This window comes from Verrucomicrobiota bacterium (assembly GCA_034440155.1).
GTDB lineage: Bacteria > Verrucomicrobiota > Verrucomicrobiia > JAWXBN01 > JAWXBN01 > JAWXBN01.
The window spans coordinates 1-44,561 of the sequence record JAWXBN010000060.1 but is presented as its reverse complement, the minus strand read 5'-3'; the positions used below and the strand labels follow the sequence as shown (position 1 = coordinate 44,561).

At 50.6% G+C, this 44,561-nt stretch carries 40 protein-coding genes; 11 read left to right on the top strand and 29 right to left on the bottom strand.

The window, feature by feature from the left end; all coding sequences use genetic code 11:
• Nucleotides 1–103 precede the first annotated feature (103 nt).
• The 13 genes from SGI98_06460 to SGI98_06400 all read right to left on the bottom strand — a co-directional run bounded on the left by SGI98_06460 (nucleotide 104) and on the right by SGI98_06400 (nucleotide 10,694).
• Nucleotides 104–748 carry an amino acid permease gene (locus tag SGI98_06460; protein ID MDZ4743046.1) on the bottom strand — a complete coding sequence of 215 codons (645 nt, stop codon included), beginning with the start codon at nucleotides 746–748 and terminating at the stop codon, nucleotides 104–106.
• Between the two features lie 120 nt (nucleotides 749–868).
• Nucleotides 869–1,306 (bottom strand): hypothetical protein, encoded by a 438-nt coding sequence (locus tag SGI98_06455; GenBank protein MDZ4743045.1) that lies wholly within the window; start codon nucleotides 1,304–1,306, stop codon nucleotides 869–871.
• A gap of 18 nt (nucleotides 1,307–1,324) precedes the next feature.
• The gene (locus tag SGI98_06450; GenBank protein MDZ4743044.1) at nucleotides 1,325–1,768 is read right to left on the bottom strand and encodes a pyridoxamine 5'-phosphate oxidase family protein; all 444 of its coding nucleotides are present in this window, start codon (nucleotides 1,766–1,768) and stop codon (nucleotides 1,325–1,327) included.
• Between the two features lie 91 nt (nucleotides 1,769–1,859).
• A complete protein-coding gene (locus tag SGI98_06445; protein ID MDZ4743043.1) occupies nucleotides 1,860–3,155 on the bottom strand; it encodes an ATP-binding protein in 1,296 nt (431 codons plus the stop codon).
• Nucleotides 3,127–3,810: a response regulator gene (locus SGI98_06440; protein ID MDZ4743042.1), complete on the bottom strand. Its 684-nt coding sequence runs from the start codon at nucleotides 3,808–3,810 to the stop codon at nucleotides 3,127–3,129. Before SGI98_06440 ends, SGI98_06445 begins: the two co-directional genes overlap by 29 nt.
• Nucleotides 3,811–3,859: 49 nt before the next feature.
• Nucleotides 3,860–4,846: a lysophospholipid acyltransferase family protein gene (locus SGI98_06435; protein ID MDZ4743041.1), complete on the bottom strand. Its 987-nt coding sequence runs from the start codon at nucleotides 4,844–4,846 to the stop codon at nucleotides 3,860–3,862.
• Between the two features lie 36 nt (nucleotides 4,847–4,882).
• Nucleotides 4,883–5,530 (bottom strand): ThuA domain-containing protein, encoded by a 648-nt coding sequence (locus SGI98_06430; GenBank protein MDZ4743040.1) that lies wholly within the window; start codon nucleotides 5,528–5,530, stop codon nucleotides 4,883–4,885.
• 207 nt (nucleotides 5,531–5,737) lie between these two features.
• A complete protein-coding gene (locus SGI98_06425; protein ID MDZ4743039.1) occupies nucleotides 5,738–6,055 on the bottom strand; it encodes a metal-sulfur cluster assembly factor in 318 nt (105 codons plus the stop codon).
• Nucleotides 6,056–6,096: 41 nt separating this feature from the next.
• Nucleotides 6,097–7,158: an Mrp/NBP35 family ATP-binding protein gene (locus tag SGI98_06420; GenBank protein ID MDZ4743038.1), complete on the bottom strand. Its 1,062-nt coding sequence runs from the start codon at nucleotides 7,156–7,158 to the stop codon at nucleotides 6,097–6,099.
• Nucleotides 7,159–7,177: 19 nt separating this feature from the next.
• Nucleotides 7,178–8,383 (bottom strand): cysteine desulfurase family protein, encoded by a 1,206-nt coding sequence (locus tag SGI98_06415; GenBank protein ID MDZ4743037.1) that lies wholly within the window; start codon nucleotides 8,381–8,383, stop codon nucleotides 7,178–7,180.
• Between the two features lie 37 nt (nucleotides 8,384–8,420).
• The gene (locus SGI98_06410; protein ID MDZ4743036.1) at nucleotides 8,421–8,861 is read right to left on the bottom strand and encodes an Rrf2 family transcriptional regulator; all 441 of its coding nucleotides are present in this window, start codon (nucleotides 8,859–8,861) and stop codon (nucleotides 8,421–8,423) included.
• A 288-nt stretch (nucleotides 8,862–9,149) separates the two neighbouring features.
• Complete coding sequence (gene rmuC / locus SGI98_06405) at nucleotides 9,150–10,550, bottom strand: DNA recombination protein RmuC (GenBank protein ID MDZ4743035.1); 1,401 nt, start codon at nucleotides 10,548–10,550, stop codon at nucleotides 9,150–9,152.
• Nucleotides 10,551–10,559: 9 nt separating this feature from the next.
• Nucleotides 10,560–10,694 (bottom strand): hypothetical protein, encoded by a 135-nt coding sequence (locus SGI98_06400; protein MDZ4743034.1) that lies wholly within the window; start codon nucleotides 10,692–10,694, stop codon nucleotides 10,560–10,562.
• Between the two features lie 35 nt (nucleotides 10,695–10,729).
• On the opposite strand from SGI98_06400, the gene SGI98_06395 reads away from it, so the two are divergent.
• Entirely contained in the window at nucleotides 10,730–10,993 is a 264-nt protein-coding gene (locus tag SGI98_06395; protein MDZ4743033.1) for a hypothetical protein, read from the top strand.
• A 254-nt stretch (nucleotides 10,994–11,247) separates the two neighbouring features.
• Nucleotides 11,248–12,627, top strand: coding sequence for a glucose-6-phosphate dehydrogenase (gene zwf / locus SGI98_06390; protein MDZ4743032.1), 1,380 nt, complete (start codon nucleotides 11,248–11,250; stop codon nucleotides 12,625–12,627).
• A gap of 57 nt (nucleotides 12,628–12,684) precedes the next feature.
• Here zwf and SGI98_06385 read toward each other — a convergent pair whose 3' ends face one another.
• Nucleotides 12,685–13,536: a S1-like domain-containing RNA-binding protein gene (locus tag SGI98_06385; GenBank protein MDZ4743031.1), complete on the bottom strand. Its 852-nt coding sequence runs from the start codon at nucleotides 13,534–13,536 to the stop codon at nucleotides 12,685–12,687.
• Between the two features lie 103 nt (nucleotides 13,537–13,639).
• On the opposite strand from SGI98_06385, the gene SGI98_06380 reads away from it, so the two are divergent.
• Both SGI98_06380 and SGI98_06375 read left to right on the top strand, forming a co-directional pair.
• The gene (locus tag SGI98_06380) at nucleotides 13,640–14,305 is read left to right on the top strand and encodes an HAD family hydrolase (GenBank protein ID MDZ4743030.1); all 666 of its coding nucleotides are present in this window, start codon (nucleotides 13,640–13,642) and stop codon (nucleotides 14,303–14,305) included.
• 44 nt (nucleotides 14,306–14,349) lie between these two features.
• The gene (locus SGI98_06375) at nucleotides 14,350–16,251 is read left to right on the top strand and encodes a S9 family peptidase (protein MDZ4743029.1); all 1,902 of its coding nucleotides are present in this window, start codon (nucleotides 14,350–14,352) and stop codon (nucleotides 16,249–16,251) included.
• Between the two features lie 39 nt (nucleotides 16,252–16,290).
• On the opposite strand, the gene SGI98_06370 is transcribed toward SGI98_06375, so the two are convergent.
• A complete protein-coding gene (locus SGI98_06370) occupies nucleotides 16,291–16,977 on the bottom strand; it encodes an ROK family protein (GenBank protein ID MDZ4743028.1) in 687 nt (228 codons plus the stop codon).
• Between the two features lie 705 nt (nucleotides 16,978–17,682).
• Between SGI98_06370 and SGI98_06365 the strand changes: the two genes are divergently transcribed.
• From SGI98_06365 to SGI98_06340, 6 genes are all read left to right on the top strand, one after another.
• Nucleotides 17,683–17,940 carry a DUF1778 domain-containing protein gene (locus SGI98_06365; GenBank protein ID MDZ4743027.1) on the top strand — a complete coding sequence of 86 codons (258 nt, stop codon included), beginning with the start codon at nucleotides 17,683–17,685 and terminating at the stop codon, nucleotides 17,938–17,940.
• Between the two features lie 711 nt (nucleotides 17,941–18,651).
• A complete protein-coding gene (gene sufB / locus SGI98_06360) occupies nucleotides 18,652–20,097 on the top strand; it encodes a Fe-S cluster assembly protein SufB (protein ID MDZ4743026.1) in 1,446 nt (481 codons plus the stop codon).
• Nucleotides 20,098–20,147: 50 nt separating this feature from the next.
• Entirely contained in the window at nucleotides 20,148–20,918 is a 771-nt protein-coding gene (gene sufC / locus SGI98_06355) for a Fe-S cluster assembly ATPase SufC (protein MDZ4743025.1), read from the top strand.
• Between the two features lie 6 nt (nucleotides 20,919–20,924).
• Entirely contained in the window at nucleotides 20,925–22,277 is a 1,353-nt protein-coding gene (sufD, locus tag SGI98_06350) for a Fe-S cluster assembly protein SufD (protein MDZ4743024.1), read from the top strand.
• Nucleotides 22,278–22,345: 68 nt separating this feature from the next.
• Nucleotides 22,346–22,894 (top strand): putative Fe-S cluster assembly protein SufT, encoded by a 549-nt coding sequence (sufT, locus tag SGI98_06345; GenBank protein MDZ4743023.1) that lies wholly within the window; start codon nucleotides 22,346–22,348, stop codon nucleotides 22,892–22,894.
• A 122-nt stretch (nucleotides 22,895–23,016) separates the two neighbouring features.
• Nucleotides 23,017–24,258, top strand: coding sequence for a cysteine desulfurase (locus SGI98_06340; GenBank protein MDZ4743022.1), 1,242 nt, complete (start codon nucleotides 23,017–23,019; stop codon nucleotides 24,256–24,258).
• 16 nt (nucleotides 24,259–24,274) lie between these two features.
• Here SGI98_06340 and SGI98_06335 read toward each other — a convergent pair whose 3' ends face one another.
• The 3 genes from SGI98_06335 to SGI98_06325 are packed head-to-tail and all read right to left on the bottom strand — an operon-like array spanning nucleotide 24,275 to nucleotide 28,035.
• Nucleotides 24,275–26,224, bottom strand: coding sequence for a SpoIIE family protein phosphatase (locus SGI98_06335; GenBank protein ID MDZ4743021.1), 1,950 nt, complete (start codon nucleotides 26,222–26,224; stop codon nucleotides 24,275–24,277).
• The gene (locus tag SGI98_06330) at nucleotides 26,184–27,188 is read right to left on the bottom strand and encodes an ABC transporter substrate-binding protein (GenBank protein MDZ4743020.1); all 1,005 of its coding nucleotides are present in this window, start codon (nucleotides 27,186–27,188) and stop codon (nucleotides 26,184–26,186) included. Before SGI98_06330 ends, SGI98_06335 begins: the two co-directional genes overlap by 41 nt.
• Before the next feature lie 19 nt (nucleotides 27,189–27,207).
• A complete protein-coding gene (locus SGI98_06325) occupies nucleotides 27,208–28,035 on the bottom strand; it encodes an anti-sigma factor antagonist (protein MDZ4743019.1) in 828 nt (275 codons plus the stop codon).
• A 111-nt stretch (nucleotides 28,036–28,146) separates the two neighbouring features.
• Between SGI98_06325 and SGI98_06320 the strand changes: the two genes are divergently transcribed.
• Entirely contained in the window at nucleotides 28,147–28,749 is a 603-nt protein-coding gene (locus tag SGI98_06320; GenBank protein ID MDZ4743018.1) for a HupE/UreJ family protein, read from the top strand.
• 75 nt (nucleotides 28,750–28,824) lie between these two features.
• Here SGI98_06320 and SGI98_06315 read toward each other — a convergent pair whose 3' ends face one another.
• The 11 genes from SGI98_06315 to SGI98_06265 form a co-directional block, all read right to left on the bottom strand.
• A complete protein-coding gene (locus SGI98_06315; GenBank protein ID MDZ4743017.1) occupies nucleotides 28,825–30,303 on the bottom strand; it encodes a pyruvate carboxylase subunit B in 1,479 nt (492 codons plus the stop codon).
• Between the two features lie 39 nt (nucleotides 30,304–30,342).
• The gene (locus SGI98_06310; protein ID MDZ4743016.1) at nucleotides 30,343–31,824 is read right to left on the bottom strand and encodes a succinate CoA transferase; all 1,482 of its coding nucleotides are present in this window, start codon (nucleotides 31,822–31,824) and stop codon (nucleotides 30,343–30,345) included.
• A gap of 23 nt (nucleotides 31,825–31,847) precedes the next feature.
• A complete protein-coding gene (locus SGI98_06305; protein ID MDZ4743015.1) occupies nucleotides 31,848–32,240 on the bottom strand; it encodes a biotin/lipoyl-containing protein in 393 nt (130 codons plus the stop codon).
• Between the two features lie 41 nt (nucleotides 32,241–32,281).
• Nucleotides 32,282–32,728: a hypothetical protein gene (locus SGI98_06300; protein ID MDZ4743014.1), complete on the bottom strand. Its 447-nt coding sequence runs from the start codon at nucleotides 32,726–32,728 to the stop codon at nucleotides 32,282–32,284.
• Nucleotides 32,725–34,275 (bottom strand): acyl-CoA carboxylase subunit beta, encoded by a 1,551-nt coding sequence (locus SGI98_06295; GenBank protein ID MDZ4743013.1) that lies wholly within the window; start codon nucleotides 34,273–34,275, stop codon nucleotides 32,725–32,727. Before SGI98_06295 ends, SGI98_06300 begins: the two co-directional genes overlap by 4 nt.
• 24 nt (nucleotides 34,276–34,299) lie before the next feature.
• Complete coding sequence (gene mce / locus SGI98_06290) at nucleotides 34,300–34,704, bottom strand: methylmalonyl-CoA epimerase (GenBank protein ID MDZ4743012.1); 405 nt, start codon at nucleotides 34,702–34,704, stop codon at nucleotides 34,300–34,302.
• Nucleotides 34,705–34,724: 20 nt separating this feature from the next.
• Nucleotides 34,725–35,822 carry a methylmalonyl Co-A mutase-associated GTPase MeaB gene (gene meaB, locus SGI98_06285; protein MDZ4743011.1) on the bottom strand — a complete coding sequence of 366 codons (1,098 nt, stop codon included), beginning with the start codon at nucleotides 35,820–35,822 and terminating at the stop codon, nucleotides 34,725–34,727.
• A 2-nt stretch (nucleotides 35,823–35,824) separates the two neighbouring features.
• Nucleotides 35,825–38,017, bottom strand: a complete 2,193-nt coding sequence (gene scpA / locus SGI98_06280) for a methylmalonyl-CoA mutase (GenBank protein ID MDZ4743010.1) — start codon at nucleotides 38,015–38,017, stop codon at nucleotides 35,825–35,827.
• Complete coding sequence (locus tag SGI98_06275) at nucleotides 38,014–40,149, bottom strand: methylmalonyl-CoA mutase family protein (GenBank protein MDZ4743009.1); 2,136 nt, start codon at nucleotides 40,147–40,149, stop codon at nucleotides 38,014–38,016. The genes scpA and SGI98_06275 overlap by 4 nt, the downstream gene beginning before the upstream one ends.
• A 351-nt stretch (nucleotides 40,150–40,500) precedes the next feature.
• Nucleotides 40,501–43,059 carry a DUF2309 domain-containing protein gene (locus SGI98_06270; protein ID MDZ4743008.1) on the bottom strand — a complete coding sequence of 853 codons (2,559 nt, stop codon included), beginning with the start codon at nucleotides 43,057–43,059 and terminating at the stop codon, nucleotides 40,501–40,503.
• Nucleotides 43,049–44,561 (bottom strand): NADH-quinone oxidoreductase subunit L (locus SGI98_06265; GenBank protein ID MDZ4743007.1); only part of this gene is annotated, 1,513 nt, incomplete at its 5' end. The genes SGI98_06265 and SGI98_06270, both read right to left, overlap by 11 nt.

Here is a 44,561-nt window from a genome sequence, read left to right as displayed (position 1 = left end):
TCAAATACATCAGCCCATATTAACGGCTTTTATCCGCATTGAATAGGGGGTAGGTCGCCACTACACGCCCTTTTCAAAAATGCCTCCCCTCAACATCAACCACTTACAAAATATTATCCCCAAAATTCACCCCAAAAAAACCGTTTTTCACCGCCAGTAGCGGAAGTCGGGCTAAAATCATTCCTGCAAAAAGCATCCAATTATGGAGGATTCCCCCTTGGGGCTTTTGGAGGTGGTCAAAGGTAATATGGGGAACCCCGAAAATCAAAAGGACAATAATGAGCACGACTGTCGGGAAAGCCAAATAAATGGCGAGATTCCCGGTAAATTTCGGCCCATAGGCATTCATGATCCCGATGATTATAATGGCAAAGATGGCAATTCGCCGGGCATCTTCGGAGGGAAAACCAAAGTAGTGGAATGCCTCCAAGCAACTCAATGAAGCAGTGACCACAAAATCAGCCGTCAGTAGCAAGGCCCCTAAGACGGCTAGTTTCTGTGAATGCACCCGTGCGGCGGAATAAACCCCTCCCCCGTTGGGAAAACATTTACAGACCCATATATAATTAATGCCCACGATGGCTGTCAGCAGGACTACCGCCAAAAGATGGGGTAAAGCCGCATATCCAGCCAAAGCAAACCCGATACCGATAACATAGGCCTTACTGGTACCCCAATCACCATAAAGCAAGGCCGCTGCACGTACCCAGCCGACATTCCTTGGACGCTTGATTGAGGTGAATTCCATAATAATGGGCCCGGTACACCGTGAGTCCTAAAAAATCACGCGCCAATGGGAGAGTTAATCAATAGCAAATTGCGCGCGAGCGACAAACCTGATTTTTATCGCATGAGACTAGTCTAGGCATTACTCAAAACCTGAATCTTTGGGCGGATGGTGGAAAGGCGGGATTTGATCGACCTTGATGACTTGCAGGGGAATGCGGGCAATGATATGTTTATCCATACTGACATCGACGGAATATTGTCCCGCTTGGTCGATCTTGAATTGCTGGAGATTCAGCACAAAATTCTGGCTCAGGAAAAATACATTTTCGGGTAGTTGAATATTGATCTCACCCTCGATAGGAGGGACAAGATTACGTCCATCATCATCGATCATCTGGATCTTCATATTATGTTTGCCCGCATCGACATCACGGAAGACAACCCTGATGGCTACTGAACAAAATGGATGGACTGCGGGGAATTGCCGAGCCCAAATCGTGTCGAAAGCCCCTAAAACACAAAGTTTCCCGCCATAATCGGCAGCACTATCACATAATACAGCGGTTTGAACATCCATAAATCTCCCGGAAGGTTATCATGCCAGATCAGAAACCGCAACCTCTACAAAGATATTTTCCGTGGGGACCCGGTATTCGACACTTTTAACTTTTGTCTCAATAATCTTGAATCCGACCCCACGATCCTGAAAACGAAGGAAATAAGAGCGGCTTTTGTCAGGAATATCATTCCATGCTTTTTTAATTTCCGCAGCGTCTTCCATAATCCGGGCGACCCCTTTGAAATAAACGACGTGGAATAATTGTTCATCCGCGACCATCCACTCCACTTGTGGATTTTGCTCGATATATTTGACCTTGCGGCCTTCGGGTGAGGAAATAGCGACGATTGTCTGGTAATCTTCGGCATAAACGGTGCCCATCCAGGATGAATGAGGGCGGCCAAAGGGATCAACACAACTGAGTACCCCCAAATGATGTCCACTTGTGAGTTTTCGAACCACTTTCCTGATTTCGCTCAAACTATGTGCTTGGATATTATTCAAAGAAAAATCTCTCCTATCATTTAGTTTTATCATCTCACATTTTACAGAAATACGTCCAGACTATTTTCTAGGAACGAGGTATTGTAAAAGAGAAAGCAGCTCCTTTACCGTATGTACTCTCCACCCAGATACGTCCTTTGTGGTTTTCGATAATATGTTTGGCAATACTTAACCCCAGGCCTGTCCCCCCCGAGTCGTTAGAACGGGATTTGTCCACTCGGTAAAAGCGCTCAAAAAGGTGCTCCATACTTTCTTTGGGAATGCCGGGCCCGTTATCGGAGATGGAAAATAGGAAATCCCGGTCATTAACCGTTGTTTCAATCCTGATTTCCCCGCCATCAGGGGAATATTTAATCGCATTATCCACGAGGTTAAAAATCACCCTTTCAATCAAATTTGAATCCACTTTCCATTCGATATTCCCGGGATTAGCCTTTGAAAAGATATTGATTTTTTTGCGGTCTGTCAGGGAATGAAAAGATTGGATCACCCGCAGGAGTATGGGCTGTACCTTGACCATTTCTAGACGGATATCCAAACGGCCTGATTCGATTCGCGAAAGCTCGAGCATGTCTTCAATTAGTACGGCAAGGCGTTCGGTGTGTTTTTGCATGATCCCGATGAATTTCCGGGCGGTTTTAGGTTCATCGATAGCCCCGTCTGCGAGGGTTTCGACATAACCTTTGATAATTGATAACGGGGTCCGTAACTCGTGGGAGGCATTGGTCACAAATTCTTTCCGGACATTCTCTAACCGCCGAATCTTGGTGATATCGTGGAAGACAAAGACGACGCCTTTAAACTGGTCACCCTCCCCTTGGAGCTTGAGGGCATTAAGCTCGAAAAATAATTCCTGCCCGTGGCCCATAGTGATTTCCTCGCCCAAAACCTTTCCGACTTTTGAAGCTTTCTGGAAGACATCATAGATCGCGTGGTTACGCAAGGCCTCCATGAGGCTTTGTCCCTTGGGGTCATTGCCGAGCCCAAACAGGCGGACTAATTGCTCATTGGCCAACCGGATTTTCCCGAATGAATCAACGACCATGACACCTTCAGTCATGGAGTCGAGGATACCCCGTAAATTAGAAACCTCTACAGAACATTGGTTCCGGAGCCGGATGAGTTGACCCTTGATTTCATCGACATAACCGGCCGCTTCGAGGTGTATTTTACTATCCGGGCGTGGTACGGAAATATTCATATTTCCAAGGGAAAGATCCTTGATAGCACTGAGCAAATTTATCCATCGGGCTTGTTTACGGCTGTAATACCAATAAAACGCCGCCCACATTAGAAGAACCAAGATGATAAAAGTAATCCAACTCATGGCCGTACTATACAGGATCCAGGATCCGATAGCCAACACCTCTTGTCGTCTCGATTAATTTTGCGTTTTTGCCGAGTTTTTTGCGTAAACGCCTGACATGGGTGTCCACTGTCCGTGTATCGATCGCTGAGGAGTAATCCCAAACGTCTTGCAGGAGGCGGTCCCGGCTCTGAACTCGGCCTTTTCTCTCGATTAAAAGGCTCAAGAGCTTGAATTCCGTAGCGGTTAAAACAATGGCTTTCCCCTTGATAAAAACCTCGTGCCTCGCGCGATCTAGGGTGATTTCACCGACAATGAGGGTGTCTTCTATCTTTTCTGATCCCCTTCTCTTAAGAATGGATTTCGCCCGCAAAACCAATTCCCTCGGACTAAAAGGTTTCGTAATATAATCGTCCGCACCCAGTTCCAATCCCAGGATTTTATCCACCGTCTCGCCTTTAGCCGTGAGCATGACCACAGGGATCGAGGAGGTTAATGGGTCTTTTTTAAGGAACTTGCAAACTTCCGTCCCGTCCATACCGGGCATCATCACATCGAGAATAATCAGGGATGGAACATGCTCTTTGGCCATTTGCAGGGCGGAATTTCCATCACCAGCAGTGACCACAGAAAATCCTGCCCCTTTTAAATTAAACGATACAAGATCTACAACATCCGGCTCATCATCAACAATCAATATCTTCTGTGACATAATGAGCATCTATACACTCCGACCCTCCAACCAGCAAGAACTACGCACGTTACGATTCCGTGACTTTCTGCCACTCATGCAATATTTTGGAGTACTTTGAATAAGCGGGGTAACCATGAAGTTCTTGTGTCGGGCGGAATTTCCAGCGTTTGTAACTCCATAACCAACGGTGGGGAGCTTGACGGATAAACTCTTCAAAAATCGATATATAAGTTTCCGTAATCACACGGATGGTCTGGTCTTTTGTTTCCTGTTCTGTCCATTGGATTTCCGGACCGAAAACCGTGAGATATTTTCCCCTCTCCTCACACCAATATGTCCGGGAAACTAATAATGCCGCCCCCGTCCGGAGAGCCAGTAATGCAGGCAATGGATTTGCATGGACCAGCTTCCCGAAAAGCTCGGCCGCAATCGGTCCTTCCCATTCATTCAGGTTCAGATCAACGAGTAACCCGAGGGGTTCGCCCCGTTTCAGTGCCTTAAAAATTTTTACCGCCGCATTTTTGCGGTAGACCAAGCGGTGTCCGCAACGCACACGCACTTCGTTAAAGAGTTCATTGACTTTGAGATTACGGAGTTCCTGCACGACAACATGGGATGGGTATCCATAAAAACCAAATCCCAAGCTCATCCACTCATAATTACCGTAGTGCATCCCGAGGAAAATCACCCCTTTGCCACGTGCGGCGAGTTTTTCATAAAGCTCCAGGCTGCCTTCCTCATAGTCCATGTATTTCCGGATATTTGATGCCTTGAGATTCCGGCACCATAACGAGTCGATAATGACCTGGGCAAATTGCTCGAATCCTTTCCGGGCAATTTGCTCACGCTGGGCAGGCGTCATGGATGGCCCGAATGCCAGCTCCAGATTCGTCAATGCGATTTTCCTGTCTTTATGATCAACGAGATAAGCCAAGCTCCCCAGCAGGCGGGAAAGGGGATAAACCGCAAAACGAGGAATCAGCGGCACCAGCAAAAAAGCAATGCGGAATCCTGCCACTTCGAGCTGCCGCCTGAATGTCAACCATTGACTCATTACGATAGACTAGGAACAATTCGAAAAAAAGAAAAACTATTTCGCCGCCCAGAGCAATCCACGACGGACGATTTCTTTAGCTTCAACCCCTTCAAAATCTTTCGGGTCATGACCCCAGGAAGCGTAGAAGACACGCCCCTGGCCGTACATCCTTTTCCACACTGTCGGCATCACGAGCTGGCCTCCACCGGGGACCTCGTGTCCGGCAAATGTTAATGTCGCCAAAACCACATTACTCGGATCGACATGCATGTAGTAACGTTCAGTCTCCAGCCTAAAGTCATTCATCCCCGCAGTGATCGGATCTGTGCGATCGGTAATATGAACGATATGGCTGACGACATTACCCGGGTGACCGACAAATTGCCCACCCACCATCATTTGGTAATCGGAATTATTCCTGAAAGAGTCCCCCATACCGCCATGCACGCCTCCTAAGCCGACCCCAGAATTTACCGCGGCACTCAAGCCCGCAAATTGCTCTCCAGTAATCTCGCCCATCGTCCACATCGGAACGATCAGACTTAATCCCGCTAATTTATCTTTATCCAGAAAAGAATCTAGTGAGTCGGAGACCTCCACTGAAAACCCTTCCGCCTTCAGCAGGGTTTCAAAAAGTCGTGCACATTCTTTGGGTTTGTGCCCATCCCAACCGCCCCAGACAATCAAAGCTTTTTTGCTCATATTCCATTCAACAAAAACATTTACGGTACCACTGTCCACCCTAATCAAATGATGCTCACCTGATGGCGTAGGATTCTAACCCTTTTTGCCGATGAATTTGAAGATTTGCCCTTCGGACAAGGCTTGGTCATAAATCCTGACTTCATCGATTCTTTTGCTGATTAGTCGAGAACTATCGTCACCATGGAGACGTGTGGATTAACGTGACTAAACCATCCCGAGTTTTTTGCGGCCGTCAGCTGTGATCATGGACTGATTCCAAGCAGGATCCCAGACGATGTCGATTTCGCAGGATTCTACCCCCTCGACAGCCATCACCTTAGATTGCGCGTCATTGGAGATGGAAGGGCCCATGTGACAACCGGGAGTCGTCAGGGACATTTTTACCCGGACATCATTACCTTCCAAGACCACATCATAAACCAATCCCAGATCGACAATATTAACCGGGATCTCCGGATCAAAACAATTTTTGAGGGCGGTGTAAATTTGTTCCACAGTGATTTTTGATTCTTTTTTAGTCATATTCTTTTGCTCCGGTTAAATTCTTAGCTTACTGATTAATTTTATTTTTTCACCTGCTCCAAATCGGTCCACACATTCCGCGCAATTTGCATAAAACAATTTGCGTGTTCACTCTCGGGTTGTCCAAAGACAACGGGGATTCCTTTATCCCCGCCTTCACGGATCGCGATGTCCAGGGGGACTTCCCCGAGGAAGGGGACATTCATTTTAGCGGCCTGCAATTTGCCCCCGCCATGGGAGAAAATTTCTTCCCGGTTCCCGCATTTTGGACAATGGTAGTAGCTCATATTCTCCACGATCCCGAGAATCGGTACATTTGTTTTATGAAACATAGCCACACCTTTTTTCGCATCCAGCAAGGCAATATCCTGTGGGGTCGTGACAATCACCGCTCCACTCAGGGCGACCGTCTGGACGATCGTCAGCTGGATATCCCCGGTGCCGGGAGGAAAATCGAGGACCAATACATCGAGATCACCCCAGCGGGTTTGTTTCAAAAGCTGCTGGGTGTACCGTGTCACGATGGGGCCGCGCAAAATCGCCGGGGCATCCGCTTCTAAAAGGAACCCCATCGACATGAGGCGTATCCCGAATTGAACCACCGGTTCGATCGTCTGGTCTTCATTTGCATGGGGACGTTCAGCCGTCCCGAACATCAGGCCCATGCTCGGGCCGTAGATATCACAGTCGAGCAAACCCGTTTTCAGATTCATCTTCCGGAAGGCCGATGCCAAGTTCGCGGCGACGGTGGATTTACCCACCCCTCCTTTTCCACTCGCGACAGCGATAATATATTTTATCCCGGGAATACTCTGGGAATGGCCCGCGACCGGTTGAGCCGGTGCTTGGGCCGCATTTTTCTGTGAAATACGGATTTCAAATTTCGGTCCGAGCTTTGAAAGGGCTTCACCAGCACCTTTGACGATTTGTCCGATTAAATCCTGGTCTGTCGTCGTGACCTCCAGCAAAACGCCGTAGGGTTCCTGCTCCACCGAGACACCTTTGAGCAGGCCAAATGATACAATGTCCCGGCTGAATCCGGGATACTTAACCTGCGAAAGGACTTCGCGGATTTTTTCGAGGGTGATTTCTGGTGATGACATAAGCCTCCAAAATAGACGCTCACGGGGGATTATGCAACTTCACTTCGCCGGAAATTCTCCAACGCGGGGAAAGTGAACGGACCCGTTCCACCGCCTTGGCAAAGACCGCCGCCGCCGGGGCAATTTGCGCGGGTGTATTGGTGATTCCAAAACTCATTAATACCGTTCCACGTGCAGAATCCTCGGATAACCCGATCTCTTGGAGAGTGTGCGGGATTTTTTCGGTCCGGCTCACACAGGCGCTGCCCCCCGCGATTTGGAGTCCGAAACGGTCACAAACCAGTATTAACTCCTCCGCATCCACTCCAGCCACCGATAGACTCAGCGAATTACCCGCGCGCAAATCGTCCCCAATCGGTGGCCCGTTTAACTTGATTCCCGGGATCGGGGCGATCTGCTCCAGAAAAAGCTTTTGGAGTTCCCGAGGGTTACGGATAAATTTTTCAGGATGATCTCGGATGAATCCCGCCGCTAGGCCCGCCCCGTGGATTGCCGGAATATTCTCGTGCCCGGCACGGAGTTCATGCTCTTGATTCCCCCCGTGAATAAGAGGGGTCAAAGGGATATGCCTCTTTTTGACGAGGACCCCGACACCTTTTGGCCCGTGGAAACGATGCGGGCTCAGTGTGACAAAATCGGCCGGACATCCGGCCAGATTCAAATCCCTCCATCCCCCGCCATAAGTCGCATCGATTAAAACTGGCACATGAGCACTATGCGCCATCTGCACAAGCTCATCGACCGGTTGGAGTGTGCCTAGGTCGTGGTTAACCAAATGCGTCACCACCAGCACGGTGTCCGCGCAAATCATCCGGCGCAATTCAACCGGATCAACAAAACCTTGGGGATCCACGGGCAATTTGCGTGTCCGGAATCCGAGACTTTCAAGAAAACGCATGGATTGGATAATCGAAGGATGGTCTGTGGCGGTGTAAACGAGGCACGCATCCTTTTTCGAAGAAGAAAATGCGCGGCCCTTTATCACGAGGTTATTAGCTTCTGAACCGTTACCGGTAAAAATCACCTCATAAGAATCATCTGCACCGACTAATGCGCAAAATTGTTTACGGGCTTCTTCCAAAGCTTCCCGGGCGGCATTCCCCCCTGTGTGGGGACTCCACGGGCTGGAGAATGCGGGAGAAAAAAAACGCCCCATACTGGTGAGGATCTGGGGCAAAATTTCTGTGGACGATAAATGATCAAAATAAATCGGTGCAGGGGTCATTGATCACTCTTCCTCCTGCACAAATGCGGCTTTAGAATTAACGCTGGATCGAATAAATGTCATTGCCATAAGGAGTACGTTGCTGGATAAGATCAGCAAGAGTCCTGCGGTTAAAGACATCGACGACAGCAGCCTGAGCCTCGGCCAAGACACCCGACAGGGCGCAAGACTCGAATTTCTGACAGTCAGGAAAATCTTCGAGACAACGTTGGAGGGCTATTTTGCCTTCGATCGCCTCGATAACATTCAAGACTGATACATCATCAGGTTTACGTGTGAGTGCAAAACCACCACCTGCTCCCTGCCGGGAACGAATGATGCCGGACTTTGTCAGACTCTGGAATATTTTTGCAAGGAAGCTTTTTGGGACTCCTTCGCTTTCACAGATTTCGTCGATCATGACCAATCGCCCTTCGGGTTGACGGGCGAGATAGATGACTCCGAGTATACCGTATTCTACGGCTTGTGTTATTTTCATAGGGTTGACTCCGAAATGAGGTTACACCCCTCTATTAACCATGTCAATCTAAACGGGGTAAATGGTGGTATATTTACCGTTAAAGATTCGAAATCATCGCTTCAGCGCTATTATAATTAAAAATTTTTTATAGACGATTGATTATTCGTTATCATTTCCACCCCCTGAGCCTACTGGTGAGGCTTCTTTTTTTGATCTCTCTAATTTTTCTCGGGGCCTTGTTCCCTTGATATCTTCTGTCAGCCCATGACTATACTCATTCTGTCACTCCTCTACCCTGATGGCCAATTACAATAAATCTTCACGCACCTGTTTGGGGTGTTTCTCGATCTGAGTGAGTTCCGCAACGTCTTCGCCGTCCTTGGTAATGCCGAGTTCCTTAAACTTGCGGACGCTGGGGTAATAGCTGCGTTCGAGAGAACCCACCGCGTCGTTGTACTTGCCGACAGCTTGGCCGAGCTCCTTGCCCACGTCGGCAAAATGTTTTGTGAGGGTGCCGATGCGGGAGTAAAGCTCTTTGCCCAGCTCGGAAATGTGGCGGGCATTTTCGGCGATTTTCTCTTGGCGCCAACCGTAATGGACCGCTTTCAAGAGGGCGATCAAAGTCGTGGGTGTGGCAAGGATGACTTTACTCTCCAAGGCTCCGGACTCCAGTAACTGGGGGTCTTGCTCGAGGGCGGCACTGAAAAACGACTCCCCGGGTAAGAAAAGCACGACGAATTCCGGAGTCGGTGCAAATTGCTCATAATAGGATTTACTCCCGAGTTGGCGCATGTGTGTGCGGATTTGGGCGACATGCTCGCGCAGTTTGAGCAAACGGGTGGGTTCATCCTTGGCTTCGACAGCCTCTAGATAAGCGGCCAACGGGGTTTTGGCATCCACAATGATATTGCGGCCATTGGGCAAGCGCACAATCATATCGGGCCGGAGTCGGCCCTCCTCGGTATTCACATTTTCCTGGGTCTGGAAATCGCAGTATTCGACCATGCCCGCGACCTCGACGACACGTTTAAGCTGGAGCTCGCCCCAGCGCCCGCGCACATCGGGTTTCCGCAAAGCGGTCACGAGATTGCCCGTTTGCTCATGGAGCTTGGTCTGTGTATCAGCTAATTGGGCGACCTGCTGGCGCAGTCCTTCGTAAGCCCCGACACGGTCTTTTTCGAGGGATTGGATTTTTTCATCAAATTTCGATAAGGTCTCCCGCACAGGGGTAATCATCTGGACAATGGCTTCCTGCCGTTTTTCGAGGTCGCCCTTGGCGGATTCTCGGAAGGACTCCATCGTCTGCTTGGCAAGGTCGAGAAATGACTGGTTGTTTTTCTGGAGGGCCTCCGAGGAAAGCGCCTTAAATGCATCGGATAATTTCGTCTGGGCCTCATTAAGCAGGGCGATTTGGCCGGTGGAACGTTGCCGTTCATTTTCGAGCTGGATCGTGAGCTGTCCTATTTCCACTTGGGTTTGAGCAAGTCGCGCAGCTGTCCGGGAATGAGCTTGTTTCTCCCCGGCAAATTGCTCTTGATCCCGGGCGATTTGTGCGGCGCGTTCCTGGAGCTGGGCGGCCAGTGTAGCGATTTGCGCCTGTAAAGCCGACGAGGCCTCGGCCAGTGCGGTTTGTGTGCGTCCCCGCAGGATCAGCCACGTCATGACCACCCCTATCACTAACCCGATAATGCCGACAATAATTTCCATTGCCCCCGATTAAACCACACCGCCTGCAACTTGCCAGTGGGAATTTTCAAGAATCCTCGACAAGCTCCCAGCCTGTCCGCCCAAGACATGCCGCCTCATCCAAACATTCCTCCGCGCAATTTGCGCGGTTGAACCAGTTGACACGGAATCTACTGGTCTTTGATGGGCTGTGTTGATAAATGATAGTCACGTCTGACCACAGGGATTCATCTTGGGTAAAAGCACTCATTGCCGGACGTATCATCATACGAAAGCGGCTGGGCCATGTCCTGACAGCACGGGACAAACGCCTTGCCCGTGACCTGTCTAACGACATTGCGCTGACCCCACGTTTATTAGGACAGGCCGTTGCCTCTCTCGCCGTTCAAAAAGGAGTTTACGGGAAAATCATGGGCGAAAACCCGCTAGAGGCAACGGTGCCCCAGTCACTGCGTTGGAATTGACTCATCTCGCTTTTTTACTCACTCCATCCTACTCGGGCAAAAAATTTACCTGCCCTGTCCGCTTCGACGATGAACCCGAAATATTTCCTGATTCATAAGCCATCACGATCCTCCGGTGATGCATCGACCGGATAATTGAAACGTAACACCAAAATAAATTGACATCAAAAAACTCCTCGGCGATCATCAAATACAAATTCCGTCCGAATCACATTAAAATCAATCTAACTAACCCTATTCCAAAGGCCTTCTTTATGCCCCTCATATCCTCCGATGCTCTTGTCTTCTTCGGTGCCACTGGTGACTTGGCTTATAAAAAAATATTCCCCTCTCTCCAAGCCATGGTCAAACGGGGACACCTGAATATCCCGGTCATCGGTGTCGCCAAGGCCGGATGGGATCTCGACCAGCTCAAAGCTCGGGCAAAAGACAGCCTCGAAAAACACGGGGGCCTCGACCCGGCAGCCTTTGCAAAACTCTCCTCCCTCCTGGGTTATGTGGACGGGGACTATAATGATCCCGCTACATTCCAGACTTTACGCGCTGCGCTGGGTAAATCATCCCGGCCCGCGCATTACCTCGCTATTCCCCCGGTACTTTTCGCAACGGTCGTCGAGCAGCTGGGTAAATCGGGCTGTGCCCCAAAAGGAGCCCGTGTGATTGTCGAAAAACCTTTCGGCACTGATCTCGCCTCGGCGCGTGAACTCAATAAAACTCTCTTGGGTAATTTTGAGGAACAAGACATCTTCCGCATCGACCATTACCTCGGCAAGGGGCCCGTCCAGAATATGGTCTTCTGCCGTTTTGCTAATACCTTGATGGAATCTTTCTGGAACCGCGAACATATCAAGAGTGTCCAAATCACCATGGCCGAGGATTTCGGCGTGCAAGGCCGGGGCGCTTTCTACGACCGGACCGGCACGATCAAGGACGTGATCCAAAACCACATGTTCCAGCTCATGGCCAATATCGCGATGGAACCCCCAGTACGCGACGACAGTGAGTCCATCCGTGATGAAAAAGTCAAAGTCCTAAAAGCCATTAAATCCCTCGGCCCCCAAGACATCCTCCGTGGCCAATTTAACGGTTACCTCCAAGAGCCCGGGGTCGCCGCCGACTCGACAACGGAAACATTTGGCGCGATGCGGCTGAATATCGATTCTTGGCGTTGGCACGGGGTTCCTTTTTATATCCGGGCCGGGAAATGTCTTCCTGTGACCTGCACGGAAATCGTCGTCACCCTCCACCAAGCCCCCAGTATGTACCATGGCTTTAACCTCAAACCCAATATCGTACGTTTCCGTATCAGCCCGGATGTGATTATCGCTTTCGGGATGAATATCCTGAATCCCCTGAAAGACAAAGCCAGTGAATACACCGAAATCATCCAAAACCACCACCCGACAGCCGAAGAAGAAGATGCTTATGAGCGTGTCTTGGGAGAGGCCATCGCAGGGGACGCGACCCTTTTTGCTCGTGAAGATTATGTCGAGGAGGCCTGGCGCATTGTGGACCCGGCATTAAAAGCAAACACCGCGGTTCATCCTTATGAACCCGGCACATGGGGCCCTACGGAAGGCGGGCATATCATGCCCCCGGGCGGTTGGGATAACCCTGCCAAACCCGCTTGTTAGTAGGCAAATCGTGTGTATGGGCACATTCTGGAAGGGGGGGGGGCCAAAAGTCCCTCGTTATTTTTTACTATCCTGATCCAGCAGGCGGATACCTTGGTTTTCAAAAATAATGATGCGCTCCTTGTAAAGGGCACCGAGGGCTTGTTTGAAAGTTTTTTTACTGACACCGAAACGTTCCCGGATGTCTTCCGGTGGGGTTTTATCATCCAGCTCCAAACGCCCGCGGTTCCTCTTGAGGGCGAGGAGGATCAAATCACGCAGGGGCATGACTTTCTGGTAGCCGGATTCATCGAGCCGGAGATCGACTTTCCCGTCAGGCCGCACGGACTGGATAAATCCTTTGAGTTTCTGCCCGACTTTGAGAGGGCCGGACAAATGGTCGTTAAAAAGTAACCCCGTGTATTGATTCTCGATAATCGCACTGTATCCAAGCGGGGTCGGGTTCGTCACCAAGAGGTTAACCGCCTGGCCTTGTGTATAAGGGGGCGGGGTCTGGCTGAGATGCTTTTTTAGGCGCATCGTCCCGACCAAGCGGGAGGATTGGATATCTTGATAGATATAGACGACGACGGTCTGCCCTTCACGGAGCGGGCCGAGCTGTTCGCGAAAGGGTAAGAGCAAATCCTTGGGCAAACCCCATTCCAAAAACGCACCGATATTGCGGTTAATCCCCGCCACTCGCAGGGCGGCAAATTCCCCGACTGTGGCAAATGGTTTCTCGGTGGTCGCGACCAGGCGATCCTCTGAGTCGAGATAAACAAAGACATCGATGTCATCACCTTCACGCAAATCGCGCGGGATATATTTTCCGGGCAGCAGGATATCCCCGCCATGACCGTCATCTAAATACATACCGGGAGAAGTGTCACGGAGCACTCTGAGTTTATTCCATTTTCCAATGATCGCCATAAGCCCCAGATCATAGGCGTAAAAACGGTTTAAATACCATTGAAATCATTCCTTCCCACGATAAAGTCGAGTCTTGAGGGAAACTATTTTTTTAGGGGGCATCATGATTACGACACTCATCTACGATTATGACGGGACATTGATGGATTCCCTACCCACCGTCGTCCACGGGACAAATGTGGTCCTGCACAAATACGGGGTCCTCCCGCAGACTCCCGCACAGATCGTGGAGCAAATGAGATGGCCCACTGCACAGCGCATGGGTATGGCCGCCGGGATCAATGACGGTGATACCTCGGAGCAGATGGCTACTGAGTTTTATCAAACCATCGACCTCATGGTGGAAAATGAACCCGGCCTCTTCCGACCCTACGCAGGAGTGACACCCCTGCTGCGGGAAATGAACTCCCTTAAATTCCGACAATGTATCCTGAGTAATAACAAAGGCTCTCTGATCCGCAAAGTCATCCATCACCTCGGTCTGGGCCCGTATTTCGAGACGATTACCGGGGAAGAAGATATGCCCGCCCCGAAACCCGATCCCCGGGGACTCACCAAGGCCGCCTCACCCGGCACTACTGAATCCGTCTATATCGGGGACAGTCCTGTCGATGCATTAACCGCCAAAAATGCCGGGATGCGCAGTATCGGGGTGACTTGGGGTATTCATTCCCGCAAGGAACTGGAAACAAACTGTATTCCCACCTTTGACCTCCTCGTCGATAGCCCCACAGAAATACTCGCCGTGATCCGGGATTGGGAAAAATAGGAGAGCAACTTGCCCTTGGGTCGTGTGTTAAAATCCGTTCCTCTATGCATTTACGCAATCTCATCACCTGCTTCAGCCTTTTACTGGCCGCCACGGCCTGTTCCCCCCAGAAAAATACCACCCCAAAACCGCCTATGATCCCGCTTAAAGATTTTTTCCGTAACCCCGAAAAAGCCGCTTTCCAAATCTCCCCAAGCGGTCAATACATCTCTTATCTCGCACCTTGGGAAAACCGGATGAATGTTTTTGTCCGGAAAACCTCCGGGGGCGAGGCGACCCGTGTCACCGACCTCAAAGACCGGGATATATCCTCCTATTTCTGGAAAGGGGATCGGATCATTTATTCCCGCGATTTCGGCGGTGACGAGAATTTCCATCTTTTTTCGGCGAATCCTGACGGCTCAGGGGCCAAAGACCTCACTCCTTTCGATAAAGTCCGCGCTGGCATGGTGGATAACCTCGAGGATATTAGTGACACCGATGTCTTGATCGGGATGAATAAACGTAACCCCGAAGTCTTCGACGTTTACCGGCTGGATATCCAGTCGGGCAAGATGAATATGGTCGCGGAAAATCCGGGTAATATCGGCAATTGGATCACCGACCATGAAGGAAAAATCCGGATGGCGACCACCACCGACGGGGTCAATACCAGTTTACTCTACCGCCCTAATGAAAAGGCACCTTTCAAAACCGTCCTGACGACGAATTTCCGCGAGGGCATTTCCCCCCAGTTTTTCACCTTTGATAACCAATTCGTTTATGCGGCCTCAAATCTCGGGCGTGATAAATCCGCCATAGTCAAAATCGATCCGGCCACCGGTAAAGAGCTCGAAGTCCTTTATGAAGACCCCGACGTGGATGTCGAGAGCCTGCATTATTCCCGTAAACGCAAGGTACTCACGACGATCACCTTCGAAAAAGAAAAGGTGAACCGCAAATTCCTCGACCCAGTCATTGAGAAAATCTTTACCCGCCTACAAACCCTCCTCCCCGGTGTCGAAGTCCAGATTACCGGCACCGATGATGCTGAAAACCTTTTTATCGTCCGGGCCACCAGTGACACACTGCGCGGCATTTATTACCTCTATAACGTCCAGACCGATAAACTCGAGGAGCTCGCTAATGCCTGTCCTTGGCTGAACCCCGCCGACCTCACCGAGATGAAACCCGTCTCTTACAAATCCCGCGACGGCCTCACGATCCATGGTTATTTAACCCTGCCCAAAGGCCGCCCGGCAAAAAATCTCCCTGTCGTGATAAATCCCCACGGGGGCCCTTGGCACCGGGATAGCTGGGGATACAATCCCGAAGTCCAATTCCTCGCCAACCGGGGTTACGCCATTTTTCAGGTTAATTTCCGGGGCTCGACAGGTTATGGCCGGAAATTCTGGGAAGCCTCATTCAAACAATGGGGCCTAAAAATGCAGGACGACGTCACTGACGGCGTGCATTGGCTCATCGATCAAGGTATCGCTGACCCTAAAAGAGTCGGTATTTACGGGGGTAGCTACGGCGGATATGCGGTTCTCGCCGGACTGGCTTTCACCCCTGATCTTTATGCCTGCGGTGTCGATTATGTGGGTGTCTCGAATCTCCTCACCTTCATGAAAACTATCCCCCCCTACTGGAAACCTTATCTGGAAATGATGTATGAACAAGTCGGCCATCCCGAGAAGGAAACCGATATGCTAAAGGCCGCCTCCCCGGTTTTCCACGCGGATAAAATCAAAGCCCCCCTCCTCGTTGTCCAAGGTGCCAAAGATCCCCGTGTAAATATCGCGGAATCAAACCAGATCGTCGAGGCCCTCCGCAAACGGGGCGTCGAAGTCGAGTACCTCGTGAAGGACGATGAAGGACACGGTTTCCATAATGAAGAAAATCGTATGGAGTTCTACGCCACGATGGAGAGATTCCTCGCCAAACACCTCCATCCCGACAAGTAGAAAAAGCCTATTTTTCCCCACCCCCGCATGAGCCATTGTTTAATGGGTGAATCGGTGGGTGCTTGGACGGTTGTAAGCTTTCATCCATAGGCGGAATCCGCCTAGAAAAGCATTTTCATTCCCGCCCAACCGGGCTCCATCGGGGATTTTTTCCACCAGCCTCGCATTACCTCCCCCGAGGACGATGTAATCAGCTTGGAATGCATTTTTCAGAATAGTCACGATTTCGGCAAGGTGTTTGAGCCATTTCTTTTTGCCATCCTTCTCTAGGGCAGGCACACCCAAAAACTCCTCGTATGTCCTGTCATTGCGGTAGGGCAAATGGGCTAACTCCATCGGTTCAAGAACCCCTTCCACAATCAAAGCCGACCCCAGCCCGGTGCCTAACCCTAAGAAAAGCATCCGTCCACCCTGGTAACTGCCGAGGGCTTGCATGGCCGCATCATTAATGATTTTGACCGGGCGCCCAAAAGCACTTTTATAGTTAAACCCGACCCAGCCTTTGGCGAGGTTATGCGGCTCCTTCAGCGGTAACCCCTGCACCACCGGGCCCGGGTAACCGATCGAGACAACATCATATTTCCAGTCAGCGGTGGCATTCATGATTTCAGTGACCATTTTTTGGGCAGTCATTTTAGGGCCGGAAGGTATCTTAATCGGCCCCCTCCTCCCAGTTGCAAGCGCTTTGACATGAGTACCACCGACATCGATTACGAGGGTTTTCATAAGGATAAGAAAGTTAAGGTTAGTTTACTCCGGGAAATTGTGATTCACACTTGTATGACTCGAAACAATTTGCCCCGAAAACATTTCGAAATCAACCCGGAATTATCTTTTCCTTCCAGAAAAAAAGCAATTTGCTTAACCCCGCGGGCCGGGACGCCCTCCGCCTGTTTCGGATTATCCTCCAATAAATCTAGCCCCGGATTTTTGAGGAGATTGACTTCCCCCGCACATAAAACCGAAGTAAAACAGGTCACCAGTATAAGAATAAAAAAGTTTTTCATGAGTTTACACCTTCCCTCTTTCACCCCTCAAATCTCCCCTCCCCCCTGTTAAACGATTATGTTTACCAACAACAAAATTGTTAAGGACGTGTAAAAGGGCTTTGGAAGAAAATCGCATTGGAAAGCCCCGAGCAAATTCCTTTCCGAGGGAGGATAAGTTCTTTTAAATCACCCGAGGATGTTGAGATTAGACAAACACTTATCCTCTTTCAGGAAATATCTGACCACAGTGATATTGTGGACGGGGATGGTGATGCCTTTTTTGCAAGCGCAGGTTTTACCGACGGGACCACAGGTCATCCACTGGTCACTTTTAATTGTCGTCAGTGCTCACTTTTAATCGTCGTTGACCAGACGTGCAAGATCCTTGCGGGGTTCGGCCTGAAAGGTTTACCATAGCATCCATCTGGACAATATTGATGGTATGAGCCGTCTCACCATTGAAATCGACCCAGAGCAGCGCCGGAAAATCAAGACTTTGGCCACTTTTTCCGGGATGACATTAAAAGAGTTTATCTTGGAGAAAACCCTGCCGCCCAAACCAGCCGCTCAGGACACCACCGAAAAACTGATAAGTTCCCCAAGGAACGCTGCCCGCCTTCGGAAGGCACTGACTACCCCTGATTCAAAAAATCGGGCATTTGAATCCATCGAAGATCTCAAGAATGCACTTGGAATTTAAGCCCCAAGCCAGAGGACATTATGACGATTGACCTACGATTTATTACGGGATAGGAGCAGGCAGCGATTTGAGATATCTTTCCAGAAAATTTCTCCGGCAGGCAAGCAGGGCCGCTCGCCTTACACGCGGAAACCGGAAAAACTTTGCGTCCTTTGCGGACTTCCCGAGAAACTTATTTTTTCTGGAGTTTAGTCCCTGCGTGTTGCAGGCGGGCGCCCGTGCCACCGTTTTTTGACAAATGCCCCGAGGGCCGTTCGTGGCCTGCATGGCCCCATCGGGCGGGGACGCCCTCGGGGGATGCACGCGGGGACGCATGAGCTCCCCGACCCTCGGCAAGCAGGGCCGCTTGCCCTACAGAATTAGTTTGGCCGACACGTCCCCCCATCTTTTGTGCCTTTCGTGATCTTCGTGGTGAATAGCTTTGGCGAGTCATGAAGAAGGTGGGGGAAACTTGTATCCGCTCCGGTATCAAAACTGATGAGTCGACCCGGGTGGGCGAATTCCCCTGAAAAAACGCCTTGTTTTTGAGATTTGTCTCATTATGATGATGTATTATTGAGACTGGTCAAGGTTTTCTTGAAGCCTATTGAGATTAAGTCTCTTATTAAGACTAAAATAGTCTTGTTTGACAAGACCCTGTGAGTGAGTATATTCGGAATAGGATTAATTTTATCCGCTTTAAACGGGCGGCCTAACCATAAGCTAGATTTTATGAGCGATTCCAGCAGTACAATTGAGCAATTTGTTTCCCAAGAGTATAAGTACGGGTTTGAAACCCTGATCGATGCCGATACCCTGCCGCCGGGGATCAATGAGGATGTCGTCATCGCCATTTCGAAAAAGAAGAATGAACCCGATTGGCTGACGCAATGGCGTTTGAAGGCTTACCGCCACTGGCTCACGATGGAGCCACCCGCATGGCCAAATGTTACTTACCCCCCGATCAATTATCAGGACATCATCTATTATTCCGCGCCGAAACAAGCCAAGGACGCGCCCAAAAGCCTGGATGAAGTCGATCCGAAACTCCTCGAAACTTATAAGAAACTCGGGATTCCCCTCAAGGAACAGGAGCGCCTCGCCGGGGTCGCCGTGGATGTGGTATTCGATAGTGTCTCGGTGCATACGACCTTTAAAAAACAACTGGCCGACAAAGGCGTGATCTTTTCCTCATTCTCCGAGGCGTGTCATGAGCATCCCGACCTGATTAAAAAATATCTGGGAACCGTGGTGCCCTATACGGATAACTACTATGCCGCGCTGAACTCCGCGGTTTATTCCGACGGTTCATTTGTCTTTATCCCCAAAGGGGTTCGTTGTCCGATGGAGTTATCGACCTATTTCCGGATCAATGCCAAAAATACCGGGCAATTTGAACGGACCCTGATCGTGGCGGAAGAAGGGGCTTATGTCAGTTATCTCGAGGGCTGTACCGCCCCGATGCGCGACGAGAACCAGCTCCATGCGGCCGTCGTCGAGCTCATCGCCATGGATAATGCGGAGATAAAATATAGCACAGTGCAGAACTGGTACCCGGGCGACGAGCAAGGTAAGGGAGGCATTTATAATTTCGTGACCAAACGCGGAAAATGCATGAGGAACTCCAAAATCTCCTGGACCCAAGTCGAGACGGGTTCCTCCATCACCTGGAAATATCCGAGTGTCATCTTGCAAGGGGACAATGCCATTGGCGAATTTTACTCCGTCGCATTGACGAATAATATGCAGCAAGCCGATACCGGCACAAAAATGATTCATATCGGAAAAAACACACGGAGTACGATCATCTCCAAAGGAATCTCCGCAGGCCGTGGACAGAATAGCTACCGTGGGCAGGTCAAAGTGCTCAAGGGAGCAGACGGCGCACGGAATTTCTCCCAGTGTGACTCCCTCCTGATCGGTGACCGTTGCGGTGCCCATACCTTTCCATACATCGACGTACAAAATCCCACCGCACAGGTCGAGCATGAGGCGACCACCTCCAAAATCGGTGAAGACCAGATTTTTTACCTGAACCAACGCGGACTCACGACTCAAGACGCGGTGAATATGATCGTGAATGGTTATTGTAAGGAAGTCTTCCGGCAGCTCCCGATGGAATTCGCCGTCGAAGCCCAAAAACTCCTCGGCATCAGCCTCGAGGGCAGTGTGGGATAAGGCGGACAATCCCCGGAATTTTTTAAATTTAAAAAGGAAAACAATCTATTATGGCACTCTTGGAAATACGCAATTTGCACGCCTCAATCGAAGGCAAAGAAATCCTCAAAGGGATCAACCTCATCGTCAACGAGGGCGAAGTCCACGCCATCATGGGACCCAATGGCAGCGGCAAAAGCACACTCTCCCAAGTCCTCGCCGGACATCCCTCTTTTGAGGTCACCCAGGGCGAAGTCATTTACCGCGGCAAAAACCTCCTCGACCTCCCACCGGAAGGACGCGCCTGCGAAGGGCTCTTCCTCGCATTCCAATACCCGATCGAGATTCCAGGGGTAAATAACATTTATTTCCTCCGCTCTGCCTATAATGAAATCCGTAAGTACCGGGGTGAACCCGAGATGGATGCCGGTCCTTTCCTCGCCTACGTCCGCGAGAAAATGAAACTCGTCGATCTCGACCCTGACCTGCTCAAACGTTCCGTCAATGAAGGTTTCTCCGGGGGCCAAAAGAAACGGAATGAAATTTTCCAAATGGCCGTGCTGGAGCCGAAACTTGCGATCCTTGATGAGACAGACTCCGGCCTCGATATCGATGCCCTGCGAGTCGTCTCAGAAGGGGTCAATAAACTCCACCGCCCGGATAATGCCACAGTCGTCATTACCCACTACCAACGCTTGCTTGATTATATCATCCCCGACTTTGTCCATGTCCTTTCCGCCGGTAAAATCATCTCGACCGGGGACAAATCCCTCGCCCTCAAGCTCGAGAAAGATGGCTATGACTGGATTATCGAGTCCGCCGCCCAACCCGCCGGAGTCTAACCCGCCATGAACCCATCCATAGAAAATATTTTCCTCGGGGCTAACCACCAGATTGCGCAATTCATCGAGGAACACGAGAAATTCGAGAACTCTCAGGATAACTCTACCCCAAAATGGTTAAAGTCCCTGCGCAGCTCCGGCATCGCGCACTTTAGCGAGCTGGGATTCCCCACGGTGAAACACGAGGAATGGCGTTACACAAATACCGCCCCAGTCGCAGATATGCCATTCAAACCCCAGACCGCCAAGGCCCAGAGCAATTTGCGCGGCGAGGATTTCGCCCGTTATTCCCTCACTGCCATGGGCGCGCATGAGATCGTTTTTATCGACGGACAATATTCTCCCCGCTTGTCAAAGCCCGGCCATTTACCCACCGGTGCCATTGTTTGTTCTTTTGCCGAGGCTCTCAGGGAACATTCCTCCCTCCTCGAAAAGTATGTCGGCAAAAGTGTCGCGGCCGCGGATAATGGATTCGTCGCGCTGAATACCGCATTCATCCAGGACGGCATCGTGATCCATATCCCGCGCAATTTGCACGTGGAAAACCCCATTCATCTCCTCTTTATCACGACGACTGAAACCGGGACAGCTATCCAGCCGCGCAATTTGTTTGTAGCCGAAAGCGGCAGTGATGCGACCATTGTCGAAAGCCATATTTGCTGTGGCTGCAACATGCCCACGCTGAAAAACTCTGTCACTGAGGTATTTGTGGAATCCAACGCACGGCTCGAACACATTAAGCTCCAAGATGAATGTATGGAGAGTTACCACATCGCGACGATCCAAGCCGAGCTCGCCTCCGACAGCCGCTTTATGAACCACTCGGTCGCCATCGGGGCCAAGCTCTCCCGGCACAATATCCATTTGCACCTGAACGGGAAAAATATCGACGCCCTGCTTTTCGGTATCTACGCCATGGAAAATGATCAACTCTGCGACCATCATACCTTGGTCGATCACCGTAAACCCCATTGTGGTAGCCATGAATATTACCACGGTATCCTCGCTGGAAAATCACGCGGGGTCTTTAACGGCAAAATCTTTGTCCGGCAAGAAGCCCAAAAAACGGATGCCAAACAGACTAACCGCGCTATCCTCTTGGGGCGGGACGCCACGGTCAATACGAAACCGCAGCTTGAGATTTATGCCGATGATGTCAAATGCACCCACGGGGCTACCGTCGGTGAAATGAATGAAGAAGCCATCCAGTATTTGCGTTGCCGGGGCATCGCCGAGCAAAAAGCGCGGGTCATGCTCACGCAGGCATTTGCCCAAGAGATCCTCGATCGTATCGAGAATGAACCTCTCCGTGCGCATGCCAGCAAGCTTGTCGAAGGCAAATTAACCGGTATGATTTGACCAGATGATTTTTTTGGAGGGACTAACCCGCCGTAAGTGATTAATTTTGTCAGGAAACAAAAAAAAATATGAATGAACATGAGACAGTGACTTTAACGAGGGATGTATTAGCCGTCGCCATCCCCATGGGCGACAAAATCACGCTGACCTCGGGTGAAACAGTAACCATTACCCAGCGCCTCGGCGGGAATTTCACCGTCATGTCCCGTAGTTGCCTCGCCCGGATCGATGCGCGAGATGCTGATGCACTCGGCAAAGAAATCTCCGCCGCAGCTCTCGCTGCACAAAATGCGCAGGACACTGATTTTAATGAAGAGATGATCTGGCGCCAGCTCAAGACTTGTTACGATCCCGAAATCCCGGTCAATATCGTCGACCTCGGACTGGTTTACAGTTGTAACGCCCAGATCAGTCCCGATGGCAAACGCAATGTCGATGTCAAAATGACCCTGACCGCCCCCGGTTGCGGCATGGGCCCGGTCATCGCCGAAGATGCTAAAAGCAAAGTCGAAAGCATTCCCGGTGTCGAAAGCTGTAATGTCGAGGTCGTCTGGGATCCACCCTGGAACCAAGGCATGATGAGCGAAGCCGCCAAACTCCAGATGGGCCTGCTGTAGGGATTTTTAAGTGGGTAAACTTTACCTAATCAAGTTCTTGGCCTATATTACAGCCATGATGATGCAACCCAATAATGGGGAAACTCAAAGCCCCGCACACTGAAAGCATCTCCTGAAATTATATGTCCACTCTCACTACTAATCCCCTCGATGTAATAACCCTCCGGAAAGATTTCCCGGTTCTTGACCAAAAGGTCAATGGACAGCCCTTGATTTATTTCGATAACGCCGCCACCAGCCAGAAGCCGGTCTCCGTCATCCAGGCCATCAGCGACTTTTACTTGAAGGACAATAGCAATGTCCACCGGGGCATCCATGACCTCAGCAACCGCGCCACGACCGCTTTCGAGCAAGCACGCCTCAAGGTCACAAAATTCATCAATGCTACCTCGGAGGAGGAGATTATTTTCACCCGCGGTACGACTGAGGGCATTAACCTGCTGGCGGAGGCATGGGGCCGCACATTCCTCAAACCCGGGGACACCATCCTACTGACCCAGATGGAGCACCACAGTAATATGGTGCCGTGGCAAATTGTTTCGCAACACACCGGAGCCACTCTTGATTACCTCACGGTCAATGGCGACGAAGGTCTCCTCGACATGGGAGAACTCGAAAACAAATTATCCAGCGGGAAAGTCAAGTTACTGGCATTCACCCATATTTCCAATACCCTGGGCACCATTAATCCCGCGAAACAAATGTGCACCCTCGCCCGCCATTACGGTGCGGTGTCAATGATCGACGCTGCCCAGTCCATCGGGCATTGTCCGGTGGATGTGCAGGATCTCGACTGCGATTTCCTCGTCTTTAGTGGGCATAAAATGTGCGGTCCCACAGGCATCGGTGTCCTCTGGGGACGCAAGGCCCTCCTCGATTCGATGCCCCCTTATCAAAGTGGCGGGAATATGATCGACCGGGTGGAGTACATCCATAGCACTTATAAATCAGCACCGGCCAGGTTTGAAGCGGGGACCCCCGATATCGCGGGAGCTATCGGGCTGGGCGCTGCTGTGGATTATATCGAGGCTATCGGGAGGGAAACGATTTTTACCCACGATCTGGAATTAACCGCCTATGCCCTAGATCAAATGCGCGGCATCGAAAATATCCGTATTCTGGGCCCGGCACAAAACCATGCAGGATCAATTTGTTTCGTATTCCCCAAAGCCCATGCCAGTGATATCGTGACTTTGGCTGATGCACACGGGATTGCCCTGCGCGGCGGGCACCATTGTAACCAAGCCCTCATGCACCATTTCGGACTCGAAGCCACCGCCCGGGCGAGCTTCTACCTCTATAACACCACAACCGAGGTCGATATCTTTGTTAGAACGCTCAAACAAATTGCAAAGATGCTCTAAAGGGGACACGGGGACACTATTTTAAATTCACCGCGATAATCGTCATGTCATCGGACTGGTCGGCACCGGCGACGAAGGTAGCGACATCTGCTTTGAGCTTTGAAACAATTTGCTCGGGGGTATCTCCGACGCAAGTAGCGATGAACTCCGCCATTTTTTCTTCGGTATAAAATTCTTGAGCCGCATTCTCTGCCTCTACAATCCCGTCCGAGTAACCCAGTAGGGTTTGGCCCGGTTGGAGCCGAGTCCGTCCGGTTTCAAAAGTCTGTCCGGGGAAAATCCCCAATAGTCCCCCTTTACCCATTACTAAGGATTTTGAGACAAGGCCGGGGCCCAAGAGATACGTGGGGTTATGCCCGGCATTCGCAAAAACGAGTTCACCGGTTTTCACATTGAGGATCGCACAAAAAAGGCTAATAAACATATTCGTGTCATTCGAGTCGGCCAACGCATCATTGACCCTAGCTAAAGCCCTGCCCGGATCATCATCACTGCGGATAAAAGCACGTAGGTAAGCCTGAGTGACCGCCACAAAAAGGGAGGCCGGTATTCCTTTTCCGGAGGCGTCCCCGACGGCAAAGAAAAATCTGTCGGAATCCAAGAAAAAGAAATCGAAGAAATCCCCGCCCACCTCGCGGGCGGGCTGGAGATCAGCCGCCACACTCACTCGATGCGAATAAGTAGTAAGGTCGAAATTTCGGGGCACGAGGCTAGCCTGAATATCATGAGCGACCTTGAGGTCTGTCTCGATTTTTGCGCGTTGAGACGCCTCATCTTCCAGCCGGGAAATATAACTTTTCAGGTCCCCCTGCATTTTTGAAAAACTGCGCGAGAGAGTGGCGACCTCGTCTTTACCCGGTAAAACCGGTATCGGAGTGTCAAGATTCCCGGAAGCAAGTCCTTCTGCCGCTGTCTCAAGATCGGTCAACGGGCGGGTGATTGAACGGGCGATTCTCCAGACGACAATAATCAAGCCGAGCCCTCCAGCCAGACACATGATCAATCTCACTTTGCCAAGCTCATAAAGCCGCGCCATCACCTGTCGTTGCGGAAAAAAAGCACCCAATGACCAGCCCATGTCTAAGACAGGCGTATACGCGATCCAGAATTCATCACCATCATCATTGGTCAGATCTACAGGCTCGAAACCTTTCTCCCCCCGGATCATCTTTTGACCTAATGCCCTTATTCCTGTCCAACCCTTTTCCTCGGCGAGACTAAAAATGGTTTGTGTCATAATATCATTTTTATCCGGATACGTCACAAACGTCCCGCTCCGCGAAATAATAAAAGCCTTTCCCCCTTCACCCAGATCCATCCCCTCGACCAGAGTGCGCAACCACTCAAGAGAGACATCCCCCGTAACCACGCCGATAAATTTACCCGTTTTGGAATCACGGAGCGGCACAGAATAAGTCACCATGATAATATTCCCGCCACCCTCATCAAAATAAGGCTCGGTCCAAGCCGGTTTCCTGAGTTGATAAGGCAAAAAATACCAGTCTGCCTCCTTGATATGATATCCGTCGACGTGGAGATTCACCCTTTTGTTACCTTCCAAGGTCCGGTGGACATAAGGCACAATAGGTTTATTTTTACCATCCAGCGCAGGTGTATCTAAGGCAATGGCCGCCCCGTAAAGCTCATGATGCCGTTCTAAAGTCCTTTCCAAAAGACGGTAACTTTGCTCGGTTGAAAGCTTATTATCCTCGAGGACGACTGCGACTTCTTGGACGACTTTTTCGACGGCCCGTTTGACCACCTCCATTTCCCCGGCTGTGGCAGCGGCAAGATTCTCGACACGCCCGTGTAATTCCTCACTGAACATTTTACGCCCCATGACATAATCAAAATAGGTCGCAATGCCCGTAACCGTCCCTACTCCCAGGATGATTAATATCGCCAGGCGTGGTGCGATCTTGAGTTTATGGAGCATAACGGGCCCCCGGGTAAACCATCTGCTCATACACAGGTAATGCATTGAGTAATGAGGCATCTTTCATTTGTTTCGCACAACTCTCAAAATCCTCCATTGAAAGTTTTCCCGCGTGTTTACCGTTTTTTCCCTCTGGAAATATGGAAGCCAATATCTCCTCTAACATCATTTTCATATGAGTGATATTGGTCGGCAAATGGTCTTCATTCACCCGCTTCATCACTGAGGCTAAGGCGAGTTCAGGTTTATTGCGGGAAAATTCCCAACCTTCCTTGGTGGCGGCGACAAGTTTTCGAGTCATCTCAGGATTTTCGGACAGTGTCTTGTCTAAGGTATATATCCCGTCTTCGGGGAAAACAAAACCCAGGTCGGACAGGCGGATCAGGGTGAGCTCGGAAGCATCCACACCTGAAAGATAAAGCATATTGTATTCATTATAAGTCATCACCGAAGCAACATCCACCCCACGCCTCAGGAAAAGATCCATCGTGAAATATTGCGGGACTAATTCCACATCCAGATTCTGTGCCCGCAGGAATGCATACATTGACGGCCTCGGCCATCCTTGAAAAAGACTCACCCGCCGGCCTTGTAAATCATTCAGGCAACGAATCCCTCTCTCTTTCCACCCGACGAGCGCAAGATTCGAGCGTTCCATCACTTGTCCCACGAGCACCATGGGAATGCCCTTCTCACGGTTAACCATGGCAGGGGCGAGCCAGCTAATGGCAAAATCCGTCTTCCCCGTCTGAAGGTAAATACCTTGATCCTTGTCCGGTCCGCCGGAAATAATCTCCACATCCAAACCGTACTTTTTATAAATACCCTGGTCGACCGCCACATAATATCCCGCAAATTGCGACTGAGGAAACCAGGCCGTCATCAGGCGCACTTTTTGGAGCGGGATCGGTTTTTCTCCGGCATGAGAAAATCCGCCGGAAAAAGCCAGACAGAGCAGTAATCCGGACATTCGCCAATTTCGTAAGAAGTCCATGATCGCCCTTTGGATAAAATTACAATTTCGGGTCAAGTTCCCCTTTTTGCATCCGGTCAAAATAATCATCAGCTTCGGCTTCGCTGGCGAAAATTTCCAATGTAGGAAAGGCATTGGCGATATCAAAAATCTTTTTTACTTGGGGCTGGAGGTTAATCACACTACAGACACCCCCCTTGCCTTTGAGTTTCTTGTAGGTGCCTAAAACCGCCCTGAGTCCCGCAGAGCTGACATAATCAAGCTGGGACATCTCAAAAGAAATGGATTTCGCTTCATTTTCCAGGAGGTAATTAATTTTTTGCTCGAGCTGGGGAGAGGTAACCGTATCGAGCCTTCCAATAACGCTTAAAATAAAAAAACCGGGCCGTTTTTCTGTTTGTTTTATTTGCAAACTCATCATCTTATTCCTTGGTTGTGGGGGGGGTATCTTATAAAAAAGCACTTTGACTTTATTGCTTCCGTTTTCGCGTGTATACTCCATTGATTTGGAGAGTTCCTTAATCAAATGCAAGCCCAGTCCACCGATTGGACGGTCTTTTAATGCCAAGTCAAAAGCCGGGGGAGGGCCTTTAATGGGATCAAACTCATGCCCATCATCCTCGATTAGCAAAAGGATTTCCGTCCCGAGGTCATCGATTTGAATCAATATCCAATGTTCACTCTCATCATCATATCCATACTTGATGATATTTGTCACCAGCTCTTCGATCGCCAAGGTAAGCGCATACTCCACCTCCATCACCCATTCATTTTGGGCGGAGCACGTCTCGATGGCGGCATTCACATCAGCCAAAGCGTCCAACCGATTTGCTATGGTTAAGCGTAACATGATATGTTCAATATTCATTTAAAGGCTACGGATCCTTTTGCAAAAATTCAAGCTGTTAGCTTCATAATATTGTTTTTTCGGCACTTCCCGCATTGACAGTCTAGACTTTCGGAGGAATTCTCTGTATCCATGAAAATAAACACCCTCCCCCGTTTTTACAAAACTAGTGTTTTTTTGGCCCTCGCCCTTTATTGCACAATCTTTTCGGCCTCCGCCCATACAGGCCACGAGCACTCATTGGGCTTCACCAGCGGATTTGCACACCCGTGGAGTGGGCTCGACCACATGCTGGCCATGTTCGCCGTTGGCCTGTGGGCATATCAAACCGGTAAAAAGGCCGTCTGGATTATTCCCTCTAGTTTTATAGGATTAATGAGCATTGGTTTTTTGACTGGAATGAATGGGCATACACTTTCCATAACAGAACCCATGATCCTTGCTTCTGTCATGGTGATCGGCATCGCCCTTTTTACTGCACGCAAATTGCCCCTCGCCCTTTGCTCCATCATCGTCGGGGTATTCGCCTTCTTCCACGGGTACGCCCACGGCAATGAAATGACTACAGGCACAAACTCCCTCCTCTACGCGAGCGGCTTTTTGACCAGCACCTTTGCCCTGCACCTTGCCGGAATCGCAACGGGTATCCTCTCGGGGAGGTTACTCCACCCCCTTGCCATGCGGTATGCCGGACTAGCCATCGCTGTTACCGGATTATTTCTAGGGTTCGAATAAAATCCGGGCAATAAAAAGCCCGTGCGGATGGGTACCATCACAAACACGGGCTTCGAGATTGTATCAGACGATTAATTATTTTACTTCTTCGACGGTGGCCTGATAAGTTTTGTCATTAATCTTTATCGAGATGGATTTTCCCGCACCTTCAACGGCTGTAGAGGCTATTGACGTAGTGATTGCCGGGGCCGGGGCGGCAGCGGCTTTAGGTTGTTCCGCCGGTTTTTTGTAATATTGGGTGATCTGTTGGGGGAACATCGCATAAAGAACAGCTGTCTCGTCATCGACAGGCAGGTCATTTTTCTTGAGTTCCTCGCGGAGTTTATCCATCCCGGGGGGTAATTCACTGGCAGGCCGGTCGGTCATGACCTTCTGGCCCGTTTTTTGTTCAGCAAGTTTGATAATTTCTGGATCCACCGGGGCCGGGGTTTTTCCGAAACGTCCCAGGGCAAGGTCTAAGGTTTGTTGCGGCATACTTTTCCAACGTCCCATCTTCACATTCATCATCGCCTGGGTACCGACAATTTGTGATGTCGGGGTGACCAAGGGGATAAACCCGAGTTTTTCCCGGACATAAACCACCTCTTCGAGCACCTCATTCCAACGGTCGATCATGTTATGCTGTTTAAGCTGGGAAACAAAGTTACTCAGCATTCCTCCCGGAATCTGGTAAATCAGCACGTCTTCCTGGACTTTTTCATTCATCGGATCGGTGAATGCGATTAATTCCTTATAGATTTCTTTGAAATAAACACTGAGTTCACGCAAGGTCTTCTCATCGTAATGAGGTGCCCGTGGATGACCGTGGAGCATTTCTTGCATGAGTAAGGTGTCGGGCTGGGCTGAACCATTAGCAAATGGCGCGATCGAACAATCAATCGCATCGGCCCCGGCCTCGGTCACTTGGTAATACGTGACGGGCGCAAAACCAGTCGTGGAGTGACTGTGGACGACGACAGGGATTTTTAACTTCGCCTTTAATCCCTTGACCAATGTCACTCCATCACCGGGGGAAAGAATACCGGCCATATCCTTCACACAAATCGATTGGCAGCCAAGAGCCTCCATATCCAGGCCAAACTTGATATACCCGTCGATCGTATGGACAGGACTGGTCGTATAACTAATGGTTCCCTGTGCATGTTTCCCATTTTTTAAAACAGCTTTGATCGATGTCTCGATATTACGGATATCATTGAGCGCATCAAAGATACGGAACATGTCCATGCCCGCTTTGGCTGCACAATCTACAAATGCTTCCACGACATCATCGGCGTACTGGGTGTAACCGACAATATTCTGGCCGCGTAAGAGCATGCTGTGGGGGGTCTTTGTGATTTTGGTCTTGAGTTTGCGCAGACGCTCAAAAGGATTTTCATTTAAGAAACGTAAACATGCGTCAATCGTCGCTCCACCCCATGTTTCGAGCATGCCGAAACCTAAGCCGTCGAGTTTCTCGGCCACGGGTAACATTTGCTCGACTTTCATGCGGGTCGCCGCGAGGGACTGGTGCCCGTCGCGGAGTACTGTATTATTAAAAACGATTTTTTCCATAGGGGGCATTTTCCTTTTTATTGTCTGGTAAACTTGTTTCTAGCTCCACTGTACTTTTCTCATGTCGCCGGTCTTTGCAAACTCTTCATGCATGCGGAAGGCCATGGACAATGTATGGTTTGTGTGGGTTTGTTTCGAATGGTTCAGATAGGCACTCAGGATCGGGTGGTACTCGGGATGGACACACTTATTTAGGATTTCCTCGGCGCGTTCATGTGGAGATTTTCCGCGCAAATCGGCGATCCCCCGATCCGTAATAACGATTTGTACCGAGTGCTCATTATGATCGATATGGCTGACCATAGGAACGATTGTGCTGATCTTGCCATCTTTGACGATCGACGGGCAAGTAAAGATCGAGATATAGGAATTCCGGGTAAAATCCCCTGACCCCCCAATTCCATTCATCATCTGGGCCCCTAATACATGCGTGCTATTCACATTACCAAAGAGATCGACTTCGATGGCTGTATTTATCGAGACAATCCCGATACGTCGGACGATTTCCGGGTTATTCGAGATTTCCTGCGGACGCAAAACGAGTTTGGGTTTAAAGAAATCCATATTCCCGTATATTTGTTTCAGCACGGGGTTACTCACAGTCAACGAGCATCCACTGGCGAATTTAATCCTGTTCTCGCTCATCAGTTTAATCACCGAGTCCTGGATGACTTCCGTATACATTTCAAAAGCGGGAATATCCGGATTTGATCCCATGGCAAATAAAACCGCATTAGCCACATCACCCACACCACTTTGGATCGGGAGGAATTCTTTCGGGATCCGTCCGGCTTTCATTTCAGCGGCCAGGAAAGCGGCCACATTTTTGCCGATTTTGATCGTGACATCATTCGGCTCGGGAAATGTATTAGTTTCATCAGGCAGATTCGTTTCCACAATGCCCGCAATTTTAGACGGGTCCACTTTGATGACTGGTGAACCGATACGGTCGGAAACCTTGTAGATCGGGATCTCACGGCGGTGCGGGGGATCCAATGGCTGGTAGTTATCGTGGATCCCTTTTAATTCCTTCGGATGATAGGCATTTAACTCCACAAAAATCTTCTCGGCCACTTGGCAATACGTGGGTGAAGTCCCGACTGATGTGCTCAATACAATCGTCCCGTCTTCTTCGACGGCACAAGCCTCAACAATCGCCCATTTCACTTTACCCAAAAAGCCATAACGCACATTCTGCGCAATTTGCGACAGGTGCATGTCAAAAAACTTCACTTCACCGGCGTTGATTTTCTTGCGTAACTCACCATCGGACTGGTATGGGGTCCGGAATAAGACGGCATCGGCCGCCGCCAAGGCTCCGTCGAGGGAACGGCCAGTCGAAGCACCCGTTAATACCCCGATTTTAAAGGGGCGTCCGGCTGCGTGTTCTGCTTTAGCTTTTTCTGCAATGGCTAACGGGATGACTTTCGCGGCGCCGGCAGGGGTAAACCCGCTGAAACCAATCGAATCCCCGTGTTCAATCATTTTTGCGGCTTCTTGGGCTGTAATTCTAGGGATCATATTCTTTATATTCCTTTTATCTTCTATTCAATTGTAATCAGGCCTTGGCCTTCATCGACAGACTCTCCGGCAACCACAAGCACCGCTTTGACTGTCCCTGATTTATGGGCGGTAACCGCGGTATACATTTTCATGGCTTCCAAAGTCATCACAGTATCCCCTTCATTTACTGCTTGGCCGACAGTTGCAGCCACGGAAACAACCACGCCCGAGAGCGGACAAGGCAAATCATTTGCCCCGGCTGATTTCGAGGTGCCTGACGTAGCAGGTGCGGCTGCTGCAGCCACTGGAGCCACAGCGGCGGCTTGGGCCACAGGAGCGACTCGACGGACAGGAGCAGGAGCCCCTTCATTTTGGGGCATTTGAATTTCCACATCGTAAGAGACACCTTCTATTGTGATTTTGAGCTTTTTCATTTTTATTCGAATCCCTTTGATCAATCATTATTTAAATTTATTTAGCGGACATGGTGTGAAGAGAAATGGGCACGTCGCCCTTCCGTAGACCAGCCGGGTCCTCCTGTACGTGAGCCGGCGAATGAAATCCTCCGGATACGGCCTGACCCCGTCATTTGTGAAACCACTGCAAAAATGGCTACCAAATGATGCTTGGGTATGTCACCCGGAGCAATAGTTGCAGGCACAGCGGCTGTGGCAGTCACCACGGACTCTATGGCAGGTGCGGATGGAGTACTCACAGCGGTCGTAATGTCCTTCTTGGCCGGTTCAGTAGCTTTTTTATCCAAACCATCCAAACGTTCCTGTAATGAAGAAACCTTTGAAGTGAGCTTGGCCAGCCAAACAAAGAGAATAACAATCACCGCTACTCCCAGCCAGCAAGCCGGCCCCATATTCATGGGGCAAGTTGTCTGGGAGAAGAAAAGATTGCAGGTGGATAAAATCATAGTGGGATATTTCCGTGTTTTTTGGCAGGACGTGTTTCCCTCTTGGAGAGTGTCATCCTTAGAGCCAAGGAGACCGTTGACCGTGTTTTTGCTGGGTCAATGACATCGGTAATCATATTTTTCGATGCCGCCATATAAGGGGAAGCAAAACGCTCGCGGTACTTCTCGATCATTTCCACTTCCTTGGCTTTCGGATCCGTAGAGGCTTTGATTTCCTTACGGTACAGGATCTTTGTCGCCCCTTCCGCACCCATGACTGCAATTTCTGCCGTCGGCCACGCGAAAACCATATTTGCACCCATGTCTTTACTGCACATGGCGAGGTAAGCCCCGCCGTAAGCCTTTCGGAGGATGACCGTGATTTTCGGCACCGTCGCTGAGGCATAGGCAAAAAGCATCTTTGCCCCGTGGCGGATAATCCCCCCTTTTTCTTGGGCGACACCCGGCATGAATCCGGGTACGTCCACGAGGGTCACTAGCGGAATATTAAAGACGTTACAGAAGCGGATAAAACGGGCGGCTTTATCCGAGGAGTCAATATCGAGAGTTCCCGCCTTGACCTTTGGTTGGTTAGCGACGATCCCGACGACCATCCCATGGATCCTGGCGAATCCGACAATAATATTTTTAGCCCATTCTTTTTGGACCTCGAGGATTTTCCCGTCATCGACAAGGCGTTTAATCACTTCCATCACATCCAACGGCGTTTTATTATCCTCTGGTATGATCTCATTCATCGAAGGATTATCTTCAAGATGGAGGTCACCCATGTGATGGGGCGGGTCCTGGAGGTTATTGCTCGGTAAATAACTCAGGAGGTCTTTTGTAATCGAGATCGCATCATGCTCATCCTCGGCGATAAAATGAATGTTCCCACTCACACTTCCATGGGCCATCGCACTGCCGATCTCCTCCATCGTGGTGGTTTGCCCCGTGGCGGCTTTAATGACATCAGGTCCGCATATAAACATATTTGCATTACCCTTGATCATGATGATGAAATCCATGAGCGCGGGCGAATAAGCCGCACCACCAGCACAAGGCCCTGAGATCAAAGCAATTTGCGGCACCACACCGGATAATTCGACATTCTTATAAAATACATGTCCGTAACCGCTCAAGGAATTCACCCCTTCTTGAATGCGCGCCCCACCGGAATCATTAAAACCAACCACAGGCATGCCGACTTTGGCGGCGTAATCCATGATCTCACAGATTTTTTCCGCATGGGTCTTCCCCAATGAACCACCGGCTACAGTAAAATCTTGGCTGAAAGAAGCCACCGGACGGCTCTCGACATATCCGCAACCCGTCGCCACCCCGTCCCCGGGAAGGTCTTTACCTTCGAGACCGAACTCATGGCAATCGTGCTCGGCCAACAAACCGAACTCTTGAAAAGTATTTTCATCAAAAAGCTCGGTCAGCCGCTGACGCGCCCCTAAAAGCCCTTTTTCATTACGGGCTTCGATTTTATCACGGCCACCACCGGCTTCTGCCGTAGCGCGCCTCTTTTTTAATTCATCGAGTAAATGCTGATTAATGGCCATAGGTCTCTTTCCCGTCTTTTTTGGTTAGTGTTTATCAGAGCAAAATTCTGTGAGTACACCGAATGATGATTTTGGATGGAGGAATGCGACGAGTTTTTCGTGGGCACCTTCAAAGGGTATTTCGTGGATCAAACGGACATTGGCATTTTTCGCCTGCTCGAGCTGGCCGGTGATATTATCCGTCCCAAAAGCAATATGATGGATTCCCTCTCCATTTTTTTCGATGAATTTCGCGACCGGGCTTTCTGGGCTGGTCGGTTCGAGCAGCTCAATATGTGTCTGGCCCACAGTAAAAAAGGCGGTCTTCACTTTTTGCGATTCTACGGTTTCGATATGTTCGCATTTGAGGCCCAAGGCTTTTTCGTAATAGGGGACCGTCTCGTCGAGCGATTTGACGGCTATCCCGATGTGATCGATTTTATTTATCATAATTTTTTATTCCTTACCCCTTAGTTTTTTTCAAAATGACTAACAATCCTTGAGACAATATTTTCTACGGCGAGCGCAGGAGCCACCTTGCCTTCGAGCACATCCGAGCGCACGCGGGCCAGCTCTGGGGCGATTTGCGCACCGTGGATGAAAGTATTAATGACTTTCTCCTGCAAAAGGCTCTCAAACCATTGTGCTAATTGCTCCGCGCGCCGTTGCCCAAAGACCTCGGACCCCTGAGTCGTTTTTAAAAACTCTTCAATAACCGACCATACATCAGTAATGCCATCCCCGGTCTTTGCCGAACAGACCTCAGCCCTCGGTGACCATCCCGGTGTGGGTGAAGAGAGCAAATGCAGCACGGATTTTAAATCCACCGCCGTCCTCATGGCCCGGTCCCGATTATCCCCGTCGGCTTTGGTGACTAGAAATCCATCACCCATTTCAATAATTCCTTTTTTGATTCCCTGTAAATCATCCCCGGCCCCGGCCAAAAGCAGCACCAGAAAATAATCCACCATGTCGCGCACCATTGTTTCGCTCTGGCCGACCCCGACAGTCTCGACAAGAATCACATCGAAACCAAAAGCTTCGCAAAGGGAAATCGTCTCGCGGGTCCTGCGGGCGACTCCTCCCAAAGTATTGCCTGATGGCGAGGGACGGATAAAAGCATTTGGATGATTTGATAAATGCTCCATCCTCGTTTTATCCCCCAATATACTCCCGTGTGAACGCTGACTGCTGGGATCCACTGCCAGGACAGCCACCTTCCGGCCGTTGCCGCAAAGGTTTAACCCAAACGACTCGATAAAAGTGCTTTTACCCACGCCGGGCACACCGGTAATCCCCACGCGCACGGCCCCGCCGGTATACGGCATCAGTTCCTGCAAAATCTCCTGCGCTAATTTCTGGTGCTTGGGGGCGGTACTTTCAATCAAGGTAATCGCCCTGGCTAACAGACTGCGGTTACCCTGCAAAATCCCTGTGACAAAATCTTCTTTCCGGAGTGTATTCAGCGGTTGGATAAAATCCTCCTCTTGCAAATTAGTTTTTGCCCCGGACACAATACCATCCTGCTCCGCACGTGCGGAATCCGTGGATTGTACTGGGGCATCCACCATCATGCCACGGTAGCCCCCGCAAGTCGACCCTTCAGTAACACAAGGATTTTCTTGGCAGACTCAGGAATCACTGTCCCTGGACCAAAAATCGCACTGGCACCGTTAGCGTAAAGGAATTCATAATCCTGCGCAGGAATAACCCCTCCACAGACGACCATGATATCTTCACGACCCAGCTTGGTGAGTTCTTCAATGAGTTTCGGCAATAAAGTCTTGTGCCCAGCAGCTAGGGAACTCATCGCTACGACATGACAATCATTCTCGACAGCTTGTTTAGCCGTTTCCTCAGGAGTCTGGAAAAGAGGACCGATATCGACATCAAATCCCATATCCGCAAAAGCCGTCGCGACTACTTTGGCCCCACGGTCATGTCCGTCCTGGCCCATCTTTGCAATCATGATGCGGGGACGGCGCCCTTCTTCTTTGGCGAATTCATCGGTGAGTTTCTGCACATCTTTAATCTCATGGCGTTCGCCGAATTCCTTACTATAAACCCCGGATATGGAGTGAATGACGGCCTGATGGCGGCCAAAGACTTTCTCACAGGCATCCGAGATTTCACCGAGGCTGGCACGTTGTCTGGCGGCATCGACAGCCAGTTCGAGCAAATTGCCCACACCGTTTTTTGCACATTCATGGAGTTTTTCTAGGGCGGCACGGACTTTCGTGTCATCACGCTCAGCGCGCAATTTGTGCAGGCGTTTAATCTGGGACTCACGGACAGCGGAGTTATCAATATCGAGAATATCCAAGGGATGCTCTTTTGTCGGGCGGTATTTATTCACGCCGATAATAACTTCCTGGCCGCTATCGATCCTAGCTTGGCGGCGGGCGGAGACTTCTTCGATTCGTTTTTTTGGTAATCCTGTCTCGATCGCTTTAGCCATGCCACCGAGTTTTTCGACCTCCTCAATATGGCTCCAGGCACGGCGCATGAGGGCGTCCGTCAGGGCCTCGACATAATAAGACCCGCCCCAAGGATCGACCACACGACAAATCCCGGTTTCTTCCTGTAGATAGAGCTGGGTATTACGTGCGATACGGGCGGAGAAATCTGTCGGCAAAGCGATGGCTTCGTCCAAGGCATTTGTGTGTAAAGACTGGGTGTGCCCGAGGGTGGCGGCCATGGCTTCGATACAGGTGCGGACAATGTTATTAAAAGGATCCTGCTCGGTGAGACTCCAGCCGGAGGTCTGTGAATGGGTGCGTAACGCCATTGATTTGGCACTCTTCGGGTGAAACTCCTTCACGATCTTGGCCCAAAGCAGACGCGCGGCACGCATCTTGGCGATTTCCATAAAGAAATTCTTCCCCTGTGCCCAGAAAAATGACAGGCGCGGTGCAAAAGCATCGATTTCAATACCAGCCTTAATTCCCGCTCGGATGTATTCGAGCCCGTCAGCCAGTGTGTAAGCCAGCTCGAGGTCTGCCGAGGCACCCGCTTCCTGCATGTGGTAACCGGAGATGGATATCGAGTTAAATCTCGGCATGTACTTCGATGTATAGGAGAAGATATCCGCAATGATTTTCATCGAGGGTTCGGGCGGATAAATATAAGTATTGCGCACCATGTACTCCTTGAGGATATCATTCTGGATCGTCCCGGAGAGTTCCTCGAGTCTTGCCCCTTGCTCAAGGGCGGTGACGATGTAGAAGGCGAGTACAGGTAACACCGCACCATTCATCGTCATGGAAACGGAGATCTTATCGAGGGGAATACCCGCAAATAGAATCTCCATGTCCAGGATAGAATCAATCGCCACACCCGCTTTGCCGACATCCCCTATGACCCTCGGATGATCTGAGTCGTATCCACGGTGTGTGGCGAGATCGAACGCGACAGAAAGGCCTTTTTGGCCCGCCGCTAAATTTCTACGATAAAAGGCATTTGACTCCTCGGCCGTGGAAAATCCGGCATACTGACGGATCGTCCATGGTTGCATCACGTACATCGCGGCATACGGCCCGCGCAGGAAGGGAGGGAGTCCTGCTGTGTAATCCAAATGCTCCAGTTTCTTGAGGTCTTCACTGGTATAAAGGGGTTTGATCTCGATTTTCTCCATCGCCTCGACCATCAGGTCATTCAGCGGTTGTTTGGATTCACGCTCGACCTTCTTCTCCCACTCTTCATAGGAGGATTTCGGGGACTCCATTGACAGGGGGATATTTTCGAAATTGGGGATTGTACTCATACGAGGGACTCCATTTGATTAATCAAACCGTTCAAAAACTCAAAATTAGGGACTCGCACATTGATAAAACTGTCTACCCCAGCGGCCTTCCAAGCGGCCTCATTATCTCCAGGGGCACCGGCGACAATCACGACGCGACGGCCCGGTAACGCTTTGAGGGCGGCGGCGAGATCCGGGACATGTTGCGTATATTTTTCATCGGTGGAACATATCACAACAGCTTTTGCTTTGCCTACCTTCGCCGCTTCCACCGCTTCGGCGACCGTACCGAAATCTTTATCGGCCAGCACCTTGACTCCACCGACCTGGAGGAAACTACTCGTCCAGTCTGCGCGCAGTCGGTATTCCCGTGATGCCCCGACATTGAGCTGGAGGACGGTTAAATCCTGCCCGTGTTTTTTGGCATAATCCTCACATTTTTTCCTCAACCCCTCGTAAAGGGCAGAGGGGCGGAAGAGCGGGAGTTTTTCAATCGGTTCTTCCATCGCCTGATTAGCACGGAGCACACGCGAGACCTCTCCCAGACTGGCTCCAGCAAGGACGGCTTCAGCCGCTGTCGAAACAAGTTTCTCGGATTCCTTCCCTCTAAGCTTTGATAAGAGGGCGAGTATCTGGCTATCCTCGGAGGGCTCGGCACTCTGGCGGTAAGTGGATATTTCCGCCTGTCTTCTCTTGAAAATCTCCATCGCATCCGGGATACGCGGGGTCGGCAACACTTCCCTGGGATTCGGGTAATTATTCACCCCGACGACAATATCCTTGCGGTTCCCCGCATTTTTAATCCGTTGATCCCGGATTGCAGTAATTTGTTTCTGGATAGTACCCGTGCGTAATCCTTTTTCCATTCCCCCGTCGGCTTCGATTTTTTGGAAGAGTTCCCAAGCTTTTTCAGCCAGATCCTTCGTGAGGTTTTCAATAAACCATGATCCGCCCGCAGGATCGATAACGTCGGTCAGGAGACATTCATGTTTCAGGATTAACTGGGTATTGCGCGCCATACGTCGGGAGAAATCGTCGGGCACTTGATAGACCTCGTCAAACGGGCTGACATGCATCGAGTTACACTGGCCCAAAATCGCCGCAAATGCCTCGGTCGTCCCGCGTAATACATTATTATACGCATCCACCACGGTTTTATCACGGGTGGCTGTACGTGCATGGATCCACATTTTCTGGGCTTCGGATTTCCCACCACTGGCCTGGATGACTTTCGACCAGAGCAGCCGGGCGGCACGCAGTTTTGCCAGCTCCATAAAGAAATTCGTCCCGATCCCGTAAACAAATTGCATCCGGGGGGCAGTATCATCCACGCTTAACCCGTTAGACTCGAAACGCCTCAGGTACTCGACCCCTGTGGCCATGGAGTAAGCCAGCTCCTGAACGGCATTCGCCCCGGCATCATGGTAAGCAGAAGCCGAAACTGTGATCGTCTGGAAATGGAGTTTTTTGGCGGAGACATATTTTGTCAGGATCGCGATTTCCTCAAATAACGTATCGAGATTAATAGGTAAACGCCCCAAGGAAGCCCATATCCCGAATGGATCGGACTCGAAACATCCGTGCAGCTTTTTGACATTCACCGCGTATTTCTGTGTCCAAGCAAAGAAAACAATCGCCAAAGCCAGACAGCTCGGCCCACCACGCAGGTAAACAGAGTGATTCTCCACATCGATCCCTTTAAATAACGTGTCGAAATCCTGGATATTCGAGAGGGAGACTCCGCACATGCCGACCTCGGCAGGTTGCGCATAATCTGGATCGTTGCCAAACTGGGTAATCAAATCGGGGAGAATCTGGATTTCCGTCTGGCCATTAGCCAAGTCATTCCGCAATGCTTCATTAACTAATTGTGGTGTCCCGTAAGGAAGCTCTTGGGATATTTCCCAGACTTTGCTGCGATAACCGGAGGCCGAACTGCAACGCATGAAATCCGCTTGCCCGGGCAGCTGCTCAAGGTGTTTGAATCCTGAAATGTCTTGGCGGGAATAAATCGGCTGGAGTGTAATACCCTCATAAGTCTGGGTGAGCAGCTTTTTCTCGAAGGATGCCCCTTTTAAAAGTGCCTCAGCAGCACTTCTCCATTCATCCGGTGTGGATGCTTTGAATCCTCCTAAAAGTCGGTCTGTTACCATGTTTAAAGAATAGTGGCAACGGCAACGGAGTCGAGGGGTTGTTTGATAATATGTCCTTGTATACGAGACATTTCGGATTAATTATGTCCCCTTAAATCATCAGATTAAACTTCGATAAAATCCTTGCTTTTGAGAAATCCGGTATTCAACCCGCTCTGGCTAAAGATGATATAATAGTAACTATTTTAAGATAATCACCCGATTTAATCCCCGCGCTCACCGCCATAACCTTGGATCAAGAGGCTTACTCGCCTCCTCTCATCGTCCTTAAAACGACAAGTTTCTTTTCTCAGAGTGCCTTCAGGATTCTCCTCCGGCTACAGAATTTGCTCAAGAAAAGCACCATGGTTCTCAAACCATCGCTAAGGCTGAGGCACCCTCAGAAACTCCCGCAGCATCAGCCGGGGCATTATCCATTTCCTCACTTTGCCATTCGTAACCTCCGGCGTAACGAAAGCACTCCCCGCCTCCGGGTTTGATCGCAAAGAGGTGCAACCATCCGTGATCCATCAGTGCGCGGACCTCCGGGTGTTTTTTCAGTACTACATTGATGGATTCCGTGCTGGCCTCGATGATCACACTCAGCCGGAGGGGTTCGTGCATCCACCGAGTACCGTCATGGACCGACTGCATTGGCAGCCCTGTCTGGAGATCCCCGGCATTTCCCTGCCAGACTCCTAAGACTCCCACCACATTGTGCAGTACTTTATTCCCGCTCCCAAAAAGGCGGTTATTCACCGTGGAGGCGTAGTATTGAAGGTTGATCCAGCTGGCCACCACCACGGGCGCGCACAAGATCAGCTCCAAGACTGATCCGGACGGATCGAGGTTGACATCATAATTATGCAGAAAGACCCGGCCCTGCAAATTTAATCCCCGAGTCCGCTCACGAGGCGCCGCGATAAATGCTGCGTTGCCTGCGAGCCCCCATTCAGGACGGACCTGTGCCCAGTCCTTACTGCGCTGACGGATTTTCTCGTCAAAGCGGGGGTGTGAAATCTGGTCCTGCATTCCTAGCCTTGTGGCGCGTTCACGCCGGGTCACTGCCGAGGCTCGGTCGAGCCATCCCCGCACCGTTTCTAGGAGGGCCCGGTCCGCGGACTGCGTCACCTCATCTTCAAAGAGATGGACATCATCAGTGGTGGTATTATGTAAACCCGCTAGGAAAACTGTATCATCTGGAATGTGGATATCTATCTTCCGGAGTCCCACACGAACGTCTAGATCGTTGAAAAGGGCCACCGCCACCCGGGCATTCACATCCCCGGCGTGTCCTCCACATGCCCCGCAGTCTAACCCCGAACCGTAGGGGTTATTCCGAGTCTGGCTGCCGTGTCCGCAGATGAGAACAAACCGTGCAAATCCGGAGGTCAAGCCCATGTTGCGTAACGCTCCGGCGGCCATGTTTATTTTCGATTCATCATCTATGCCCGTGTCAAACCCGTGCGCATGGCCATGGTGATGTCCCTTACGGACCAGGCTCACTTGTGGCGTACTGGGTTTTCCGCAACATGTGCCGGGTTTTTCAGAAGTGTGCAGTCGAAGTGAATCCTGTACAAGTCCGACACCGTAGGCGAGTCCGACCGTTTCTACAAAGGGGAAACACGAGACAGCAGAGGTTTTAAAGGCGTTCCACGCGGCCCCGATTCTCTGACCGAAAACCAGTCGCCTGTGCATGGACTCATCCTGACCGGGAGAGGAGTCTTGGAGCGTCTCGCGGATAGTGAGCGCGGGGTTCAGTAACACCGGACACTGGACATTCCCGTGTCTGCGCCCCATCGGCAGGTATTCGACGGCTATCCCGAAAAATCCGGCAAATCCAATCGTCTCGATTTCCGCGGAGCGCCCCTCCAGATTCCGCCGGTAAATCTCCGAACGGACATCGATGCAGAAAATCGCCTGCAACGTTTTACGGGCAGACATGGTTTCCTCCTGCCGACCGAGACAACCAGCCATTCCCTTAAATAAACGTCTTTGAAAGGAATTTTCCAGTGTTTGTTGGGCCAGCAGACGACACAGGATACTTGCCTCAGGAATCATTTTCTGCGGGGCATCCATCCCGGCGACTTGTGTTTTCCATTGTGCCCACCCCTTTCCTTTAATCCCTTTGAAAAGAACTAGGTCATAAACTAATCTGAGCGCTAGAAACTCCACAAGTGAGGTGTCCTCTTGGCCATTCATCCCCGCTTGGCGCACCCGGTATTGGATATAACCACCCCACCCCCCCACACTCATGATCTGCCTGTGCAAAAAGTCGGTCATTCCCGCCTCCGGCACCTCCAAGATTCCCATAATCATCTGGATGGTCTCCATGGGATCCTCGGAGAGTCCATCGACGATCTTGCGAAAATCCCCCATCCCCATCAGCCCGGGGTTAGCGTCGAACCGTGCCGCCTCCCTCCAGGCCTTGTAAAACGATTGCCCTCGCCAAGGCATCCTCCACGATGACTGTCCTTCATCAAAATAAACCGAACACCATTTGGATACCTCCTCGACGACAAAGGCGCTCCAGGCTGTTCCTTCATTTTTGTCCCGCCAGTCGGCCACGGTTAATACTGGGTCCTGTCCTTGTCCGCCTTCGGACATTTTTAAGTACCTAACGAGTCCATCGACATTGCGGTGGTCGTATTCCGGTAAACCCTTCAGAGCCCCGTCCCTCTCGAGCTGCTGGCAGGCTTTAATAATATCCTCATCTTGTATATCACCGGTTTCCAGCCTTTTTAAATAATAGGACGGTGGCATCAGTATATCCCCGTGTCCGACTCGCTGCATGAGGCCGGCCGCACCCGCAAACGGCATGTCCGCCATTCCGAGAAAGGGGTTTACCGCCACAAAGTTTTTCAGCGGCCACAAAGGCGGGATCCGCCGGCAAGCAGTTTGCATCGACTGGAGGAGTATATCATTTTTCATAGGAGGATTCCTTTATGTTACGCGTTTGCACCGGCCAAAATTGCATAGTGAGACGATTGGCGAGGGTATTAAAATAAAAGCCATTCCGGGCATGTACATACAGGGCCTGGAAAAAGGTGCGCCGACTCCACCAAGGGATCAGCGATTGAAACAAGAGAATCCCGAAAAAAAGCACCAGCAAGAGGAGCATGAGTCCATAGTCGACATAACTCCGTCCGGGCGCGTAAACAGGCAAGGCCGGGCCGAGCAACTGCTCAAAGACCATGTGCAGGACATAATACACGGCACCGACTCCAGCCACCATCAATGCGCCTGCGGCCACCATCATTGTACTCATCGAGTGTCTCCATAAATTCCACACCATATAGGTCAGGGACATCATGAATACACTACAGAGTAACCAGAGGCCGGGCTTCTCAACGAGGCCCACACCGACTACCCGGGAGAAGATAAATACCAGCCCGACGGCCACGATCAATGCCCCGGCCAATATCCCAGTACCCCGGGTCGACCCCCTTGAGGGAGGTGTCCAAGCCGCCTTGGCCATATTGACAATGCTCCCGGAGGATAGGAATGCATGTGCCTTATACAAGGAATGGGCCACGAGATGCAAAACCGCCAGAGAAAATGCCCCTAGTCCGCATTGCAACATCATGAATCCCATCTGTGCAACTGTCGAAAAAGCCAGGGCCCGCTTGACGCTGGCATGCGTCAGCATGACTAGGGAGGCAAATATAGCCGTCACAGCCCCAAATACAGCCAGTGTGTTTAAGGCCGTCGGTGATAGGGACACCAAGGGACTGAGCCGTACAATCAGGAAGCCCCCGGCATTAATGATCCCCGCATGCATGAGGGCCGACACAGGAGTAGGAGTCTCCATCGTGTCAGGTAACCAGCTGTGGAATGGGAACTGCGCGGATTTCAGGAGGGCCGTAGTGACAATCAACAAACAGAGCATGGTCAAAGTCCCCCCGCCCGCTCCATATAGGGATGATGAAAGCGCGGGAATGGCCGCAAAAATCTGCTGGAAATCCCAGGTATGGAACTGCCGATAGGTGAGAATAACCACTCCCAGAAGACACAGGTCGCCCAACCGGCTAATGATGAATTTTTTCCGCGCGGCAAGCATAGCACCCGGGCGGTCAGGATAAAAGACCAGCAATTTGTGTAGGCACAGGCTAGTGGCGCTCCATGCGACCGCAAAAAACACGAGATTTCCTGACATCACAATACACAGGACTGATCCCGTCGTTAAACAAAGCCACCGGGTGAATCCTCCCTGGCGCGGATCCCCGTCCATGTATTGGCGGGAGTACCGGAGTACCACCGCGCCCAAAAAGGAAACCAGCATCAAAATGATCGCTGAAAGTGTGTCGTAATAAATCCCCACCGATAACGGGCCCCACTCCAGAAAACGGAATGCCAAGGTCCCTTCACTCACCAGTATCAACGCACTGGCTAATGCCCCCACAAACGATATCACCCCGAGGCCCGCCCCGAGC

What these genes read in the sequence shown, in the direction of transcription:
- SGI98_06410 (MDZ4743036.1), bottom strand. Translation starts at nt 8,861, where the DNA reads ATGAAAATAACACAAGCCGTAGAATACGGTATACTCGGAGTCATCTAT.
- SGI98_06325 (MDZ4743019.1), bottom strand. Translation starts at nt 28,035, where the DNA reads ATGAATATTGAACATATCATGTTACGCTTAACCATAGCAAATCGGTTG.
- SGI98_06295 (MDZ4743013.1), bottom strand. Translation starts at nt 34,275, where the DNA reads ATGGCCATTAATCAGCATTTACTCGATGAATTAAAAAAGAGGCGCGCT.
- SGI98_06300 (MDZ4743014.1), bottom strand. Translation starts at nt 32,728, where the DNA reads ATGATTTTATCCACCTGCAATCTTTTCTTCTCCCAGACAACTTGCCCC.
- SGI98_06395 (MDZ4743033.1), top strand. Translation starts at nt 10,730, where the DNA reads ATGATAGTCACGTCTGACCACAGGGATTCATCTTGGGTAAAAGCACTC.
- scpA (MDZ4743010.1), bottom strand. Translation starts at nt 38,017, where the DNA reads ATGAGTACAATCCCCAATTTCGAAAATATCCCCCTGTCAATGGAGTCC.
- SGI98_06330 (MDZ4743020.1), bottom strand. Translation starts at nt 27,188, where the DNA reads ATGGACTTCTTACGAAATTGGCGAATGTCCGGATTACTGCTCTGTCTG.
- SGI98_06380 (MDZ4743030.1), top strand. Translation starts at nt 13,640, where the DNA reads ATGATTACGACACTCATCTACGATTATGACGGGACATTGATGGATTCC.
- SGI98_06425 (MDZ4743039.1), bottom strand. Translation starts at nt 6,055, where the DNA reads ATGACTAAAAAAGAATCAAAAATCACTGTGGAACAAATTTACACCGCC.
- mce (MDZ4743012.1), bottom strand. Translation starts at nt 34,704, where the DNA reads ATGATAAATAAAATCGATCACATCGGGATAGCCGTCAAATCGCTCGAC.
- SGI98_06430 (MDZ4743040.1), bottom strand. Translation starts at nt 5,530, where the DNA reads ATGAGCAAAAAAGCTTTGATTGTCTGGGGCGGTTGGGATGGGCACAAA.
- SGI98_06435 (MDZ4743041.1), bottom strand. Translation starts at nt 4,846, where the DNA reads ATGAGTCAATGGTTGACATTCAGGCGGCAGCTCGAAGTGGCAGGATTC.
- sufC (MDZ4743025.1), top strand. Translation starts at nt 20,148, where the DNA reads ATGGCACTCTTGGAAATACGCAATTTGCACGCCTCAATCGAAGGCAAA.
- SGI98_06305 (MDZ4743015.1), bottom strand. Translation starts at nt 32,240, where the DNA reads ATGAAAAAGCTCAAAATCACAATAGAAGGTGTCTCTTACGATGTGGAA.
- SGI98_06310 (MDZ4743016.1), bottom strand. Translation starts at nt 31,824, where the DNA reads ATGATCCCTAGAATTACAGCCCAAGAAGCCGCAAAAATGATTGAACAC.
- SGI98_06385 (MDZ4743031.1), bottom strand. Translation starts at nt 13,536, where the DNA reads ATGGCGATCATTGGAAAATGGAATAAACTCAGAGTGCTCCGTGACACT.
- SGI98_06365 (MDZ4743027.1), top strand. Translation starts at nt 17,683, where the DNA reads ATGAGCCGTCTCACCATTGAAATCGACCCAGAGCAGCGCCGGAAAATC.
- SGI98_06415 (MDZ4743037.1), bottom strand. Translation starts at nt 8,383, where the DNA reads ATGACCCCTGCACCGATTTATTTTGATCATTTATCGTCCACAGAAATT.
- SGI98_06370 (MDZ4743028.1), bottom strand. Translation starts at nt 16,977, where the DNA reads ATGAAAACCCTCGTAATCGATGTCGGTGGTACTCATGTCAAAGCGCTT.
- sufT (MDZ4743023.1), top strand. Translation starts at nt 22,346, where the DNA reads ATGAATGAACATGAGACAGTGACTTTAACGAGGGATGTATTAGCCGTC.
- SGI98_06340 (MDZ4743022.1), top strand. Translation starts at nt 23,017, where the DNA reads ATGTCCACTCTCACTACTAATCCCCTCGATGTAATAACCCTCCGGAAA.
- sufD (MDZ4743024.1), top strand. Translation starts at nt 20,925, where the DNA reads ATGAACCCATCCATAGAAAATATTTTCCTCGGGGCTAACCACCAGATT.
- SGI98_06275 (MDZ4743009.1), bottom strand. Translation starts at nt 40,149, where the DNA reads ATGGTAACAGACCGACTTTTAGGAGGATTCAAAGCATCCACACCGGAT.
- SGI98_06335 (MDZ4743021.1), bottom strand. Translation starts at nt 26,224, where the DNA reads ATGAGCAGATGGTTTACCCGGGGGCCCGTTATGCTCCATAAACTCAAG.
- SGI98_06375 (MDZ4743029.1), top strand. Translation starts at nt 14,350, where the DNA reads ATGCATTTACGCAATCTCATCACCTGCTTCAGCCTTTTACTGGCCGCC.
- zwf (MDZ4743032.1), top strand. Translation starts at nt 11,248, where the DNA reads ATGCCCCTCATATCCTCCGATGCTCTTGTCTTCTTCGGTGCCACTGGT.
- SGI98_06320 (MDZ4743018.1), top strand. Translation starts at nt 28,147, where the DNA reads ATGAAAATAAACACCCTCCCCCGTTTTTACAAAACTAGTGTTTTTTTG.
- SGI98_06440 (MDZ4743042.1), bottom strand. Translation starts at nt 3,810, where the DNA reads ATGTCACAGAAGATATTGATTGTTGATGATGAGCCGGATGTTGTAGAT.
- rmuC (MDZ4743035.1), bottom strand. Translation starts at nt 10,550, where the DNA reads ATGGAAATTATTGTCGGCATTATCGGGTTAGTGATAGGGGTGGTCATG.
- sufB (MDZ4743026.1), top strand. Translation starts at nt 18,652, where the DNA reads ATGAGCGATTCCAGCAGTACAATTGAGCAATTTGTTTCCCAAGAGTAT.
- SGI98_06455 (MDZ4743045.1), bottom strand. Translation starts at nt 1,306, where the DNA reads ATGGATGTTCAAACCGCTGTATTATGTGATAGTGCTGCCGATTATGGC.
- SGI98_06270 (MDZ4743008.1), bottom strand. Translation starts at nt 43,059, where the DNA reads ATGAAAAATGATATACTCCTCCAGTCGATGCAAACTGCTTGCCGGCGG.
- SGI98_06315 (MDZ4743017.1), bottom strand. Translation starts at nt 30,303, where the DNA reads ATGGAAAAAATCGTTTTTAATAATACAGTACTCCGCGACGGGCACCAG.
- SGI98_06420 (MDZ4743038.1), bottom strand. Translation starts at nt 7,158, where the DNA reads ATGTCATCACCAGAAATCACCCTCGAAAAAATCCGCGAAGTCCTTTCG.
- SGI98_06460 (MDZ4743046.1), bottom strand. Translation starts at nt 748, where the DNA reads ATGGAATTCACCTCAATCAAGCGTCCAAGGAATGTCGGCTGGGTACGT.